Origin of the sequence: Escherichia sp. WS3063 (assembly GCF_046486595.1) — a bacterium.
In the GTDB taxonomy this organism is placed as follows: domain Bacteria; phylum Pseudomonadota; class Gammaproteobacteria; order Enterobacterales; family Enterobacteriaceae; genus Escherichia; species Escherichia coli.
In genome coordinates this window covers 1-57,671 of record NZ_JBJQKY010000027.1, presented here as the reverse complement: position 1 = coordinate 57,671, position 57,671 = coordinate 1, and the positions used below count along the sequence as shown (strand labels likewise).

Below are 57,671 nucleotides of genomic sequence, written 5' to 3'. Positions count from 1 at the left end.
ATAAAATCGTTATGTAACTAAGCAACTCATCACCTCTAAAAATTATTCTTCGGTGTTATGGCGAGAATCGCCAACCCGGATTATTGTCAAAATATCAGCCCGACTCCCATCTGGCTGCCAGCCAAAAACAACACTGATAAACGTGAATCCGAGGCAGATATGTTTCTAAACTACTTCGCGTTGGGAGTGCTGATCTTCGTCTTTCTGGTGATTTTTTATGGAATCATCGCGATACATGACATCCCTTATCTGATTGCCAAAAAGCGTAATCACCCCCATGCCGACGCTATTCATACAGCGGGCTGGGTGAGCCTGTTTACTCTGCATGTTATCTGGCCGTTCCTGTGGATCTGGGCGACGCTCTATCAACCGGAGCGTGGCTGGGGTATGCAGTCACATGTTGCGTCGCAGGAGAAAGCGACTGACCCGGAAATCGCCGCACTTTCTGACCGGATTTCCCGGCTGGAGCATCAACTCGCCGCCGAGAAAAAGACTGACTATTCCACGTTCCCGGAGATCTAAATATGGATCTATTGATTGTTTTAACTTACGTGGCGCTGGCGTGGGCGGTCTTTAAAATCTTCCGCATTCCGGTAAATCAGTGGACGCTGGCGACGGCGGCGCTGGGAGGCGTGTTTCTGGTGAGTGGTTTGATTTTGTTGATGAACTACAACCACCCTTACACTTTTACCGCGCAAAAGGCAGTGATAGCGATCCCCATCACGCCACAGGTGACGGGAATTGTTACTGAAGTCACCGACAAAAATAATCAGCTTATTCAGAAGGGCGAGGTGCTTTTTAAGCTCGACCCGGTTCGTTACCAGGCGCGAGTTGACAGACTTCAGGCTGACCTGATGACGGCGACGCATAATATAAAGACGCTGCGCGCGCAGCTCACTGAAGCGCAGGCCAACACCACCCAGGTTTCAGCGGAGCGCGACCGTCTGTTTAAAAATTATCAACGTTACCTGAAAGGCAGCCAGGCGGCGGTGAATCCGTTCTCGGAACGTGACATCGACGATGCGCGGCAAAATTTCCTCGCGCAGGACGCGCTGGTGAAAGGCTCGGTGGCGGAGCAGGCGCAGATCCAGAGCCAGCTCGACAGTATGGTTAACGGCGAGCAGTCGCAGATTGTGAGCTTAAGAGCGCAACTTACTGAAGCAAAATATAACCTTGAGCAGACTGTCATTCGCGCACCGAGCAATGGCTACGTTACTCAGGTACTGATCCGCCCAGGTACATACGCAGCTGCCTTGCCGCTACGTCCGGTGATGGTTTTCATCCCCGAGCAAAAACGGCAAATTGTCGCCCAATTTCGGCAGAACTCGCTGTTACGTCTGAAACCCGGCGATGATGCGGAAGTGGTGTTTAACGCGCTACCTGGGCAGGTGTTTCACGGCAAACTGACTAGTATTTTACCTGTCGTGCCAGGCGGTTCTTATCAGGCGCAGGGGGTATTGCAATCATTAACGGTCGTGCCCGGCACGGACGGTGTGCTGGGAACCATTGAACTGGACCCTAACGATGATATTGATGCCTTACCCGACGGCATTTACGCCCAGGTAGCAGTTTACTCCGACCATTTCAGCCATGTTTCGGTGATGCGGAAGGTGCTGCTAAGAATGACCAGTTGGATGCATTATCTTTATTTGGATCATTAAATAATATTAATGTATTGAATCTTGTAAATGTGGTTGAGAGCAAAAAATTGCAAATACAGGACATGAGAATTCGCTGTTCAGGCAGCGAAACTCGTGCCCTTTTTGTCTAGTCCACTGAGAATATAAACGCTCCTTTGATGCCCAAAAGTGGACATTTAATTATTTCTTTTTACCTTGAGAGAAAACTGTTTCGGTGTAATACCAAAATAGCTCTTAAAGTTTCGAATGAAATAAGATGTACTGGTATATCCAACATCATATGCAATACTATTAATATGTTTTTCAGTGGATGTAATCATCTTTGCTGCATGATGCATTCTGATATCTAACACCAACGCATTAAAGTTATTGTTTTCTTTTTCAAGTTTTTTTCTAATCGAAACCTCAGACATATGCAAAATATCCCTAAGATCCATTAACTTCCAATTTCTTGATAAATCTGATTCGATAATTTTTTTGATTTTTTCTGTAAAAGTGATATCTGTTGAAACTGATAGTGAATAAACAAGAGGTTCAATTTCATGGATTCTGGAAAGTAAATAGGCTATTTTATAAACTTGTCTGTGTTTCGGTAAGTTATTATTAATCAGACGTTTAAAAATTTCTTTATCTGTTTCCTCAAGGATATAAAAAAATATTTTTTTTCTTATTTGACTCACTAGTTGATGGCCTAAAAGAAGTGGCTCCATAACCTTACACACGCTATTTAATAGATAGCTATCAATAGTATAGATATCATAAGGTATACCGCTGCCAAGCACTTTTAATGTTGCATCAACGACAAGATTCTTTTCTATATAGCATAAAGAAAAAGGAGGGATGTTAATAACATCTCCATCTTTTGCTTTAATAACTAATTGTGCATTTCTAATAAAAATCATTGCGCTATTATAAAAACGAATTTTTTTAATGTAAGTGTATGATTTTTGTCTAGATTTCTATTGACAGAGATGTCAAGCTTTGTACAAGTAACTCGACTATTCATAAAGCCACCTCATGCTTTGTATATATATAATTCCATGAGTTATTAAGTTGTGTAAACTCGAAAATTCAACGTGAGTTAATTTTAAACAATCTAATAAATAATTAAAAAAAACAATGAATTATATGCGTAATGGATGTAATCACTATAAGAATAATAATATTATCGTAATGAAATTATGCGTAATTAACGAGTCAATCCTCAGGTTCAATTGTTTGGTTAAAAAAAATTCTTAATAATGCGGGTAATTTCCTGGTTGTTTTCATCCCCAACTTAACTTTGATGCGACTGACTCGATAATAGATTTTTTCTTTTGAGAGATTAGTCATTTTTGAAATCTCTCTTACACTCTTACCATGAAAATAGAAAAGGTATAAAATCTCCATTTCAATATTATTTAAGGAGTTTATTGCTTCACTTACCGATGCCTTCTTTTTATGAATGTAGATAGAGTTATGATGTATTCTAATATTATTAGTCTCAATACACTTTATCGATTTTCCGGATAACAGAAGACTATATGCATAATAATTTTTAATATCACAAATAAGATAAATCTCATTTGTATCAAAATCAGCTCTGACTATGTCATCGATTTCTGTAAAATCTATGCATCGAAATGTTTTGTTAATATCAGATATCAACCGCATCCCGTAATTGAAAAAATTATTATCACTGGCAAGTATAAAGACAAGATTCATACATATCCTAAAATATTATCTTTTATATTATGCGACAACTATAAGATAAAGATTTTTTAATATCTACATTAAAAATATAAAGATTTGATAAAAAACTATAACTAATTAACCAGTAAAATAACAATAATTACTTTTAGTAGAGTTGAGTACTTCAGGTGACGCTCATTATCGTATGCATTTATATAAGTGATCTATAATCATTTTTCAGTATAAGGTCGTTTCATGCTGTTGATCTGTTGAGGGATATTCATTGTCACAATTAAGATATGTTCAAGGTAAATGGTATGTTTTCTTCAAAAAATCCCGACTTCAATAGCAGACGGTCTGTTGCCATCAAAAGAACAATTGAACTTTTACTATAGGCATGTCGTGACAGATGAGAATATGTTTTTAAATACACTCTAAAATTTAAATTTTACTTATCAAAATATTCAATTCCCATGAGGATAATTTTAAATATAAATAAATGGCGCAATAAATAAAACTATTTCGTCCTTAATTTGAAGACTGTTCTTAATAAGCATAAAAATAAAAAAATCAAGAATAAAAATGAAATTTAATTTAGCGTGTGTTTTCTAAATAGAATAAAGAGATATAAAAACCAGATAATGAGGTTTTATTGTTGACCATTATATCTTATGCAAGGTAATTTTGGCGACGTTCATGAACTTCTGGGCATGAATAAATATAGGACTAACCGAATTTGGGCTAACAATTCTTTAAAGGCTTTAAGGAGCATTAAATGAAAAAATTGGTTTTAGGTTCAGCTATTCTTGCTGTACTTGGGATGACTTCTACTGCAATGGCTGCAAACAATGGTACTGTTAATTTTACAGGGGCTGTATCCAGCGCAACGTGTGATCTTAAAGTTACAAATGCTTCTGGAGCTGAGATACCTACAGTTGATTTAGGTACTGTATCAACGACGGGAACACCTGCTTCAGTTCAATTTAAGCTTGTTCCTTCAGATAATGCTTGCTTGGCAAAAAATGGAGCCCAGATTAGCTGGACATCAAATAATTTAACAACCCAAGGTTTTAGCAATGCAACTACGGGGGGAACAAATGCATATATGGCATTACTTACTTCTAATGCCCAAGAGACTGGTGCGAGCTCATATGTTAAATCCGGTCAAACTACTTTTAACTATCAAGTAACTAGTGGCGGTATTCGATCTTTTGATTACAGTGCTTCGTTAGTTAAACCTACTGGTACTGTGACTCCAGGCGCATTTTCAACTTCAGCAAGTTATGTTGTTGCTTATAAATAATATATGAGCGAAGGAAGGGAGGATTAATCTCCTCCCTTCTTATTACCTGATGTTTATGGCAAGGGAAAATAATGAAAAAAGAAATATTTATTGCCGCTATTATTTTTCATTTACTATCTAAAGGTGCTCTTGCCGAAGAGTTCAACTACAGCTTTATTCGTGGAGGGAGTAAGGATATTCCTGATGTTTTAAACAGCAATAAAGAAAACGTACCGGGTAAATATGTTGTTGATGTTGTTTTCAATGGTTCTAAAATCGCGTCATCTACTGAGATGAGCATCGCAAAAGAGGATGCTGAGGGGATATGTCTTTCTGATGAATGGCTAACTGAAAACGGCATTATAATTAATAAAGATTTTTATAAAAATGTTTATAATTCTGCACGCCAGTGCTATTTGCTGGGTAATGAGGCGAACAGTAAAGTCGCGTTTGATCAATCGTTGCAAGAAGTATCTATTGATTTGCCACAGGCAGGCTTCCAGGACGCAGCAAAAGATGGTGGTGTGTGGGACTATGGTAGTAACGGTTTTAAAATAGCTTATGACGTTAATACTGCAAAAAATAGCAACCAGGAAAGAACCACCTACAGTAGTATTGATGGCCAGGTGAATCTGGGCGAATGGGTGTTATTGGGTAGGGGGTATGCTTACCAGGGCGAAAATTTCGATACTAATAACCTGTTACTGACGCGGGCAATCAAATCACTGAAATCCGATTTGCAACTGGGCAAGACACAGCTTTATAACTCATTGAATAATGGTTTTACCTTTTACGGTGCTCAGCTTAAATCGAATCAGGATATGTATCCGTGGAACTCTCGTGCCTATTCGCCGGTAATTAATGGTATTGCGCGAACCCATGCCAGGGTAACCATTGAGCAGAGTGGTTATACCTTAAAATCTATTGTCGTGCCTCCGGGACCATTTGTGATCAACGATCTTAACGGCGTTTACTCTGGCGATTTGATCATGAAAATCTATGAAGAGGATGGCTCCGTTCGTGAACAGCGTTTCCCTGTCGCAGTGTTGCCTAATTTGTTAAGACCGGGAACGTATAACTACGCCCTCGCCATGGGTAGCAAAGTTAACCAAGATAATGGCGAACGGGATAAAGAAAGTCTGTTTGCCCAAATGAGTTATGACTATGGATTCGAGCCTTTTACACTCAATAGCTCTTTATTGCTGGATAAAAATTATAACAATATTGGTTTAGGACTAATTCGCTCGTTTGGATGGTTTGGAGCCATGTCTTTTAGTGGCAACTTATCACAAGCAAAATACCATAATGGTAAGAATCTAAAAGGCTATAGCACGTCATTAAAATATGCAAAAGCGCTTGGTGATAATGCAAATTTACAGCTTATTGGTTACCGTTTTAATTCAGAGGATTATATTGACTATGCTGATTTTACTTATAATTCATATAGTTTTATAAGAAATAGGCCAAAGCAACGCTATGAGTCAATCGTTACCTACCAGCTACCAGAAAAAGGTATGTTTTTAAACTTTTCTGCGTGGAAGGAAGATTACTGGGATAATTATAACGAGGTCGGTGCTAACTTAAGTCTGACAAAAAGTTTTGATCAAATAACAATGACACTGAACGGTGGTTATTCCAGACTGCAAAATATGGATGCTGACTATAATGTTGGTTTGTCATTAAGTGTGCCGTTAAGTCTGTTTGATAAAACACATTATAGTTTTTCGAATGTTAACTATGATCGACGTACGGGGACCAGTATGAATACTGGGATCTCAGGAATGATTAACCAAAGACTGAGTTATAACGCATCAGTTAACCAGACGCGTGATACTACCGGTGGTACACTTTCTGCCTCCTATTTATTCGACTGGATGCAGACATCAGCAACGTATTCACAAACTGGGAAAAATTCATCTACCTCACTCCAGTTGGGTGGTAGTGTAATTGGTGTACCAGAAGGTGGCATAATATTTACTCCAGTTAAAAATGATCAACTGGCTATCGTGCAAATGAAAGATGTCCCCGGTGTTATGTTTAATGGTTCTTTACCGGGAGATAAATATGGTCGGGCGGTAATCCCACTTACTGCTTATAACAATAATACGATTTCTGTAAATGCAGAAAAATTACCGAAGAATATTGAGCTTACAGATAATGCGATTAATGTGACCCCAACGGGAAATGCTATCATTTATAAAAATGTGAAGTTTAAGAAAATTAATACCTATGTGGTTAAACTTTATGGGAAAAATGGTTATGTCGTTCCTATGGGTAGTATCGCAAAAAATACACAGGGTAAAGAAGTGGGTTATGTAAATAACGGTGGTATTTTGCTGATGAACCTTGAAACACACGATGAAGGTGTTATTTCGCTTGACCAGTGTCAATTTAATACGCAGTCACTGAAGAAAAACCATGACCAAACTCAGGAGATTCACTGTGAGTAACAATGTAATGAAAAAAATAAATCTCATGCCAGTATTGGCTTTGCTGCTGATCTGCTTTAATAGCCATGCTGCCTTTGTTCTCAATAGTACGCGTTATATTTTTGCGGGCGATAAGGATAACATTTCAGTCCAGGTCAATAATGAATCTTCTCAAGAGTATGGCGGTCAAATCTGGATCGATAATGCAAATGCAAGAGATCAGAACGTTTACTTTGCCCCCAGTCCGACCTTTTTCAAAGTTTCTGGTGGACATAAACAAATTTTGCGTGTCCTGAAAATTAATGACAGTTTACCCAAAGACAAAGAATCACTGTTTTGGGTCAACGTCCAGGAAATCCCTAAAGCACCAAAAGAGGGCACAAACTCCCTTGCCATAGCATTGCATACTCAGGTTAAGATGATTTATCGGCCTGAGTCACTAAAAGAGGGTAGGGAAGATGCGGAGAAAAATATCAAGATCATCCATGAGGGGGGAAATACGATTTTATATAATAACTCTCCGTACTATTTTGCAGTGATTAATGTAAAGCAAAATGGTCATGATGTGAAACTTAGCGAAGAAACTAAAAATAAGATCGCGGCTTTTGCGCCTTTTGAGAAGGTATCTCTGGGAAGTAAACTTTCAGGAAAAGATATTTCAATTGTTTCTTTTGATGATTATGGCGTAGACCGGGAATATAAACTCTAGCCCAAACCTTTATTATTAAGGAGAATGCTATGCAGAAATTATTATTTCTTGTATTTACGCTATTTTTTATTTCGCCACATAGTCATGCGGCGGTGGATTGCTCCAGTGGTAGAATTACTCTTGGATATGATAATACGACTACAAATTACAATACTTACAACTCTACGCAGAATGGACCCGTTGCTACATTAGTTGCTAATGTATCGCAGAATTTTTCGTGCGGTGGTGATTATATCGAAACAACCACTATGAACAGGAAAAGTTATTTAGTCTTACCTATTACCAGTGGGGGAACTTGTAGTAATGGTGTTTTAACTACTACCATTCCCGGCGTTGTCTGGCGCCTTGATGGATTTACCTGTTTGGGGAATGGGTTAAAGACCACTAAAGAATTAAACGGCGGTGATACCTGGTCTGGGACAGTAGGGAAACTTATCTTAACACTGACAGATGAGTATTGGCGGCAGAATAATTCCACACGAACATTTACTTTACCGGCCCCTTCTCAAGGAAATGTCAAGGGAACGAATGTTAATGTCGTGGTAACAGCAAATCCGGCAACCTTGACGCATAAAGTTATGCACTTAGGTAGTTGCTCGATGGCAACAACACCAGTTAATTTGGACTTCGGGACTATATCACCCATTGAAATTAATAAAGGAGCTCTATATCAATCTGTTACTGTTACCTGGCACTGCGTTAACAAAGCACTCGCAGTGAATGGTTTTAATTTACGTTTTGATCCTGAGAATGTTGTTAATGCTAACCAAGCCACTTTTAGTGCCACTGCTACTGATGGTAAAAAACTAAATTTCCAGTTGGTTCAATATAATCAAGGGAAAGAAACACCTCCCCAGCTTAATAAAAGCATTCAGGTGTATGCTCCAGTAACGAATGATGTTTACAATACACTTAGTTTAAGAATAAAAGTATTGCCAGCATCAACTTATCCCACAGGGAAAGTATCAACGTATTTAACAATTACAGCGACATATATGTAACTGGTGATATTTTATGGGAAAGTGGAAAATATTATTTTGCATGATTGCATTACTTTGCAATTGCTGCTATGCGTCGCGAACTATTTCGAATAGAGTAAACATCACGGCGACGATGGCTCTCAACACCTGTGCATTAACGTTAACACCAGACAACGTGAATTTTGGTGGAGTACGTATTGATGAGATTGAAGCGGCGATTATTTCTCCGCAGACTGTATCGCTTGCAATGCAATGTAGTTGGCCTGCTAGCGGGGTATCGGTAAAGTTTGTACCAAAGGATGGAGTTTCCACTAGTGACCCAAATATTATGAAAACAGGACTATCTGGTGTTGGCTTGGCTTTATCGTGGAAAAAGAGTACAGCTTCTGACTTTACCAATATTAATTACAATACGTCGTTGCAACTCAATGCTCAGGAACAATCAAGTAATGTGGCATTAGGGCAGTTTAAACTTTTACCAAAAAAGGTTCCTGAGCAAACAATACAAAGTGGCAATATAGCAACCAGTCTAACTGTCGAGGTTAGCTATGATTAACTCTTTCTGTAAATATATTCTTATAGCAGTGACTGCGCTGGCTCCTCTCTGGAGTAATAATGCAATTTCTGCACAAACGGCAAGTGCAAACCTACCGATTACGATGGCAGTAACAAATCCACAATGTACCATTAATAATGGGCAAGGATTACCTGCCACCGTTCAGCTTCCTGTTGTCACAACCGCGGGAGTATTTGCGGATAACAATAGTACCGAAGTTCCTATTGTTATTAACTGCGCGGGGAGTGTCTCGAAATTTGAAATTACATTAACAGGAGGAACTTCTTCGAAAATCACGACCAGTAATAATATGGTTGATATTGCACTTGTATGGAAACAGGGTGGCTCAGCTGTTCAGTTTGGAACACCAGTAGCTTTAAATAAAGCACCATATCTTGTAAGTAATAAGGAATTTGATGCTTCGCTAATAGCCACTGTCACACCACATACCGGAAATATACCAGCGGGTATCTATACTGCGAGTTTACCTATAACGTTAACGTACTATTAATAAAATATTGAGGAAGTTGGCAATTGGTTGGTATTAATGCTGGGGTTATTTCATTGGTATTAATGTCTGGTTAAATCACTCTTAATAGCGCGCCAGACATCTAAAACGAATTATTAAATACATTAAGTTAAAATTTCATCGTAAAAAAATTAGATTATAGCGATATTGACAATGAATTTTGTATATACTCTAAAGTTAAATAAAAAAAGAGAGTTGGTTGTAGTATCTGAACTTTCTGGTGGGGTTAAAAAATCAGCTCGAAATAAGCTATTAAAATCTGTTGTTGTTTTAATGACTACTTTAGCTACTCAACTCTATTCACCATTAATTCAGGCGTCAATTGTGGGAATGGATATCCCATATCAGACCTATCGTGATTTCGCTGAAAATAAAGGAGCGTTCTCAGTCGGAGCGCTGGATATTCCTTTGTATAAGAAAGACGGGACGTTGTACTCCACACTGAATAAGACGCCAATGATAGATTTTAGCGCTGTTGATAGTGGACAGACAGTAGCTACGTTAATTTCGCTACAATATATTGTAAGCGTAAAGCATAATACTGGCTATAAGAATGTTCGGTTTGGCTACAGAGATGATAGTTCTTATATTCTTGTCGATCGTAATAATAGTTCTGTAGATTTCCATACTCCGCGTTTAAATAAAATTGTAACCGAAGTGGTTCCGGCTGATATAACCGATGCCGGTACTGCCAACGGAACTTATCAAAATCAAGACCGTTTTCCGATCTTTTACCGTGTTGGTACTGGTACGCAATATGTGAAAGACCGTAATGGGAAATTAACTCAACTTGCTGGCGGTTACGCATATAGAACGGGCGGGACCGTTGGTAAACCAACATCATCAAACAAGAGAATAGTGTCCAACCCTGGTAATACCTATTCTGCGGCTAACGGCCCTATGCCTTCCTATGGAATCCCCGGTGATAGTGGCTCTCCCCTTTTTGCCTGGGATACGCAACGTAATAAATGGGTGTTGGTTGCAGTACTCAATTCCTATGCGGGTAATGCAGGAAAAACCAACTGGTTTACCGTTATTCCAGTGAATGAAGTGAGTGCCAATATTGAGGCTGATACTGACGCGCCAGTGACGCCAACGAGTACAACCGAAAATATTAACTGGACTTACGATATTTCCACGGGTACCGGTAAGCTGACCCAGGGAACGGATGCCTGGGAGATGCATGGTCGTGACACTGGAAGTAGTGCTGTTTCATTTAATCATGGAAAGGATTTGTCCTTCGAAAACACCGGCACAGTGGTATTAAAGGATATTGTCAATCAGGGAGCGGGTACGCTCACATTTAACGGTGATTACATAGTAAAACCGGACGCTGATCAGACTTGGGTAGGGGGCGGTATTATTGTCAATGGTGATCATACCGTGAACTGGCAAGTTAACGGTGTTAAGGGCGATAGTATGCATAAGCTAGGTACCGGGACGTTAAACATTTCCGGCACTGGCATCAATCCCGGAACGCTCAGTGTGGGTGATGGAACAGTTGTGCTCGCCCAAAAACCAGATAGCAACGGTCAGGTTCAGGCGTTCGAGTCCGCCAGTATTGTTAGTGGTAGGCCAACTCTGGTACTGAGCGATAGTCAGCAAATGAACCCGGATAATATCAAATGGGGGTATCGTGGCGGCAAACTCGATATTAACGGTAATGATTTAACCTTTCATGCGTTAAATGCAGCTGATGAAGGAGCGATATTAACCAATAGCGGTTCGCTTGCGACAACTAGCCTGGATTTTAATTCAACAGACACCACGAAGCCGGTGACGACGATGTTCCATGGTTTTTTCACTGGCAATGTGAATGTTAAAAATAACGCAACATCCAATGTGAATAATACATTCGTGGTTGATGGCGGAATTAATACGCCAGCGGGTAGTATGACGCAGCAGGGGGGGCGCCTCTTTTTTCAGGGACATCCGGTTATCCATGCTGTGAGCACTCAGTCAGTCGCCAATAAATTAAAGGCGCTGGGCGATGATTCCGTGCTCACCCAACCTGTCTCTTTCACGCAAAGTGACTGGCAAACACGGCAATTTAATCTGAAGTCGCTGGATCTCAACAATGCGGCATTTTACCTTGCTCGTAATGCAGGATTAATCACAACAATCAATGCCAATAATTCCACTGTTACTTTGGGTAGTGAAGATCTTTATATAGATACCAATGATGGTAATGGCGTAAAAACGACACCTGTGGAAGGTCAATCAGTTGCGACTGCATCAGAAGATCAAAGCCACTTTACGGGGAACGTTAATCTGACAAATGGCTCAGCCCTGCGGGTCAATGAGAACTTCAGTGGTGGAATTATCAGTAGCAATAGTAGTGTAACTATCTCTTCGACTAACGCGAATCTGACCGAGAGCAGCATGTTTACCCACTCTGTAATCAAACTCTCTGATAATGCTCAACTGACAAGCACTGCCGGTTTGCAATCGGATGGTACTATCGAGTTCGGAAATGGGGCAAAACTCTCATTGTTAGGGGAATCATCGTCAACCTTTACGCCTTTTTCAGCAACGGCCTGGAATCTCAAGGGGACCGGATCCACGCTGAATATTGGTTCTGGCACCAACGTCAATGGCGACATTAATGCATGGTCTGATACCAACATTAACTTTGGGAATAGCGGAAAACAAAGTACGTCATCAGGCATTTTGTATACAGGCGATATCTACGCACCAGAAGCTAATGTCAGCATTGATAACACTTCATGGACATTGAACAAAACCTCATTGCTGGGCAATCTGACACTCAAAAACAGTCAGCTTATTATGTCTACAGATGGCAAGACCAGCAGCGGCATCAAGGTTGTTGATACGTTTAGTGGAGAAAACAATATTCTGTATGTGAAACCGACCCGGTCGCTTAGTGAAATGTCGGTCAGCAATATTCCGCTTATTACCGCCAAAAACGTAACCAACAATACCCGGGTATTTAAAACGGTGACCCAACAAACAGGCTTTCACTCAATGACTCCAAAGATTGAGGTGGTTAATGTCGATGGGACTACACAGTGGCGTCTGAAAGGATTCGATGTTCAGAGTGATAGTACAGCGCTTAAAGAAGGTCAGCGTTTGATGAACACTAATATTAAAAACTTTCTGACTGAGGTTAATAACTTAAACCGTCGTATGGGTGACCTGCGCGATACAAAAGGTGAAACCGGCGCATGGGCTCGGTTGATGAACTCTTCTGGCTCAGGTTATGGCGGTTTTTCCGATCGCCACGTACATCTGCAGGTTGGTGCTGACAGAAAGCATCATTTTGAGGGGGGAGATCTTTTTACAGGCGTCATGATGACCGTTACCGATAGTAAAGCCAGCGCTGAAAGTTATCAGGGGAAAACCCGTTCCGTAGGTGGTGGACTGTACGCATCGACATTGTTTGATTCAGGCGTGTATGTTGACGTAATCGGTAAATATGTCCATCACAGCAACGACTATTTACTGCAAACGATGGGATTAAAGGCAGACGATACTGCTCACTCATGGTATTTAGGCGCAGAAACGGGTTGGCGCTATCAGTGGAAGCCTGATGTCTTTATTGAACCGCAGGCCGAACTGGTTTACGGGACGTTGTCAGGCAATACCTTTAACTGGCAATACAACGGTATGGATGTCAGCATGGAGCGTAAAAAGGCAAAACCCTTGATTGGCCGTACTGGTGTGGAGTTTGGAAAAACACTGGATGGCCGCGACTGGCAGGTTACAGCGAAGGCTGGTTTAAGTTATCAATTTGACCTGCGTAATACTGGTGCTACCACGTACCGTGATTTTGCTGGTGAGTCCACCGTGTACAACGGTAAAGATGGTCGTATGTTAGCCAATATTGGGATTGATACACGCATTAAAGACAATACCCGTATCGGCCTGACCGTTGAGAAATCAGCATTTGGTAAGTACAACGTCGATAATGCGATCAATGCTAATATCCGCTATACATTCTAATATTTAGAATCTCACCCGAAAGGTCGTTTCATCTACAAGGCCCGATATGCGTACGTATCGGGCCATCTTGCGTTTGTCATCACACTCATATCAATAACACCTGCTTATTTGTAACCATGGGTCATACTCATATTTTGTTAACAAAAAGGAAACATAATGAAACTCGTCGGTAGCTACACCAGCCCGTTTGTACGCAAACTTTCTATTCTGTTGTTAGAAAAGGGCATAACTTTCGAATTTATTAATGAACTGCCCTATAACGCGGACAACGGCGTGGCGCAATTTAACCCGTTAGGGAAAGTGCCGGTGCTGGTGACCGAAGAGGGCGAATGCTGGTTTGATTCGCCGATCATCGCCGAATATATTGAATTAATGAATGTTGCTCCGGCGATGTTGCCGCGTGATCCGCTGGAGTCGTTGCGGGTGCGCAAAATTGAGGCGCTGGCGGATGGCATTATGGATGCCGGGCTGGTATCGGTGCGTGAACAGGCGCGTCCGGCGGCGCAGCAGTCTGAAGATGAATTGTTACGTCAGCGTGAGAAAATCAACCGCAGTCTGGATGTGCTGGAAGGATATCTGGTCGATGGCACGCTCAAAACCGATACGGTCAATCTGGCGACTATCGCCATTGCCTGTGCCGTCGGATATCTCAATTTCCGCCGCGTTGCGCCAGGCTGGTGTGTCGACCGCCCACACTTAGTCAAACTGGTCGAAAACCTGTTTAGCCGCGAAAGTTTTGCTCGCACCGAACCGCCAAAGGCTTGATGCGCGATATGTCCTCCTGACCCATCTCACGTTACAATCCGTGGTTATGTTAAACGCCCTTCTCCGTGTGAGAGGGCCTTGATCAGCCAGGTTTCCTATGACAACCGAAACGCGTTCCCTCTATAGTCAACTTCCGGCTATTGATCGCTTATTGCGCGATAGCTTCTTCCTTTCTTTGCGTGATACTTATGGTCACACCCGCGTGGTGGAATTGTTGCGTCAGATGCTCGACGAAGCGCGAGAAGTGATTCGTGACAGCCAGACGCTGCCCGCGTGGTGTGAAAACTGGGCGCAAGAAGTCGATGCCCGGTTGACGAAAGAGGCGCAGAGCGCGCTGCGTCCGGTGATCAACCTGACGGGAACCGTGCTGCATACCAACCTTGGTCGAGCTTTACAGGCGGAAGCCGCGGTGGAAGCCGTTGCGCAGGCTATGCGTTCGCCAGTGACCCTCGAGTACGATCTGGACGACGCCGGACGCGGACATCGCGATCGTGCGCTGGCGCAGCTGCTGTGCCGTATTACGGGGGCGGAAGATGCCTGTATCGTCAATAACAATGCGGCGGCGGTATTGTTGATGTTGGCGGCCACTGCCAGCGGGAAAGAGGTGGTGGTATCTCGCGGCGAACTGGTGGAGATTGGCGGCGCGTTTCGTATTCCCGATGTTATGCGTCAGGCAGGCTGCACCCTACACGAAGTAGGGACCACCAACCGCACGCACGCGAATGATTATCGTCAGGCGGTGAATGAAAATACCGCACTGTTGATGAAAGTACATACCAGTAACTACAGCATTCAGGGGTTCACCAAAGCGATAGACGAAGCTGAACTGGTGGCGCTTGGCAAAGAGCTGGATATTCCCGTGGTGACTGATTTAGGCAGTGGCTCGCTGGTCGATCTTAGCCAGTACGGTTTGCCGAAAGAGCCAATGCCGCAGGAGTTGATTGCGGCGGGCGTCAGTCTGGTGAGTTTCTCCGGCGACAAGTTGTTAGGCGGGCCGCAGGCAGGGATTATCGTTGGTAAAAAAGAGATGATCGCCCGCCTGCAAAGCCACCCGCTGAAGCGTGCATTACGCGCGGATAAAATGACCCTTGCGGCGCTGGAAGCCACGTTGCGTCTTTATTTACACCCTGAAGCTCTGAGTAAAAAATTACCGACCCTGCGCCTGCTTACCCGCAGCGCAGAGGTCATTCAAATCCAGGCACAACGTTTACAGGCTCCCCTTGCCGCACATTACGGCGCGGAGTTTGCGGTACAGGTTATGCCATGTCTTTCGCAGATTGGCAGTGGTTCGCTGCCGGTTGATCGCCTGCCGAGCGCGGCATTAACGTTTACACCCCATGATGGACGCGGTAGCCACCTTGAGTCATTAGCCGCCCGCTGGCGTGAATTGCCAGTGCCGGTGATTGGTCGTATTTATGACGGACGATTGTGGCTGGATTTACGCTGCCTTGAAGATGAGCAACGGTTTTTGGAGATGTTGTTGAAATGATTATTGCGACTGCCGGACACGTTGACCACGGCAAAACAACCTTATTGCAGGCGATTACTGGCGTAAATGCCGACCGTCTGCCGGAAGAAAAAAAGCGCGGCATGACCATCGATCTCGGCTATGCCTACTGGCCGCAGCCGGATGGTCGCGTGCCTGGTTTTATCGACGTACCCGGTCATGAAAAGTTTCTTTCCAACATGCTGGCGGGCGTTGGTGGTATCGATCACGCGCTGTTGGTGGTGGCGTGCGATGACGGCGTGATGGCACAGACCCGTGAGCATCTGGCGATTTTGCAGCTGACCGGTAACCCGATGCTGACAGTGGCGCTGACCAAAGCCGATCGCGTGGACGAAGCGCGTGTTGATGAGGTTGAACGCCAGGTAAAGGAGGTGCTGCGGGAATACGGTTTTGCTGAGGCAAAACTGTTTATCACCGCAGCAACCGAAGGTCGGGGAATTGATGCCCTGCGCGAGCATCTGCTTCAGTTACCAGAACGCGAACACGCCAGCCAACATAGTTTCCGCCTCGCGATCGACCGTGCATTTACCGTAAAAGGTGCCGGGCTGGTCGTCACCGGTACGGCGTTAAGCGGGGAAGTGAAGGTAGGCGATTCAATCTGGCTGACTGGTGTAAATAAACCGATGCGCGTGCGTGCGCTACATGCGCAAAATCAGCCAACAGAAACTGCCCATGCCGGGCAGCGTATCGCGCTTAACATCGCGGGTGATGCGGAAAAAGAGCAGATTAACCGTGGCGACTGGCTGCTTGCCGATGCGCCGCCGGAGCCGTTCACACGGGTGATTGTCGAGCTTCAAACCCATACACCGCTGACCCAGTGGCAGCCGCTGCATATTCACCACGCCGCCAGCCACGTTACGGGACGCGTTTCGCTGCTGGAAGATAACCTTGCCGAGCTGGTGTTCGACACGCCGCTGTGGCTGGCGGATAACGATCGCATAGTGCTGCGCGATATCTCGGCCCGCAACACGCTGGCGGGGGCGCGTGTGGTGATGCTTAACCCGCCGCGTCGCGGTAAGCGTAAGCCGGAATATCTGCAATGGCTGGCGTCTCTTGCACGGGCGCAGAGCGATGCCGATGCGTTATCTGTTCATCTGGAACGCGGCGCGGTTAACCTTGCGGATTTCGCCTGGGCACGGCAGCTCAACGGCGAAGGGATGCGCGAACTGCTGCAACAGCCTGGCTATATTCAGGCTGGTTACAGCTTGTTGAATGCGCCAGTTGCCGCCCGCTGGCAGCGGAAAATTATCGACACATTAGCGACTTATCATGAGCAACATCGCGATGAGCCTGGTCCTGGGCGCGAACGTCTGCGACGTATGGCGTTGCCAATGGAAGATGAAGCGCTGGTACTGTTGCTGATTGAAAAGATGCGCGAAAGCGGCGACATCCTCAGTCATCACGGTTGGCTGCATCTGCCGGATCACAAAGTGGGCTTCAGTGCAGAGCAGCAGGCCATCTGGCAAAAAGCAGAGCCGCTGTTTGGTGACGAACCGTGGTGGGTGCGTGATCTGGCAAAAGAGACGGGTACCGACGAGCAGGCAATGCGCCTGACGCTACGCCAGGCGGCGCAGCAGGGGATAATTACCGCGATCGTTAAAGATCGTTATTACCGTAACGATCGGATTGTCGAGTTTGCTAATATGATCCGCGATCTCGATCAGGAGTGTGGCTCGACCTGCGCGGCGGATTTCCGCGATCGCTTAGGCGTAGGCCGAAAGCTGGCAATTCAGATTCTGGAATATTTTGACCGCATTGGCTTTACGCGTCGTCGTGGAAATGATCATTTATTACGCGACGCATTATTATTTCCGGAAAAATAAGGAAATGATTAATTCATAATAAATATGAATTAATACAAAATTTCTTATTAATGTTAAGAAGGCACGTTATTTGATGAATGTAACGTGCTTTTTATTAAAAATATTTTAATAAACGGTAATATTGATCATATTTTCAAATGAAAATTCTCAGTAAGCTGCCCGCCCTTTTTTACACTTTCAGGAGTGTGTTATGGCAGCTTCAACCTTTTTTATTCCTTCCGTGAATGTTATTGGTGCTGATTCATTGAATGATGCAATGAATATGATGGCAGATTATGGATTTACCCGTACCTTAATTGTCACCGACAATATGTTAACGAAATTGGGTATGGCGGGTGATGTGCAAAAAGCACTGGAAGAACGCAATATTTTTAGCGTTATTTATGATGGCACCCAACCTAACCCAACCACGGAAAACGTCGCCGCAGGTTTGAAATTACTTAAAGAAAATAATTGCGATAGCGTGATCTCCTTAGGCGGTGGTTCTCCGCACGACTGCGCAAAAGGTATTGCGCTGGTGGCAGCCAACGGCGGCGATATTCGCGATTACGAAGGCGTTGACCGCTCTGCAAAACCGCAGCTGCCGATGATCGCCATCAATACCACGGCGGGTACGGCCTCTGAAATGACCCGTTTCTGCATCATCACTGACGAAGCGCGTCATATCAAAATGGCGATTGTTGATAAACATGTAACTCCGTTGCTTTCTGTCAATGACTCCTCTCTGATGATCGGTATGCCGAAGTCACTGACCGCCGCAACGGGTATGGATGCCTTAACGCACGCTATCGAAGCGTATGTTTCTATTGCCGCCACGCCGATCACTGACGCTTGCGCACTGAAAGCGGTGACCATGATTGCCGAAAATCTGCCGTTAGCCGTTGAAGATGGCAGTAATGCGAAAGCGCGTGAAGCAATGGCTTATGCCCAGTTCCTCGCCGGTATGGCGTTCAATAATGCTTCTCTGGGTTATGTTCATGCGATGGCGCACCAGCTGGGCGGTTTCTACAACCTGCCACACGGTGTATGTAATGCTGTTCTGCTGCCACACGTTCAGGTATTCAATAGCAAAGTCGCTGCAGCACGTCTGCGTGACTGTGCCGCTGCAATGGGCGTGAACGTGACTGGTAAAAACGACGCGGAAGGTGCTGAAGCCTGCATTAACGCCATCCGTGAACTGGCGAAGAAAGTGGATATCCCGGCAGGCCTGCGTGACCTGAACGTGAAAGAAGAAGATTTCGCGGTACTGGCGACTAATGCCCTGAAAGATGCCTGTGGCTTTACTAACCCGATCCAGGCAACTCACGAAGAAATTGTGGCGATTTATCGCGCCGCAATGTAATCATCATTCCCGCAACGGCTGGCGAGTTGTCAGCCGCTTTTTCAACTATCTCAAAACTTGCTTTTTTTGAGATAGTTTCTCTTTCCTGCTATATACTATCTCAATATTGCGCTTTTTTGAGATAAGCACATGGCTATCAAATCACCTCCCGGACTTATTCCTTTATCACACTTATCGGGTGAGGAACTCCTGGCCCACCTGCGCTTTAACCGGGTTACCGATGAAAAAGGACGTTATCTGCCTTTTGATGAGTTGCAGTACCGCATCAAAAAAGGAGAAAACGTCGATGTGGCGTGGACGCTTACCCGTCTGGCGCGCAACGCGGCGATCCAACGAATTAATTATTGCAATGAAGCGGGTGAACAGGCCGGATTCAACATTACCCCGGTGCTTGCAGAAGCGTGCGAGCTTGTCGACAAACGTGCTACCGCGCTGGCGCTGAAAGATCAGACTGAACGGTTACGCGGGGCCGGAGCCGAGTTAAGCCAGTTACGCCTGGAAGAGCCGATCACCAGCTCCCAGCTGGAAGGTGCGAATACTACAACGCTGGTGGCGAGAAAAATGCTGGAAACAGGGCGGTCGCCACGCACTGAAGACGAGCATATGATTGCGGGAAATGCCCGGCTGATGGCGGAAATTCCGCACTTACTCGCAGAACCGCTGACACCTGCGCTTATTCGCCAGTTACATGCCATTGGTATGGGTGGAATCAATGACGCGAAATATCGTCCGGGAGAATTTCGTGAAACAGATGATGTTGTGATCGCCGACTATGATGGCAATATAGTGCATCAACCGCCCGCTGCGGCATTGTTACCGGAACGGCTGGAAAAAGTTTGCCAGTGGTTAAACAGCCATGAAGGGTATATTCATCCGTTGGTCCGTGCCTGCATTCTGCATTTTATGCTGGCCCATGAACATCCGTTTCGGGATGGCAACGGGCGCACCAGTCGGGCGCTGTTTTACTGGTATATGCTGAAATCGGGCTACGATGTCTTTAAATATATTTCCATCAGCCGTTTGCTTCATGCTGCACCGGTCAAATATGCCGCCAGCTACCAGTACACTGAATCAGATGGTATGGATCTGACTTATTTCCTTGAATATCAGGCGGGTGTCATTAAACGTGCTCTGCAAAACTGGCAGCAGCATATCGATGAAATTACACAACGAAGCGCAAAACTCGATAGTGTGCTGTTTAGCTCTGGTGTGCTTAAACGCCTGAATCCGCGCCAGGTAACGCTCCTGAATGTGATGCTCGCCAATCCGGGGAAAGAGTACACAGTTGCTGAAATTAGCGCGAGCCTGGGCGTCTCTGATAATACGGCTCGAGCTGATTTACGGACAATTGTTAAAGAAGGGTTTGCGCAAGAGAAGAAAATTAATGACCAGCAAGCCGTGTACTTCGCGCATTATCCGCTGTAACCCTTGCCCGTAAATTCGTGATAGCCGTCGTAAAGCTGTTATCGACTGGCGAAGATTTCGCCAGTCACGTCTACCCTTGTTATACCTCACACCGCAAGGAGACGATCATGACCAATAATCCCCCTTCAGCACAGATTAAGCCCGGCGAGTATGGTTTTCCTCTTAAGTTAAAAGCCCGTTATGACAACTTTATCGGCGGCGAGTGGGTAGCCCCTGCCGACGGCGAGTATTACCAGAACCTGACGCCGGTGACCGGACAGCTGCTGTGCGAAGTGGCGTCTTCGGGCAAACGAGACATCGATCTGGCGCTGGATGCTGCGCACAAAGTGAAAGATAAATGGGCGCATACTTCGGTGCAGGATCGCGCGGCAATTCTGTTTAAGATTGCCGATCGAATGGAACAAAACCTTGAACTGTTAGCGACGGCTGAAACCTGGGATAACGGCAAACCAATTCGCGAAACCAGTGCTGCTGATGTACCGCTGGCGATTGACCATTTCCGCTATTTCGCCTCGTGTATCCGGGCACAGGAAGGCGGTATCAGTGAAGTTGATAGCGAAACCGTGGCCTATCATTTCCACGAACCGTTAGGCGTGGTGGGGCAGATTATTCCGTGGAACTTCCCGCTGCTGATGGCGAGCTGGAAAATGGCTCCCGCGCTGGCGGCGGGCAACTGTGTGGTGCTGAAACCCGCGCGTCTTACCCCGCTTTCTGTTCTGCTGCTAATGGAAATCGTCGGTGATTTACTGCCGCCAGGCGTGGTGAACGTGGTTAACGGCGCTGGTGGGGAAATTGGCGAATATCTGGCGACCTCGAAACGCATCGCCAAAGTGGCGTTTACCGGATCAACGGAAGTGGGCCAACAAATTATGCAGTACGCCACGCAAAATATTATTCCGGTAACCCTGGAACTGGGCGGCAAGTCGCCAAATATCTTCTTTGCTGATGTGATGGATGAAGAAGATGCCTTTTTCGATAAAGCGCTGGAAGGCTTTGCACTGTTTGCCTTTAACCAGGGCGAAGTTTGCACCTGTCCAAGCCGTGCTTTAGTGCAGGAGTCTATCTACGAACGCTTTATGGAACGCGCCATCCGCCGTGTCGAAAGCATTCGTAGCGGTAACCCGCTCGACAGCGTGACGCAAATGGGGGCGCAGGTTTCGCACGGGCAATTGGAAACCATCCTCAACTACATTGATATTGGTAAAAAAGAGGGCGCAGACGTGCTCACCGGCGGGCGGCGCAAGCTGCTGGAAGGCGAACTGAAAGACGGCTACTACCTCGAACCGACGATTCTGTTTGGTCAGAATAATATGCGCGTGTTCCAGGAAGAAATTTTTGGTCCGGTGCTGGCGGTGACCACCTTCAAAACTATGGAAGAAGCGCTGGAGCTGGCGAACGACACGCAATATGGCCTGGGCGCGGGTGTCTGGAGCCGCAACGGTAATCTGGCCTATAAGATGGGGCGCGGCATTCAGGCCGGGCGCGTGTGGACCAACTGTTATCACGCTTACCCGGCACATGCGGCGTTTGGCGGCTACAAACAGTCGGGCATCGGACGCGAAACCCATAAGATGATGCTTGAGCATTACCAGCAAACCAAGTGCCTGCTGGTGAGCTACTCGGATAAACCGTTGGGGCTGTTCTGATGTGAAAGGCAGGCAACGTTAATAGTTGTCTGCCTTTGTTTTAGTTGTATAAAGCGGCAGTCGCTTTTAACTCATCGCTGAAAGAATAAATATCATCGAGAGATTCAATAGGATGGCGGGTTTCGTTTTTCTCTAAGTCAAATAAACCAATATATTTTTGATTTCGATTGAAATGTAATCTACAGAGTGGCTTTCGATTATTGTCATCTACAAGTATACCAAAATAGCTTTTTGTATCTCTGTGGACTATTCGTGGTGCATCAAGCACTACGCGGACTATAGCTTTAACAATATGAAATCCTTCAAGTTCCTCCATAGTAGTGGCAATATCGGTTTCTTCTTTATTAATACATTCTACTTCCTCATTGTGTGAATTCGAATCAATTACAGATAATGACCCACCACCTATTGCCGATTTCAATCTTTCGTTTATTTGAGAGTTAATATATTGATTGGCAGCTTTCTTTGTTAATTTTGCAAACGTATCTTTTACCTTTTGTGTTAACATACCTTCATAAATTCTTGCTGCAAAGAATTTTACAAAATCCTCTTCAGGATTATTCATTTGTGCATGGAGAACTTTTTTAATTAAACTAACATATTTTAATTCACCTGCAGCATTAATTATTGATTCCAAATCAAATGCTGATTTAGTAAGCTTCTTTATCTCGGGAATAACTGTTTCATCTAAGTCAAGTAGATCTATCTCAAGAAATGGTTTTTCATCCATTTTATTAGGTGCTTCTAAATCAGTAAAAAATTTATAAACTTGTCCATTGGTTAGAATAGATATTCTTGCATTTGTTACATGAAAGTATCGAAAAAGCTGTGAAGCATGATTTATATTTAGAGGATCGCCAATTTTTTTGCATTCAATGAGAATTTGAACCTCGCTATTTTTTAAGATTGCATAGTCAATCTTTTCACCTTTCTTCGTTCCAATGTCGCATACAAACTCTGGGATAACTTCGGTAGGATCAAAGACATCATAACCTAACACATTGTTAATGAACGGCATTACGAAAGCATTTTTGGTAGCTTCCTCCGTTTCAATGACTCCGGCTTGTTGTTTTATTTTTGCGGATAATGAATTCAGCTTATCTATAAACTCCATAGACATTATAACTCCTTTTATATATATTTAATAAAAATGCGTTTTATAAAAATATAGAAAATATTTATATATTAACGCTTTATCATTGGTCATAGTTAATGTATAACACACAAAAAATAATGTTTGCACATTGTAAATACAATGGTGAAACAAACTTGATATTTATCAAGAAAATAAAACAATGTCTTTTATTGGTTGTTTTAAATGTTCAATGAATACGAGTTGGAACTATAGCAAGACTAGCTTCGATATCGCATGGATAATCTAATACAGATTTTTTAACACCTAATACTATGAGTTATATGTAAATTGCGAGCATCCTCGCATCTTTTCAACAAGTTACTGCACACCGTTATTCTTCTTCCGAGCGGCATTCCTGAGTCAACTTTATCCCCCTGACGGCCCATATAAATCGCGCTATCGTGATTGTTATCACTAATTGTGTGTATCGTGTGTATAATCATGGAAGGGCAGGGATGTGAAAAGTGCAGACGTGATCGCCATCCTGAAGCAGCATGGCTGGGAACATATTCGAACCCGTGGCAGTCATCATCAGTTCCGCCACCCTGTTCATCCGGGTCTGGTGACGGTTCCGCACCCTAAAAAAGATATTAAGCCCGGTACGCTGGCGCAAATTGGGCGTCAGGCTGGTTTAACATTTTAAAATTTCAGGAGGCAATATGTTTTATCCCGCCTATATCCACAGTGATCCTGACGGCAGCGCCAGCGGTTTTTTCCCTGATGTTCCAGGCTGTTATTTTGCTGGTGATACGCTGGACAACGCTTTCCAGGATGCGCGAAGTGCACTGGTCGCGCACTTCGAAACCTTATGCGAGATGGATGAAGAGTTGCCGCTTCCAGGCTCTGTGGAAACACATCTGGTCCAGCGTGCGCAGGACTTTATTGGCGGGCAATGGTTGCTGGTGGATATCAATATGAATCAGTTCGAAGGTCGGGCTGAACGTATCAATATTACGATGCCGAAAAGGTTACTGAACAAGATTGATACCTACGTGCGCAATAACCCAGACTACGCCAACAGAAGTGCGTTTCTGGCAGAAGCTGCCCGGCGTGTATTGCCGGGCGTTTAATCTCGCGTTTCGATGGTTAGCGGGCAACTGCACCGACTTGTAGGCCTGATAAGACGTGTTAAGCGTCGCATCAGGCAATGTGCACCCTACGGTGGATGCGGCGCGAGCGCCTTATCCAACCTCCGGATGGCAATGCTTTTCCTCATTCACCCAGATCCGCATTTCGCCTTCACCCCGGTTAGCCCAGCTAAACCACGGGATAAACGTCAGAGTTTGCGGCTGGCGTTTGGCTGGCGCACTGTCGTAATGCCACAGCGGTTGCTGCTCTGGATTGCTCTGTTCATACCGGTAACCCGGTGCCTGGATTAAGATCTTATGGCTGAACAATCCATTACCTTCAAATGTCGTAAATGGCGCATCGGCGGGCAGCCACAGGTTATGCAGCGACTCGCTGTTGTCGGCCTGTTCCAGGCAATAAACCAGCGGGCCGCGCTGAATCGCCACTTTTCCGGCGACGTGACGCACCAGCGGGTTACCGTAAACGCGACGTACTGGCATTGGCAACGTCAGATTCAGCGTGTCGCCCTCCTGCCATTCGCGGGTAATGTGCAAATACCCTTTACGAATATCCTGCTCGACCTCTTCCCCATTCAATATGATCTGCGGCTGTGTGCACCAGTCCGGCAGACGTAAAGCCAGCGTATGACGCACCGGCTGGGGCGATTCAACCGCAATTGTCACCTGTTCCTGCCACGGATAGTTTCCGCTAACCCGCAGACGCAGCGTGCCATTTTCTACCGGCACTTCCATGCTGTTTCCTGCGTATATGTTGATATACAACGCATCTTCACGCGGCGTGTAGAGATAATGACCAATCGAGGTTAGCACGCGGGCGATATTTGGCGGACAACAAGCGCAACCAAACCAACGCTGGCGGATCGGCTTAACGTGATCGTAGATATGGTTGAATTTCAGCGATTTTGGATGTACTTCCAGCGGATTCACATAGAAGAAATGTTTGCCATCCAGTGCCATGCCGCCGAGCACAGTGTTGTACAGCGCGCGCTCCATCACATCGGCATATTGACTGTCGCCTTCCATTTCCAGCATTCGTCGGGCAAACATCATCAGGCCGATGGAGGCACAGCTTTCGGCGTATACCGTGTCATTCGGCAGATCGTAATCGCTGCTGAACGCTTCACCGCTGCTCTGTGAGCCAATGCCGCCGGTAATATATAACTGACGCTGGGCCATATTGTTCCACAGCCGCAGGCAGTCCTGACGCTTGCTTTCATCGTGACTTAAACGCGCGAGATGCGCGACGCCGGTCATCAGGTAGACAAAACGTACCGCGTGACCAATGGCGGTTTGCTGCTGTGCGATGGGCAAATGTGCCTGGCTGTAGGCTTTGTCTTTCACCATCCACGCCGGGCCGTAGGTGTGCCAGTGCGAGGTCTGCCCGCGCTTTTCATATTCCTGGTCGTAATAGTGCGGTTGCGCACCACGCTGTTCGACAAAATAGTTCGTCAGCGCCAGGTAGCGCGGCTCTTCGGTCACTTCATACAGGCGCATTAGTGCCAGTTCAATTTCCGGGTGACCAGGATAACCGTGTAACTTACTTTCATCTGGACCAAATACGCTGTCGATATGATCGGTCAGACGGCAAACTACTTCCAGCAAGCGCCGTTTTCCCGTGGCCTGGAAGAAGGCGACTCCGGCTTCAATCAGATGACCGGCGCAGTAAAGTTCATGGCACTCCGCCAGATTGCTCCAGCGTTCTTCGGGCGCTTTTACCGTAAAGTAAGTATTGAGATAGCCATCTTCGCACTGGGCGGAAGCGATCAGTTCAATCACCTCGTCGGCGGTTTTTTCCAGTTCGGCGTCCGGCTTCTGGCACAGCGACCAGGCTACCGCTTCCAGCCATTTGGCGACGTCGCTGTCCTGAAATACCATCCCGTAAAATTCACCGTCTTGCAGTCCTGCGGCAATGCGAAAGTTTTCAATCGCATGGCTGGGTTCCGCTTCTGGGATACGATCGTTCAAGGCGTCCCACTGATAAGGAATCACCACATCGCGGACCAGTTGTTGGTACTGACCGAGGAACGGATCGCTGACCGTCAGTTTATGCAGATCGACTTCCGAAATGTTCATCTTGTGCTCCTTAAGGCTGTACATGACGCTGACGCAGGTCGCTAGCAATGCGTGACATCATAGGGTTATTGAGTTTGCAAAAGCGGATCGCCATCGCCAGCAGCAGGTGGAACAGCGCAGGCAGCAATGTTTCCATTGCTGTGATCCCGCCAAGCGAACTGGCGGTCTGGTTTTCCACGCCTGGCTGGTAGGCGACAAAAATAAACAGCAGGCTGATGATCCCGGCGCTGGAGGCCCAGGCCAGCTTGATGAAAAACAGATTGAAGGCGAAGTTCATGCCGGAAGAACGTACGCGGGTTTTCCACTCGCCGTAGTCATCGGCAAAGGCCATCAATGAGAAGTGCAATGGCAATGTGAAGCCAAGAATCACGCCATTACCGAGGATCACCGCCAGCCACAGCGTTTGATAAGCCGGGCCAGAAGGCAGGAACCACATCAACACCGCCAGCGCGGCGAGGAGCAGGTTGGTGTAGTAGTAAATTTTGACGGTATCGAAACGTCGCGTTAACGGGCTGACAATCACCGAGCCGATAATGGAGGCGAAGGTGACCATGGTGAAGAACAGCGACGTGTAGCCCGTACTGCCTTGTAAGACGTAGGTAATGAAGTACATATACCCACCGCCGCGAATATTAAAGACGTTAATCAGCAGGAAAGACATGACCAGCATCAGCAGCAGTTGGTCGTTGTTCCGCAGCCCGGCAAGATGTTCGCGCAGGGTAAATTTCCCCATTGTGGAGAGTGGCACCCGTTCACGAACCCAGAAGAAACAGCACAGGAACATCACCACGGCAATGGCGCACAATACGCCGACGCCCAGTTGATAGCCGCGCGCGGCATTACCCTGACCGAAGAGATCTACCATCCACGGTAAGCCTACCGAAACCAGAAATCCCGCCACGCCGCAGAGAACGAATCGCCAGGACTGGCAGGAGATCACTTCATTGTGGCGGGTGGTCATGGTGTTGATCAGCGCGCAGTACGGCACGTTGATGGCGGTATAACCGACTGAAAGGAGCAGGTAAGTGCCGAACGCCCAGGCGATTTTTACTCCCATGCTGGCATCTGGCACGGTGAACGTCAGGATGCCGATAATGCCGATGGGAATGGCAATCCACAACTGCCACGGACGAAAGCGCCCCCAGCGACTTTGCGTCCGGTCGGCAATGACGCCCATCACCGGGTCGGAGATGGCATCAAACACGCGCAGTGCAATAAACAGCGTGCCGACCAGCGCCGGAGTTAAGCCAAAAACGTCGGTGTAGAAAAAGGTGAGAAAGTTCATGATCAGGCAAGTTATTACGGTGCCGCCTGCGTCACCCAGGCCGTAGCCTATTTTTTCCCGTACAGATAACGCATCGTCAATTTTACCTTTAGCGATATCAGCGGTAGTAATCGGTGTAGAGGTCATAGATATTCCTCGTGAATAGGGAGCAATTTTTAGTTTTATTGCAATGACATGATTAATTCTGCCGTGAACGGGAATATCAACAAGGCGAGAAAAGAGTAAAAAAAGGTGACGATTCCGACCTGAATTTAAAAGTGTGAATTGGATCAGGTGAAATTAATGTTTTTGATTAATAATCAAAAGGTAATGTGTTTAATCATTAATGAATAAGCGGGAAATTACATATCAATGCTCGAATTATCCATGACGTTACCGATTAAAGTGCAAAATGGTGGATTATTTATTTCCCGTGGCGTAGGGAGGCATCCGGCAAGGCGGCTGGAGTCATGGGAAATTATCTTTGTCGAAAAAGGTCGATTAGCGATTCAGGAAGAAGAGCGGATATTTCTGGTCGATGCGGGAGAGAGTTTATTACTCTGGCCGAACCGACAGCATGTTGGGGTGGAGGATTTTCCCGCCGATCTCAAATTTTACTGGCTGCATTTTGAGGTTAAAGCGCCGGACAACGATCCGCGCTGGCTCACTCATCTTAGCGTGCCGCAACAAACTAAGGTTGCCGATCCGCAGGTGCTGGTGGCCTTGTTTCGCCAGTTCTTAAGCGAACAGGAAAAGCATCAACGCACTCCGGCGCTGGAGTTTATTGTGCTGCTGATTTTGCAGCAGCTCACCCGTGACGCGCGTCTTGATGAACAGGCCGATGGTGCAGGCACCACCCTTGCCTGGAAAGCACAGAAACTGATTCGCACGCAATATCACCGCCCGCTTTCCACGGCGCTTTTAGCCCGCGAGCTGTACTGCAATGCCGATTATCTTGGGCGCGTCTATCGGCGGGTGTTTCATCTGACGTTAACAGAAGCAATCCACCGCCAGCGGGTGCGCGAAGCCGAAAAGCTGTTAATTAGCGAAGCGCGATCGCTCACGGAAGTGGCGGCGTTGTGCGGGTTTAATGACGTCGGCTATTTCCGGCAGATTTTTCGCAAACACACCGGCTTAACGCCAGCTGCGTGGAAGCGACGTTACAGCAAGGAACATATCAATTCGTAGTGCCGGGGCAATGAAGCCCCGGCGTGAGGGATTACTGCCCGTAATAGGCATTGGCCCCATGTTTACGCAGGTAGTGCTTATCCAGCAGTTCGTTTTGCATCGCAGGGAGCTGCGGTGCAAGCTGGCGCGAGAACAGGCCCATATAGGCGCACTCTTCCAGCACCACGGCGTTATGCACCGCATCGGCGGCGTTTTTTCCCCAGGCGAACGGGCCGTGAGAATGCACCAGTACAGCCGGGATTTGTGCCGGGTTCAACCCACGTTCTTCGAAGGTTTTAATGATCACTTCGCCGGTCTGGTATTCATACTCGCCGTTGATCTCCTCTGCGGTCATCTGTCGCGTACAGGGGATGGCACCATAGAAGTAATCAGCGTGCGTGGTGCCCCAGGCGGGGAGATCCAGCCCGGCCTGCGACCAGATGGTGGCGTGGCGCGAGTGGGTATGCACAATACCGCCAATTTCGGCATAGCGACGGTAAAGCGCCAGATGCGTTGGCGTGTCGGACGAGGGTTTTTTTCTGCCTTCCACCACCTTACCGGTGGCTATCTCAACCACTACCATATCGTCGGCGGTCATCACGTTGTACTCGACGCCGGAAGGTTTGATTACCATCCATTGCCGCGTTTCGTCTACCGCGCTGACATTGCCCCAGGTGAACGTCACCAGATGATGAACGGGAAGCGCCAGATTCGCCGCCAGCACGTCGGCTTTTAGTTGCTCTAACATATAAATCCGGCCTCCTGCATACGCGCTTCAATCCAGCGCCGCGCCTGAATAATCTCCAGCACCGGCTCTTTGGCTTTTTCGGTCCACATCTCAATCAGAAATGATCCGCGATAGTTCAGTTCATGCAGCGTTTTGAAGATGCCAACGAAATCGACGCAGCCTTCGCCAAACGGCACATCACGGAACTGTCCGGGGCTTTGCTCGGTCACTGGCTGGGTGTCTTTCAGGTGGATCGCGGCGATACGGTCAATGCCCAGTTTCAGTTCGGCGGGAACATCATTGCCCCAGGCGCTGAGGTTGCCGACGTCCGGGTAGACGGTGAACCACGGCGAGGCGAGCATCTCGTCCCATTTTTTCCATTTGCTGATGGAGTTCATAAACGCGGTATCCATAATCTCCACCGCCAGCATGACTTGTGATGCCGCCGCCTGTTCGACTGCCCACGCCAGCCCTTCAGCAAAACGTTGTTGGGTGCCTTCGTCGTGGTCTTCGTAATAGACGTCATAACCTGCCAGCTGGATGGTGCGAATGCCGAGATCGCGCGCCAGGCGAATCGCTTTACTCATGATTTCCCGCGCCCGTTCGCGCACTGCCTCGTCCCGGCTGCCAAAGGGAAAACGACGATGGGCAGACAGGCACATTGACGGAATGGCAACACCCGTTTCGATCATCGCAGTGACCAGCGAAGCACGTTGTGCGGCGCTCCAGTCAAGACGTGAGAGCCGTTCGTCGGTTTCATCCACCGACATTTCGACAAAATCAAAGCCACAGCTTTTTGCCAGCACCAGCCGCTCCGGCCAGGAGAGATCTTTCGCCAGCGCTTTTTCATAAATCCCTAACGGATGATTACGCACGCGCACCTCCCCAGATGGCATCAATTTGTGCATGGAAATCGCCAGCCACCTGCGCCGGATTTGCTGCGCCTGCCAGCGCCCGCCCGGCAATAAAGGCTTTCACGCGGATATCTTTAAACAGCGGCAGGTCAGCAGGGGTAATCCCGCCGGTAATGGAAAGCTCAAGGCCGATATCGGAAAGTGCCTTCATGCGTGCCAGATCGGCTTCGCCCCACTGTTGCCCGCTGGCCTGTGCATCACGACCACGATGATAAATGGCCTGCCGCACGCCAATACGATGCCAGTCGCGGGCGTCGTCCAGCGTCCAGTTACCGAACAGCTCTATCTGAATTTCACCACCGCAGCGTTGCGCCATGGCGTGGCCTTTTTCCACCGTCGCGAGCGGCGCAGCGCAGATGATGGTCATCCAGTTGGCACCCGCGCCAAACGCCTGTTGTGCGAGCGTTTCACCCGCGTCGGCGACCTTCCAGTCAGCAACGATGATTTTATCCGGGCACTGTTCGCGCAAGGCTTTTACCGCGCCAAGCCCTTCGTTTAAACAGAGAATGGTGCCCGCTTCGACGATATCGACGCTGTCTTTTAACAGCATCACGTCGCGCTGTGCGTCTTCAAGTGATGAGTGGTCGAGGGCCAGTTGCAGAAGTGGTCGGCTCATAATGTGTGCTCCTTGATGCGGGCGTGAAAGCCCTGAAGTGCGGCAATGAGATGCTGATAGCGTTGGTATTTTTGTTGGTAAAGCTGATGTGCGGTCATATCCGGCAGCAGGGTGCGTACTGGGTGCTGTAAATCACGTTGGGCTTCGCTGAAATCGCGATAAACTCCGGTGCCGACGCGGGCGGCAAGTGCCGCACCAAAGCAGCCGGTTTCTTCCACCTGCGGCAGCTCGATACGCAGACCGCTGACGTCCGCCAGCATTTGCATCCAGACATCGGAGTGCGCCGGACCGCCAGTGACGCGCAGGGTGTGCACATCAGTAAAACGTTCGCGCATCCGGTTGAGATGGGTCATATGGCTGAACACCACGCCTTCATAAATTGCCTGCAACAGGTGTGCGCGGGTGTGAATGGCCTGCATCCCGTAGAAACCGCTGGTCATCTCCAATCCGGCGTTGCTGCCGTACAGGAACGGCAGGAAAAAGAGATCGCCCCCGGCCTTCGGCAAGCTGGCAACGGCCTGGTTAATCTCATCAAACGAGATTTCTCCCCACTGTGCGGTAAACCATTCGAGGTTGCCGGAAGAGGTGGGGCTGGCTTCGTGAACGATAAATTGACCATCGTTAACGTAGCGACCATAGACATACGGATGCGCTTCACCGTCACGCAAACCACGGGTTATGCCGCTGGTCACCGCCCAGGTGCCCATCACCGCATTAAGGGTAAATTCGTCTTCGATCCCGGCACAGAGTGCGGTGGAAACCACATCAAACAGGCCGCCGACAATGGGCGTACCCGCTTTCAGACCGGTCAGTGCGGCTGTCTGAGCGGTGATTTCCCCGCAGATTTCGGCAGATCCGACAACAGGCGGCAGGGCGTGGTTGATTTCAGCGATCCCCAGCCAGTCGGTGAGACACGGGTCATATTTCCCGCGACTCATGTTGTAGAGGTTGGACTCGGAAATATTGCTCTCTTCACAGCCTTTGACGCCAGTTAAACACCAGCGCAGGTAGTCGTGCGTCATCATCACGCAGCCAATTTGCGCGTAGCGTTCTGGTTCGTGCTCTTTCAGCCAGCGTAACAGCGACACCGGATGCCCGGTCCACAAGGTTTGTCGCGTCAGCGGGTAGAGTTTTTCCGGGATGCCATCTTCCTGCCAGCGACGAACGATTTCCATCGCCCGGCGGTCCGAGGACAAAATGGCGTTACCGAGCGGATTGTCGTTTTTATCCAGCAAAAACAAGCCCTTTCCCTGTGCGGAGATGCCGATACCGACAATTTGTTCCCCGCTAACACCAGAATGAGTAAGCAGGGCGCGAATGACAGCCATGCAGCACTGCCACAGTTCTGCCATATCGCGCTCTGCCCAGCCTGGCTGCGGGCTTAATGCGCACAGCGGCAGGCGCTGCACGCCTGCCTCCCGGCCTTCGCGGTCATACAGCCCGGCTTTCAGCCAGCTACCGCCACAATCTAACCCCAGCCAGTATTGCGTCATGGTTTATTGCACCTCATCCACGGCTTTCAGCAGATCAGCTCCCTGCGGCACATCTTTAACAAACATGTCGCGAACCTGATTACCCAGCGCGTCGCTAAAGGCTTTGCGGTCGAGATCGGTGATGACTTCCACGCCCGCTTCTTTCATGCCATCGATGATTTTTTGCTGATCTTCAGCAACCAGTTTGCGCTGGTAGTTACCCGCTTCTTGTGCAGATGAAACTAGCGCCTGCTGGAATTCCGGGCTTAAGCCATCAAACTTCGCTTTGTTGATCACCACCAGAAGCGGGGAGTAGGCGTGGTGCGTCAGAGAAAGGTACTTCTGTACTTCGAAAAATTTTGCTGACCAGACGACGTTGATCGGGTGTTCCTGAGCGTCGATAGTGCGCGTTTCCAGCCCGGTATAGACTTCGGCAAACGGCATCGGGATCGGGTTAGCGCCAAAGACTTTGAATGCGGCGATATTCATCGGGCTATTGTTGGTGCGGATTTTCAGCCCTTTCAGGTCGGCAGGTGTTTTCACTGGCGCACGCGAGTTGGTGACATCGCGCCAGCCGTTTTCCCAATAGGCCAGTACTTTCAGTCCTTTACCTTCAAGGGAGACTTTCAGGTCATCACCGACTTTGCCGTCGAGCGTTTTATGCGCGTGGGCGGTATCGCGGAACAGGAAAGGGACATCAAGCAGGTTCATCACAGGTGACAACCCGGCAAAGTTATTCGAGCCGGACATTTCCATATCGATGGTGCCGCCACGTACGCCGCTGATCATCGCCTGTGCGTTACCGAGAGTACTGTCCGGGAACAGTTTTAATTTCAGCTCGCCTTTGGTTCTCTCCTGCAATAAATCATTGAATTTTTTCGCCGCAATATGTTGCGAGTCGGTTTGTGAGGTTTCATAACCGAAACGTAAAGATTGCGCCGCCAGTGAAGATGTACTAAATGCAGCCAGGCCAGCAATGAATAATGCGTAGGTTACAGAGCGTAATTTCATAATATTTTCCTTTTAATTAATCCATTTCAAAGGGAGGATGATGAGATCGGGAATAAAAACAAATACGACTAATAATGAATATAAAACCAGGACGTAAGGGAAAACGCCTCTGACTGCATCATCGAATTTGAGTTTTGCCACCCCTGAAATAACGTTAAGCACATTACCGATAGGCGGTGTAATTAAGCCGATTGAGCAGTTAATGATAAACATGACACCGAAATAAATCGGATCGATTCCTGCCTCTTTAACTAAAGGCATTAATACCGGAGTAAGAATTAACACCGTCGGCGTTAAATCCATGACCATGCCGACAATCAGGATAGCCAGCATAATAACGATAAACAGCAGACGCGGTGAATCGACCAACGGTTGCAGTAAATCAGAAACCATCATCGGCAATTCAGCAATGGTAATCAGCCAGGCAGAAACTTGTGCCGAGGCCACCAGAAACATTACCACTGAGGTGGTTTTCGCCGCGCCAATGAGTACATGCCAAAGTGTGGCGAAGGTCATTTCACGGTAAATAACTGTGGCGACAAACAGCGCATAGAAAGCAGCAACGGCCCCGGCTTCGGTAGGGGTAAACAGACCGGAGCGAAACCCGCCAATAATGATGACTGGAAGAAACAGCGCCCAGATACCGGAGACAAAAGAGTGCCAGATTTCCTGCATCGTTGCTTTTTGCTGGCGGGGTAAATTAAGGCGACTGGCCTGCCACCACCAGGTAAGCATCAGCGTTGCGCCCATCATCATGCCAGGGGCAATGCCCGCCATAAACAGCTTACTGATGGATAATCCGCTGGAAACGCCGAAAATAATAAACGGAATGGAAGGGGGAATAATTGGCGCGATAATGCCGCCAGAGGCAATCAGCCCCGCCGCCCGGTTGACCGGGTAGTTGGCGCTGCGCATCATCGGCACCAGTAGAGCGGCAACGGCGGCGGTATCCGCAACGGCAGAACCAGAAAGGCTTGCCATAATCATAGCCGCCAGCACGCCGACGTAGCCCAGCCCGCCTGGTTTATGCCCCACCAGTTTCATCGGCAGGTCAACAATGCGTTTTGACAAGCCGCCCGCATTCATGATTTCACCCGCCAGCACAAAGAACGGAATCGCCAGCAGGGAGAAGCTGTCGGCTCCGTTCACCAGCGTTTGTGCCATGATCTGGACATCAAACATGCCCAGCCAGAACATTAACGCCGCCCCGCACAACAACAGTGCCCAGGCAATAGGCAAACCGATAGCAATACCACCCAACAGACAGCCCAGAAAAATCAGCACAGCCATGATTAAGCTCCTTGCGGTGGCGACGTTAGAGAATTGCTACGCGTGATGAGTTGATATAAATGACGCAGTTCAAAGAATGCGATAACGAGGCTGGTGGGCAGACAAGCGGCATACATCAGGCCGATGGGCAAACCGAGGATCGGTGAATAATCGCTCCAGTCCTGAATTGTTTTTAGCGTTGCGCCCCAGGCCAGTGCGCCACAAATAAATAAGATTAAGGAATGGGTAACCAGAGCGACTCGTCGCTGCCATGCGGGGGAGAGTTTCTCCACCAGAAAGGTGACCTGAACGTGGGCGTTATCCATAAAAGCCACAATCGCGCCAATAAATGTTAACCAGACAAATAAATAACGTGACAATTCATCTACAGATAAAATGCTTGTCTGAAAACCATATCTTAAAATAATGTTTATAAACACAATACAGGAAAGTACGGCGAGATTAATCGCCAGTATTGCTTCAAGTATTTTTTTCATAGCTATTCCTTGAGGCTATGTCTGTCATAATTCAAATTGCATGTGCAGCAACCGAAATTATTAATATAGTTAGAGCAATAACATTACCCAGGCGTTCTGGCGTAGACGATTATTCGATTAATTCAGCGCTGTTAATGCGACTTTAACCACAATTTTTCGTATCTCAGAGGCTGTTTGCAGAATACAACCTGGTCGATGAACATCCTGCGGGAAGAAAATAGCGTAGCTGCCCGGTATCATTTCTATAAATGATTCATGTTCACTATCGTGATAAAAAATAATATCGCGCTGCTCTAATAGTGATTCGCTGACTTTATTATTTCCCGTATCAATAGCAATGCCGATTTTCTCTTCACCCCACGCCAGAAACTGAATATCGATATACCGACGATGCACTTCCGGACGGTTTTCCGCCGCTTCGCGTGTGGTTAAATCGATAATTTGCGCATAAATATTCTTGCCGTCGATTTCGACAACACCCGGCTCCAGGGCGTTGAAGTCGATGGCGCGCAGAAAATCGAGCGCCTTTTCAATGGCGGCAGGCAAACGGCACGGGTCAGGCTGCGCGATATGTCCAAAAATCATGACTTATCTCCTCATAACGCCTGGATTTTGGCCCACACGCTGTCATCAACGGTGATGCCGTTACGGCGGTTTTCGGCCAGCAGGGTAGTAAATTCGTGGCCGGGTAAGCGGATGGCCTGGTTTTCGTCAGCGCGTTCAGCGGTAGTAACGTAATCCATGATGCGTTGCAGCTTGGCATCGCGGGTGGGGCCGTCGATCAATTTATCCACTTCGATGGCGATAAAGATTTGCGAAACGCCGTATTCGTCGCTGTTGTCCTGGGTGACTTCGGCAACCGATGCGCCGTCGGAAAGGAGAGTGGCGATCATATCCAGCACAATCGACATGCCCGAACCTTTCCAGTAACCCATCGGCAAAATGCGGCGATTTTTCTCGATAACGCCAGGTTCTTTGGTCAAATTGCCCTCATCATCAAAGCCACCATCGACCGGGAGCTGACGACCTGCCAGACGGTTAACTTCTAACATGCCGTAAGAGAACATCGACATCGACATATCGACCATGGTGATTGGGGTAGAAGGAATGGCGACGATCAGCGGGTTGGTGCCGATGCGACACTCTTTTGCGCCCCACGGCGGCATTACGGCGATGGAGTTGGTCCAGCAAATGCCAATATAGCCTTTTTCCGCCGCCTGCCAGCCGTAGCTGCCGCCGCGCATCCAGTGGTTGGCATTACGTAGTGCCACCAGACCAATACCGTGATCGGCAGCCAGTTCAATGGCCCGATCCATCATCTTTTTCGCTGTCAGGTTACCGATCGAACGCTGGGCGTCCCACTGTTCAATTGCGCCGAGGCTGGTTATACGTTTGGGTTGGGCATCAGGAATGATATCGCCGTTTTCCAGTTGTTGAATGAAACGAGGGAAACGATTAACGCCGTGAGAATAAACGCCGGATTCGGTGGTGCGGGCGAACATCTCGGCACAGGCATCAGCCGTTTCGCTGTCAACGCCGCGTGAAATTAAGACTCGATTAAAGGCTGCTTTTAACTGCTCAAATGTCACTTTCATCCCTGGCTTCCTTGTTTTTTTGATCGCTTTTTTGGCTTAAAATTTCAATATGCGAAATCTGATTTCAAATATATCGATCGCTTTTTAACAAAGCAATCTGATTGATGAATTTCAAAAAACTTAAAAATCAAGTGGTTATAAATTATCTGTCGAGATCGTGAACTACGGCACACTTTGCGCTACCATCAGGACGCGACAAAATGGGGAAAGAAGTGATGGGAAAAAAAGAGAACGAGATGGCGCAGGAAAAAGAGCGTCCAGCCGGAAGCCAGAGTCTGTTTCGCGGGTTGATGCTGATTGAGATTTTGAGCAACTATCCAAACGGTTGTCCGTTGGCGCATCTTTCGGAACTGGCTGGTTTAAATAAGAGTACCGTCCATCGCTTATTGCAGGGATTACAATCCTGCGGCTATGTGACCACCGCGCCCGCCGCAGGGAGTTACCGCCTGACCACCAAATTTATTGCCGTCGGGCAGAAGGCGCTGTCTTCGCTGAATATCATTCATATCGCCGCTCCGCATCTTGAGGCATTGAACATCGCCACTGGTGAAACCATTAACTTCTCCAGCCGCGAAGACGATCACGCTATTTTGATTTATAAGCTGGAACCCACAACCGGGATGCTGCGAACCCGTGCCTATATAGGCCAGCATATGCCGCTCTACTGTTCCGCAATGGGCAAGATCTACATGGCGTTTGGTCACCCGGACTACGTGAAGTCATACTGGGAAAGCCATCAGCATGAGATCCAGCCGTTAACCCGCAATACCATTACCGAGCTGCCCGCGATGTTCGACGAACTGGCGCACATTCGTGAAAGCGGAGCGGCGATGGACAGAGAAGAAAACGAACTCGGCGTCTCCTGTATTGCTGTTCCGGTGTTTGATATTCATGGGCGGGTGCCGTACGCCGTGTCGATTTCGCTTTCGACATCACGTCTGAAACAGGTGGGGGAGAAAAATCTCCTGAAACCACTGCGTGAAACCGCGCAGGCTATTTCTAATGAACTGGGATTTACTGTCAGGGACGACCAGGGCGCGATCACATAACGCTTTGGACAAGTGCCAAAACTTTAACATTTCCTTCGTTGGATCAAAGCAGTAGAGACGCGCTCTCTGGCACTCTGCTGTTTTAGTGCAAAGGAGTGATCATGAACCGGTTTATTATTGCGGATGCGACGAAATGTATCGGTTGCCGTACCTGTGAAGTGGCTTGCGCAGTGTCGCATCAGGAGAATCAGGATTGCGCTGCGTTGTCACCAGACGAGTTTATTTCCCGTATTCGTGTCATTAAAGACCACAGCTGGACCACGGCAGTAGCCTGTCATCAGTGTGAAGATGCACCGTGCGCGAATGTCTGCCCTGTTGACGCGATAAGCCGCGAACATGGGCATATTTTCGTTGAACAATCACGTTGCATTGGCTGTAAAAGCTGTATGCTGGCTTGCCCGTTTGGTGCGATGGAGGTCGTTTCTTCGCGCAAAAAGGCGAGGGCGATTAAATGCGATCTGTGCTGGCATCGGGCGACGGGGCCGGCCTGTGTTGAAGCCTGCCCGACAAAGGCGTTGCAGTGCATGGATGTCGAGAAAGTGCAGCGGCATCGGCTACGGCAGCAGCCTGTTTGAAACGTTTTTCCGGCGTTTCTCAACGCCGGAATAGCGTATTAATGGCTTTCAGCCCAGGCTCTTTCTATCTCTTCCGCCAGAATCTTCACCCCCGCCTCAATTTTATCCGGCTCCGGCACGTAGTTCATGCGCATACATTGATGTGTATGTGGCCACGGTTTATCCAGCCCTGGGAAGAAGTTGTGCCCCGGCACCATCAGCACGCCCCGTGCTTTCAGGCGCTGGTAGAGCTGCTCGGTCGTAATTGGCAAATCCTTAAACCATAGCCAGAGGAAAATGGCTCCTTCCGGTTTATGAATCAGGCAGCGATCTTCCGGTAAATAGCGGCGAATGATGGCGATAGTTTCCTGAACACGCTGGTAATAAAACGGTTTGATAACCGTTTCAGACAGGCGCAGCAGATCGTTACGCTTAATCATTTCACACATTATCGCCGGACCAATACCGCCAGGCGCCAGGCTGATAATGCCGTTCATGTTGGTGATTGCGGTGATGATTTTTTCATTGGCGATGATAATGCCGCAGCGCGAACCCGGTAGTCCCAGCTTGGAAAGACTCATGCACAGTACAATATTCGGATTCCACAGCGGGCGCGCTTCGCTGAAGATGATACCCGGGAACGGGACGCCATAAGCGTTATCAATCACCAGCGGAATGCCGTGTTGATTCGCCAGCGCGTCAAGCTTCAGCAACTCTTCGTCAGTAATAACATTGCCTGTTGGATTCGTCGGCCGGGAGACGCAAATCATCCCGGTTTCTTCGCCAATATGCAGATGCTCAAAATCGACGTGGTATTTAAACTGGCCTTCCGGCAGCAGTTCAATATTCGGACGCGCAGAGACAAACAGATCTTCTTCCAGTCCGGCGTCAGCGTAGCCAATATATTCAGGTGCCAGCGGGAACAGCACTTTTTTGACCCGACCATCGGCACGGCGTCCGGCAAACAGATTAAATAAGTAGAAAAACGCGCTCTGGCTGCCGTTTGTTAGTGCAATATTCTGTGGTTCGATATCCCAACCCAACTTCTCGCGCAGCATTCCGGCAAGCAGTGTGAGGAGCTCCGTTTTCCCCTGTGGACCGTCGTAATTGCACAGTGCATCAGTCGCTTTGCCACTTTCCAGCATGTCGGTCAGTAGCGTCTGGAAGTAGTCCTGCATTTCCGGGATCTGCGCTGGATTACCGCCGCCGAGCATAATCGCGCCAGGCGTGCGTAAACCGTCGTTCAGATCTTCCATCAGCAGCGTAATGCCGGAGTGGCGGGTAAATTTGTCACCAAAAAGGGAGAATGTCATAGCGGGATATCTGTCGAACTCTGTAGCAAGGAAGGTAACAATAACGCTACATTTGCTGGGGTGCAAATCGCTCTGTTGAAGAGGGAGCAGTGCTTTATCCTGCAACGCTGATTAGAGCTGACATTTTATCCTGGTTGGCGGCTTCCCGAGGTACTGACGAATGGGAAGCCGGAAAAGTCACTGTTGCCCAGCCCAGATGACCAGCACTTTATCGTCGCCATGCTCACGAACAAAGCCGTAGCCCTGCTTCAGCGAAAGTGTCGTTTGTTTGCCCTCGCCAATTGCGGGATGGCGGGCGCGGAACTGGCTGATTTTCTGCCAGTGCGTGACGCTGGCGGCAGATTTACCGCTAACATCCTGCCAGTTCATATCCGAACGCGTACCTTGCAGCGGATCCGAACCGGTGGGGCCGAACGGACGCGAGGATTCATCACCATAAAAGATTTGTACCGCGCCTGGCGCTAATAACAATAACTCTGCTGCTTTATTACCACCTTCGCGGAACAGGCGGGTATCATGCGATGAGAGGTAGCTCAACACGTTGAAATCCTGCAATTTCTCCGCCATTTGCTGCCAGGTAGTATCCATCTGCGCAAAACAATCGACTGCTTTCGCCGCCTGCTCCTGATAATCGAAATTGATCATCGTATCGAAGCCGTGGCGATAGTAGTCACTTTGCATCACGCCGTGGCCCCAGGCTTCACCGGTCATCCAGAAAGGTTTGTCATCTAATGCTTTGTCGGAGTTAGCTTTTTTCCATTCGCGAAGCGCGGCGCTGGCTTCGGTTTTCAGTTGCTGCCAGGCGGGCAACTCAACATGTTTGGCGGTGTCGACCCGAAAACCATCAATCCCATAGTCGCGAACCCACTGACTTAACCAGTGGGTTAAGTAATCGCGAGGGGTAAAGCTGTCGATGACTTTAGCGTGGGTATCCGTTTTGTTTTTATAGAACACCGGCAGACCAGAAGCGGTCGTTGATTCGGTTTTGATATCCGGCAAAAAGGCCAGCGACATAGTGAGATCGTCGAATCCAGGATTGTCGTAATCGCCGATATCGGTTCTGATCCAGTTTTTTCCCCACCATTTATCCCAGCCTGTTTTGTCGCTGAAATTAATGTAATCGTTAAAGCTATGCCAGGTTTGCCCGGCGGCAGGTTTCCAGTCGCTCCAGCGTTCACCCAGCGTTTTTTTCACTTCGTCACCAGAAAGATATAACGCGCCAAACTGAAACTCCTGCATATCCGCCAGTGTGGCATAACCGGTGTGGTTCATCACGACATCAAAGAGAATACGAATACCGCGCTGATGCGCGCTATCAACCAGTGTCCGTAGATCGGCTTCACTGCCCATATTGGCATCAAGATTCGTCCAGTCCTGTGTGTAATAACCGTGGTAGGCATAATGCGGGAAATCGCCTTTTGTACCGCCGCCGACCCAGCCGTGAATTTGCTCAAATGGGGCACTTATCCATAAAGCATTGACGCCCAGCTGCTGGAGGTAATCCAGTTTGTTGGTCAGGCCGCGTAAATCGCCGCCGTGAAAAGTGCCAATTTCTGCCATACCGTCTTTATGACGTCCGTAACTCTGGTCATTACTGGGATCGCCGTTTTCGAAACGATCTGTCAGCACAAAGTAAACCGTGGCGTTATGCCAGTCGAAAGGGGCAGAGGCGTCAGTTTCTGCCCGTTCCAGCAGGAGTAAACCGTTGCTGGTGGCAGCGGGTTGTAACGTTATTTGACCGTTCTTCACTATCGCAATTTGCTGGCTGTAATAATCCCGGACGGCGGCTCCCTCCGGAAAAGTGGCGCTGACATCCAGTGTGAGCGGTAATCCATCCCATTTCGGGCATTCACGGACCAGGCTTGCTACCGGTTCGACGGCGTTCTGGATGGAAATCATCAATGTTGGTGTACCGGAGCGGGTGTCTAGTTGCAGCGTATATTCGCCGTCCCTGAACAATCGCCATTGAGGCGGCGTGTTGCTACAAGGTTGCAGGGAAAGCATCTGATTGAGTTTTATCGCATCCGCAGGCTGCCAGCACTGTTGGTCAAAATTTAGCGTTAGTGGACGCGTACCTTTGGGCAACTGCGCGTGGCTGACAAATGTTCCCGTCCCCTGTTCGCTAAAGGTGGGAACCCCCGGAGAAGTCCAGCTGGCGGCAACGGCGAAGCCAGGAAGGAGTGTCAGAAAACAGGCGGCGAGTTTCATGGCGGATGAGTCCTTATTGCTGCGATTTCAGACAGTTTGCCAGCGATAAGCCAGACAAAACTCATCCCTGAGCGGTAAGTCCACAGGATGAGAAGCAAGGGTGAGCGATCGCGCGCAAAAAACGGCTGAATTTTGCGATAAACCCCACATTTTCTGCGATTTAGCGCCAATCTGAATCGTTAACTCGTGACATAGTTTCAGATTTGGACTATTCCTTGGGGTGCTCTTGACAGCTATTTTTGATATGATTTGAGATTCAACTCTCAAATTTGTGAAAAATATAAGGTGTTGGAATGATTAAATCCGACCAGGAGACCTGATGATTTTGACTCCCATACGACGATATGGGGCGATGATTCTTATGTTACTCACTCTGGTGTTTTCGAGTGAGGTGTTAGCGAAGACGCACACAACAACAGCGAGTCAAAAGTCCCACTTAACTAAAGCTAGTAATAAACAGGTAAGCAGTAAACAAGAGTATTCTCGCAATAGTGCAAAGAGTAGTTCACTTCCTGATTTGCGAAAATACCCTTCCGGAACACCAAGGAAAAAGGCGTTTCTCCGGACCGTAATGCCTTACATTACCAGCCAAAATGCAGCCATTACTGCGGAACGTAACTGGCTGATTTCAAAACAGTATCAGGGCCAATGGTCACCTGCTGAGCGTGCGCGTCTGAAAGACATCGCCAAACGCTACAAGGTGAAGTGGTCTGGTAATACGCGAAAAATCCCGTGGAATACCTTGCTTGAACGCGTAGACATTATCCCCACCAGTATGGTGGCGACGATGGCTGCAGCAGAAAGTGGTTGGGGAACGTCGAAGCTGGCGCGCAACAACAACAATCTGTTCGGCATGAAATGCATGAAAGGACGTTGTACTAATGCGCCGGGTAAAGTGAAGGGGTACTCACAGTTTAGTTCTGTCAAAGAATCGGTGAGCGCCTATGTCACTAACCTCAATACGCACCCGGCTTACTCTTCGTTCCGTAAATCGCGTGCACAACTGCGTAAAGCGGATCAGGAAGTGACTGCCACAGCGATGATTCACAAGCTGAAGGGCTACTCGACCAAAGGGAAGAGTTATAACAACTACCTGTTCGCAATGTACCAGGATAACCAACGGTTAATCGCGGCGCATATGTAATTGCATTTCCTCGAGCCTTATCCGACTTGTCAGGCGGATAAGGCTTTTGCTCGTATCGGGTGGTTGTGCTGAGTTACCTGATGCGACGCCGACAATTCTCATCATCGCTACAACATGACCTCGCTATTTACATCGCGATACTCTTTTGGCGTCGTGTCATATGCTTTTTTAAAAACAGAGTAGAAATATTGCAGCGATGGATAACCGCACATTTGCGATATCTCATTGATCGACAAGGTGGTTGAAATCAGCAGACTGCGCGCTTTCTCCAACTTCTCGGCATGAATCATTGCATGGATGGTTTCACCCACCTCTTCTTTAAAACGCTTCTCAAGATTGGAGCGTGATATGCCCACCGCATCCAGTACCTGATCCACTTTAATCCCTTTACAGGCGTGATTACGAATGTAATGCATGGCCTGAATAACGGCGGGATCGGTCAGCGAGCGGTAATCTGTTGAGCGCCGTTCAATGACGCGAACTGGTGGGACCAAAATCCGCTGTAGCGGCATTTCTTCTTTATCTAATAATCGATGCAACAGTTTTGCCGCCTGATAGCCCATTTGCCGCGCGCCCTGAGCGACCGAAGAAAGGGCGACACGCGACAGATAGCGGGTCAGTTCTTCGTTATCGATGCCAATCACGCATAATTTTTCCGGTACGGGAATGTGTAGATGTTCACATACTTGCAGAATATGCCGCGCCCGGGCGTCAGTAACGGCAATAATCCCGGTTTGCGGTGGCAGCGTTTGTAGCCAGTCTGCCAGCCGATTTTGCGCGTGTTGCCAGTTCTCTGGCGCGGTTTCTAACCCCTGATAAACCACTCCGCGATACTTTTCTTCGGCGACAAGCTGACGAAATGCATATTCGCGTTCAGTGGCCCAACGTTTACCGCTTGATTCCGGAAGACCATAAAAAGCAAAGCGGTTAACGCCTTTCTCTTTTAAATGCAAAAATGCGCTTTCAACCAGCGCATAGTTATCGGTGGCAATGTAATGAACGGGTGGGTAACTTTCGGCAAGGTGATACGAGCCACCAACCCCAACAATGGGGACGTCGACATCAGCCAGCGCTTGCTCGATTTGTTTGTCGTCGAAGTCGGCAATGACGCCATCTCCTAACCAGTCCTTGATTTTATCAATGCGGGCGCGGAAATCTTCTTCAATGAAAATATCCCATTCCGATTGTGACGCCTGTAAATATTCCCCTACGCCTTCTACTACCTGCCGGTCATAGGCTTTATTGGCATTGAACAGTAATGTGATGCGGTGACGTTTAGTAAACATGGTTCTTTTCCTGCTGAATCATGCAAAAACTCAAAACCGGTAATACGTTACCGGCTTTGAGAAAATTTTTATCAAAATCAAGAACGGCGTTTGGTTGCGGAGTCCATCCATACTGCCAGCAACAGAATCGCACCTTTAACGATATACTGCCAGAAGGTCGGTACATCCATCATACTCATGCCGTTATCCAGTGAAGCCATGATGAATGCCCCCATTACCGCTCCAGCCACGCTCCCGACGCCGCCTGCCAGACTGGTGCCGCCAATCACGCATGCTGCAATTGCGTCCAGCTCGGCGATATTCCCCGCAGAAGGTGAACCAGCGCCAAGTCGAGAACTGAGGATTAATCCGGCGATAGCGACCATTAATCCGTTAATAGCGAACACGGCAAGTTTGGTGCGTTCAACGTTAATCCCGGAGAGACGTGCTGCTTCCAGATTGCCGCCGATGGCATAAATGCGTCGTCCAAATGCCGTCCGCGTTGCCATAAACATTCCGCCGAGTAACAGCAACGTCAGCAGCAGAACAGGAGTGGGAACGCCACGGTAATCATTCAACAGCCAGATTGCGCCTAATACGATGATAGCGGTTAAAGCCTGGCGACCGACTACTGCGGTAGAGGCCGGAGACTGCAAACCCAAAGCCTGACGGCGCATTCTTCCGCGCCATTGCCAGCCAACAAAAGCCATTAAGCCAAGCGCGCCAATGATGAAGCCGGTGCTGGCAGGTAGATAGCTTTGCCCAATTTGTGACATCGCGGCGCTGGTGGGGGATACAGTCGTGCCGTTGGTGATGCCAATGAGTATGCCGCGAAATGCCAACATGCCCGCGAGGGTGACAATAAATGAAGGGACTTTACGGTACGCGACCCACCATCCGTTCCAGGCACCGAGAAGCAGTCCCAGAACCAAAGTCACAATGATGGTCAGTGGCAAAGGCCAGCCTAACCAGACGTCACAAATCGCCGCGACGCCACCTAACAGCCCCATCATTGAGCCGACGGAAAGGTCGATTTCAGCAGAAATTATGACGAACACCATTCCTACCGCGAGGATGCCGGTAATCGCGGTTTGGCGTAACAGGTTGGAGACGTTACGGGCGCTTAAGTAGGCACCATCGGTGGTCCAGGTAAAGAACAGCATGATTGCGATGATAGCTGCAATCATCACGAAGACCTGCAAATTCAGTGATTTCAGCCCGGAAAAGCCACCGGATGTCGGTACGGCTAATTTCACTTCAGACGGATTGCTTTTCGACATGATGTTCGCTCCTCAATGCGGCTTCCATCACCTGCTCCTGAGTCAGGTTATGATTTATCAGGTTGGCTTTTAGTTTCCCTTCATGCATCACCAGTACACGATCGCTAAGGCCGAGCACTTCAGGTAATTCGGAAGAGATGACAATAACGGCAATACCCTGCTGGACGAGTTGGTTAATTAATTTGTAGATCTCATATTTCGCGCCAATATCGATACCCCTGGTAGGTTCATCAAGAATGAGAATGCGCGGGTTGAGTAACAGACAGCGAGCGAGGATCGCTTTTTGCTGATTGCCGCCGCTCAAACGTCCAATAGCAAGGTCGGGGGACGACGTTTTAACTTTGAGTTGCTGGATTGATTCCAGAATACATTTTTGCTCTGCCGCGTCATCAAGCTGGCTAATGCCACCGGTAAATTTATTGAGTGCGGCGAGGGTAATATTTTTACCAACCGCCATTACCGGAACGATGCCGTCGCGCTTTCTGTCTTCGGGGACCATCGCAATCCCCTGGGCGATGGCTTGCTGACAGTTACGAATATCTACCTGTTTGCCATCAATATAAATTTTTCCTTCCCATTGTCCGGGCCACACGCCAAACAGGCACTGAATGGTCTCGGTACGTCCGGCACCAACGAGTCCGGCAATACCCAGTATTTCGCCACGTTTCAGGGAAAACGAGACATCATTAACTCGTTTAATATGACGATTAACCGGATGCCATGCCGTCAGATGTTCAATACGTAATATTTCATCTCCGGTGGTATGTGGTTCATTAGGGTAAAGCGCGGTTAACTCTCGCCCGACCATCATGGTGATAATATCGTCTTCACTCATTCCGGCAGCATCACGCGTACCAATGTGCTGTCCGTCGCGAATAACGCAAATCGTATCGGAAATCGCTTTGACTTCGTTGAGTTTGTGCGAAATATAAATACAGGCGATACCGTGCTGTTGTAGATCGCGAATAATATCCAGTAAAACCGACGTTTCCTGCTCAGTTAATGAGGCTGTCGGTTCATCGAGAATTAACAAGCGCACCTGTTTATTAAGTGCCTTGGCAATTTCAACCAGTTGTTGTTGCCCAAGCCCTAAATCGCCAACGCGGGTATCAGGTGAAATGGATAAACTGACCTGTGCGAGCAGCTTCTGACAGCGTAGCGTCATCAGGTCATAATCCATAATGCCATTGTGGGTTATTTCGTTACCCAGGAAGATATTTTCCAGCACGGTCAATTCTTTCACCAGGGCCAATTCCTGGTGAATGATGGCGATACCTTTGCGTTCGGTATCGCGGATGTGACTCGCCTGAATCTCTTCTCCCGCAAAAATAATTTCGCCTTCGTAGGAGCCATGGGGATAAATACCACACAGCACTTTCATCAGCGTTGATTTACCAGACCCATTTTCCCCACAAAGTGAGACGATTTCGCCAGCATTCAACCGCAAGCAGACGTTATCAATCGCCTTCACACTGCCGAAGGTTTTGGTAATGTTCTTCATTTCAAGTAGATAAGGCATAACGACTCCACCTAAGCCAATTCATTCACGCGGCATGGAGAGAAATCACGCCCCCGCTCCGCGCCGGGGCGTAACGCTTACAGCTCGCTCTCTTTGTGGAATCCGTCTTTAATTACCGTATCTTTGATGTTGTTTTTATTCACATCGATCGGTGTCAGGAGGCGGGAGGGGACATCTTTCAGGCCATTATTCAGTGAGGTATCTGCTTTTGGCTCCTGACCATTGCCCAATTCAACGGCAATTTCTGCGGCAGTATTTGCCAGCAATGTAATAGGTTTATACACCGTCATAGTTTGCGTACCGGCAGCAATACGTTTAATACCTGCGAGATCCGCATCCTGGCCGGAAATTGCTACTTTCCCTGATAAACCTTGCGCGCTTAATGCCTGAATTGCCCCACCTGCGGTGGCATCGTTTGAGGCAACTACAGCATCAATTTTGTTATTATTGGCGGTTAGCGCGTTTTCCATAATTTTCAATGCGTTTTCCGGTAACCAGCCATCAACCCATTGGTCACCAACGACTTTAATTTTTCCGGAATCAACGTAAGGTTTTAACACTTTCATTTGTCCGGCGCGGAACAGCTTGGCGTTGTTATCTACCGGCGAGCCGCCCATCAGGAAGTAATTACCTTGCGGAACAATATCGACCAGGGCTTTTGCCTGCAGTTCACCGACTTTTTCGTTATCGAAAGAAATATAAAAATCGATATCCGCATCGTTAATCATACGGTCGTAAGCTAATACTTTAATACCTTCTTGTTTGGCTTCTTTTACAACGTTACTTAATACCTGGCCGTTATACGGAATAATGACAAGAACATCGACACCCCGGTTAATCATGTTTTCAATCTGCGACATTTGTGTTTCTTCATTGCCATTTGCAGACTGTACAAATACTTTCGCACCGAGAGATTCTGCCTTTTTCACAAAAATATCTCGATCTTTTTGCCAGCGTTCAAGACGGAGATCATCAATCGCCATACCTATTTTGACTTCTTTGGCGTGTGCCGCAACGTTGGTAAGCAGAAGTGAGGTGCAAAGGGTGAGTAGAATGTTCTTTATTTTCATGGTGTAGGGCCTTCTGTAGTTAGAGGACAGCTTTAATAAGTAACAATCACCGCGATAAACGTAACCAATTTTTAGCAACTAAACAGGGGAAAACAATTACAGATTTTTATCTTTCGATTACGATTTTTGGTTTATTTCTTGATTTATGACCGAGATCTTACTTTTGTTGCGCAATTGTACTTATTGCATTTTTATCTTCGAGGAATTACCCAGTTTCATCATCCCATTTTATTTTGCGAGCGAGCGCACACTTGTGAATTATCTCAATAGCAGTGTGAAATAACATAATTGAGCAACTGAAAGGGAGTGCCCAATATTACGACATCATCCATCACCCGCGGCATTACCTGATTATGGAGTTCAATATGCAAGCCTATTTTGACCAGCTCGATCGCGTTCGTTATGAAGGCTCAAAATCCTCAAACCCGTTAGCATTCCGTCACTACAATCCCGACGAACTGGTGTTGGGTAAGCGTATGGAAGAGCACTTGCGTTTTGCCGCCTGCTACTGGCACACCTTCTGCTGGAACGGGGCGGACATGTTTGGTGTGGGGGCGTTTAATCGTCCGTGGCAGCAGCCTGGTGAGGCACTGGCGTTGGCGAAGCGTAAAGCAGATGTCGCATTTGAGTTTTTCCACAAGTTACATGTGCCATTTTATTGCTTCCACGATGTGGATGTTTCCCCTGAGGGCGCGTCGTTAAAAGAGTACATCAATAATTTTGCGCAAATGGTTGATGTCCTGGCAGCCAAGCAAGAAGAGAGCGGCGTGAAGCTGCTGTGGGGAACCGCTAACTGCTTTACAAACCCTCGCTATGGCGCGGGTGCGGCGACGAACCCAGATCCTGAAGTCTTCAGTTGGGCGGCAACGCAAGTTGTTACAGCGATGGAAGCAACCCATAAATTGGGCGGTGAAAACTATGTCCTGTGGGGCGGTCGTGAAGGTTACGAAACGCTGTTAAATACCGACTTGCGTCAGGAGCGTGAACAGCTGGGCCGCTTTATGCAGATGGTGGTTGAGCATAAACATAAAATCGGTTTCCAGGGTACGTTGCTTATCGAACCGAAACCGCAAGAACCGACCAAACATCAATATGATTACGATGCTGCGACGGTCTATGGCTTCCTGAAACAGTTTGGTCTGGAAAAAGAGATTAAACTGAATATTGAAGCTAACCACGCGACGCTGGCAGGTCACTCTTTCCATCATGAAATAGCCACCGCCATTGCGCTTGGCCTGTTCGGTTCTGTCGACGCCAACCGTGGCGATGCGCAACTGGGCTGGGACACCGACCAGTTCCCGAACAGTGTGGAAGAGAATGCGCTGGTGATGTATGAAATTCTCAAAGCAGGCGGTTTCACCACCGGTGGTCTGAACTTCGATGCCAAAGTACGTCGTCAAAGTACTGATAAATATGATCTGTTTTACGGTCATATCGGCGCGATGGATACGATGGCGTTGGCGCTGAAAATTGCAGCGCGCATGATTGAAGATGGCGAGCTGGATAAACGCATCGCGCAGCGTTATTCCGGCTGGAATAGCGAATTAGGCCAGCAAATCCTGAAAGGCCAAATGTCACTGGCAGATTTAGCCAAATATGCTCAGGAACATAATTTGTCTCCGGTGCATCAGAGTGGTCGCCAGGAGCAACTGGAAAATCTGGTAAATCATTATCTGTTCGACAAATAACGGCTAACTGTGCAGTCCGTTGGCCCGGTTATCAGTAGCGATACCGGGCATTTTTTTAAGGAACGATCGATATGTATATCGGGATAGATCTTGGCACCTCGGGCGTAAAAGTTATTTTGCTCAATGAGCAGGGTGAGGTGGTTGCTGCGCAAACGGAAAAGCTGACCGTTTCGCGCCCGCATCCACTCTGGTCGGAACAAGACCCGGAACAGTGGTGGCAGGCAACTGATCGCGCAATGAAAGCTCTGGGCGTTCAGCATTCTCTGCAAGACGTTAAAGCATTAGGTATTGCCGGACAGATGCACGGTGCAACCTTACTGGATGCCCAGCAACGGGTATTACGCCCTGCCATTTTGTGGAACGACGGGCGCTGTGCGCAAGAGTGCACTTTGCTGGAAGCGCGAGTTCCGCAATCACGGGTGATTACCGGTAACCTGATGATGCCCGGATTTACTGCGCCTAAATTGCTATGGGTTCAGCGGCATGAGCCGGAGATATTCCGTCAAATCGATAAAGTATTATTACCGAAAGATTACTTGCGTCTGCGTATGACGGGGGAGTTTGCCAGCGATATGTCTGACGCAGCTGGCACTATGTGGCTGGATGTCGCAAAGCGTGACTGGAGCGATCTCATGCTGCAGGCTTGCCACTTATCTCGTGACCAGATGCCCGCATTATACGAAGGCAGCGAAATTACTGGTGCTTTGCTACCTGAAGTTGCGAAAGCGTGGGGTATGGCGGCGGTGCCTGTTGTCGCAGGCGGTGGCGATAATGCAGCTGGTGCGATTGGTGTGGGAATGGTTGATGCTAATCAGGCAATGTTATCGCTGGGGACGTCGGGGGTCTATTTTGCTGTCAGCGAAGGATTCTTAAGCAAGCCAGAAAGCGCCGTACACAGCTTTTGCCATGCGCTCCCGCAGCGTTGGCATTTAATGTCTGTGATGCTGAGTGCGGCTTCTTGCCTGGATTGGGCCGCAAAATTAACCGGTCTGAGCAATGTTCCAGCTTTAATCGCGGCTGCTCAACAGGCTGATGAAAGTGCCGAGCCAGTTTGGTTTCTGCCTTATCTTTCCGGCGAGCGTACACCACACAATAATCCCCAGGCGAAAGGGGTTTTCTTTGGTTTGACTCATCAACATGGCCCCAATGAACTGGCGCGAGCAGTGCTGGAAGGCGTGGGTTACGCACTGGCAGATGGCATGGATGTCGTGCATGCCTGCGGCATTAAACCGCAAAGTGTTACGTTGATTGGTGGCGGGGCGCGTAGTGAGTACTGGCGTCAAATGCTGGCGGACATCAGCGGTCAGCAGCTCGATTACCGCACAGGGGGAGATGTGGGGCCAGCACTGGGCGCAGCAAGGCTGGCGCAGATTGCGGCGAATCCAGAGAAATCGCTCATTGAGTTGTTGCCACAACTACCGTTAGAACAGTCGCATCTACCAGATGCGCAGCGTTATGCCGCTTATCAGCCACGACGAGAAACGTTCCGTCGCCTCTATCAGCAACTTCTGCCATTAATGGCGTAAACGTTATCCCCTGCCTGACCGGGTGGGGGATAATTCACATCTATATATCTCAGTAATTAATTAATATTTAGTATGAATTTATTCTGAAAATCATTTGTTAATGGCATTTTTCAGTTTTGTCTTTCGTTGGTTACTCGTAATGTATCGCTGGTAGATATGGAGATCGTTATGAAAACCTCAAAGACTGTGGCAAAACTATTATTTGTTGTCGGGGCGCTGGTTTATCTGCTTGGGCTATGGATCTCATGCCCATTGTTAAGTGGCAAAGGCTATTTTCTTGGCGTGTTAATGACAGCAACTTTTGGCAATTATGCATATCTTCGCGCAGAAAAACTCGGGCAACTGGATGATTTTTTTATCCGCGTCTGCCAGTTGCTGGCGTTAATCACTATCGGTCTCTTGTTTATCGGTGTTTTAAACGCACCTATCAATGCTTATGAAATGGTGATTTATCCCATCGCCTTTTTTGTCTGCTTGTTTGGTCAAATGCGTTTGTTTCGCTCGGCATGAGCAACATAAACCTCTTACACATTCAGGAATGAAAGGAATACTGTGATGGACAACAAAATATCAACCTATTCACCGGCCTTTAGTATTGTGTCATGGATAGCTCTCGTTGGTGGTATCGTTACCTATCTGTTAGGGCTATGGAATGCAGAGATGCAGTTAAATGAAAAAGGATATTATTTTGCCGTACTGGTATTAGGACTGTTTTCTGCGGCGTCTTATCAAAAGACCGTTCGGGACAAGTATGAAGGCATACCGACCACCTCCATTTATTATATGACCTGCCTGACTGTCTTTATTATCTCTGTTGCGTTACTGATGGTAGGTCTGTGGAATGCGACGTTATTACTCAGCGAGAAAGGTTTTTATGGACTGGCTTTCTTCTTAAGCTTGTTTGGTGCAGTAGCGGTGCAGAAGAATATTCGTGATGCCGGAATAAACCCACCAAAAGAAACACAGGTTACCCAGGAAGAATACAGCGAATAATTCACATAAGCCCGGTCAGTCCAATGTGACCGGGCTTTTATTTAACTCACTAGTCTGTTTCTGTCGATTCGTTGTACCAGCATAGAAAGTAACAAACTCGCTGCCAACGTCGCGCAAAAGATCCAAATAATATCGAGTATTGGCCAGTTTTTAAGCTCAATCCCCCGGGTACGCAGCGCATGGATAATCAATGCATGGAACCCGTATATACCTAAAGAATGGCGTGATATCAGCCTAAGCCCGGGAACAGTGTGTGTATCCAGCGTGTTTTTAACCAGAGTCAATAGCGTGATTGCGCAGATAAAAACCATCGGCCCACAGTAAAGATACCAGGTATCGGCAAAATTTCCGCGCCACTGCAATTCATATAATGTCCCGCGAGAGATAATAAATACCCCCGTCGCAAACAGTGCGGCGCACACCCACGACAGTGCTTTATGCTGTGTGTCCATCATCCCTATAGCGCGGCCCAACATGCCATACAGGATGTAGTAAAAAGTATCGCCATTGATATATAAGTTAATTGGCAGCCATTCAAAACCGTCAATTTTCTGCGGCACTGTGTTTGGGTTAGCGATAATGCCAATCACCACCATTAGCACCAGCAACATTTTTCCGCCGACGTTCTTCACCTGAATCAGCGGTGAAACCAGATAAATCACCGCAATCGCGAAGAAAAACCACAAGTGGTAAAACACTGGCTTTTGCAGCAGGTTTTTCAGCGCTAACTCCATATTGATGGAGGTAAACAGCGCAATGTAGAGCAGCGCAACAGTGCTATAAAACAGCAGGCATAAGCCGATGCGCAAGAAATGGCGCGGCTGGGCGCTGCGTTCGCCAAAAAAGAGATAGCCGGAAATCATGAAAAATAGCGGCACGCTGACACGAGAGGCAGAATTCAGAACATTGGCGATATCCCATGTGACGGGGCTAACACTATGAGCATTGGTCACATACCAGGTAGTGGTGTGAATCATCACCACCATTAAACACGCTATCCCTCGCAGGTTATCAATCCAGTAAATTTTGGGCTGCATCTGTGTCTCTGTATCTGGTTAAAAAAAGTCTGACCGATAAATCATTCGGTTGGCGCACTGGAATAATCTGAGTTTTATCACTACAGCTTATAGAGGCTTAAGGAAATTCGTAAGATATCAGCCACTATACCGATATAAATAATAAGACTCACCTGCAAACCAGACGGTAATTTAATGATGATGAACGCTTTCTTTCCGGCAATGGCGCTTATGGTGCTTATGGCGCTAGTGGGTTGTTCTACACCGCCACCCGTGCAGAAAGCACAACGGGTAAAGGTTGATCCTCTGCGTTCGTTGAATATGGAAGGGCTATGCAAAGATCAGGCGGCAAAACGCTATAATACAGGTGCGCAAAAAATCGACGTCACCGCATTTGAACAGTTTCAGGGGAGCTACGAAATGCGCGGTTATACCTTCCGTAAAGAGCAGTTTGTCTGTTCTTTTGACGCAGATGGCCATTTTTTGCATCTTTCCATGCGTTAAGCCCTGCTTTTTCCCGTTTCGTACTGTATATCTTCCATCCAGCGGGTATACTGATCCCTTCCTTTAAATCCACACGTATCCAGCACGAAATAATATGCAAAAGTTTGATACCAGGACCTTCCAGGGCTTGATCCTGACCTTACAGGATTACTGGGCTCGCCAGGGCTGCACCATTGTTCAACCATTGGACATGGAAGTCGGCGCGGGAACCTCTCACCCAATGACCTGTCTGCGCGCGCTGGGGCCAGAACCGATGGCGGCTGCTTATGTTCAGCCTTCTCGTCGCCCGACCGATGGTCGCTACGGCGAAAACCCCAACCGTTTACAGCACTACTATCAGTTCCAGGTGGTCATTAAGCCATCGCCGGACAATATTCAGGAGCTGTACCTTGGTTCTCTGAAAGAGCTGGGCATGGACCCGACCATCCACGACATCCGTTTCGTGGAAGATAACTGGGAAAACCCGACGCTGGGTGCCTGGGGGCTGGGCTGGGAAGTGTGGCTGAACGGCATGGAAGTGACGCAGTTCACTTACTTCCAGCAGGTTGGTGGTCTGGAGTGTAAACCGGTTACCGGCGAGATCACCTACGGTCTGGAACGTCTGGCAATGTACATTCAGGGCGTAGACAGCGTTTACGACCTGGTCTGGAGCGACGGCCCGCTGGGTAAAACCACCTACGGCGACGTGTTCCATCAGAACGAAGTGGAGCAGTCCACTTACAACTTCGAATACGCGGATGTGGACTTCTTGTTCACCTGCTTCGAGCAGTACGAGAAAGAAGCGCAGCAGTTGCTGGCGCTGGAAAATCCGCTGCCGCTGCCAGCCTACGAGCGTATTCTGAAAGCCGCCCACAGCTTCAACCTGCTGGATGCGCGTAAAGCCATCTCCGTCACCGAGCGTCAGCGCTACATTCTGCGCATTCGCACCCTGACCAAAGCAGTGGCAGAAGCATACTACGCTTCCCGTGAAGCCCTCGGCTTCCCGATGTGCAACAAAGATAAGTAAGAGGCGGCTATGTCTGAGAAAACTTTTCTGGTGGAAATCGGCACTGAAGAGCTGCCACCAAAAGCACTACGCAGCCTGGCTGAGTCCTTTGCTGCGAACTTTACTGCGGAGCTGGATAACGCTGGCCTCGCACACGGCACCGTTCAATGGTTTGCGGCTCCACGTCGTCTGGCGCTGAAAGTGGCTAACCTGGCGGAAGCGCAACCGGATCGTGAAATCGAAAAACGCGGCCCGGCGATTGCTCAGGCGTTCGACGCTGAAGGCAAACCGAGCAAAGCGGCAGAAGGCTGGGCGCGTGGTTGCGGTATTACCGTAGACCAAGCTGAGCGTCTGACTACCGATAAAGGTGAATGGCTGCTGTATCGCGCCCACGTGAAGGGCGAAAGCACCGAAGCACTGCTGCCGAATATGGTTGCGACTTCGCTGGCGAAACTGCCGATCCCGAAACTGATGCGCTGGGGCGCGTCTGACGTACACTTCGTGCGTCCGGTTCACACCGTGACCCTGCTGCTGGGCGACAAAGTTATTCCGGCTACCATTCTGGGTATTCAGTCCGATCGCGTGATTCGCGGCCACCGCTTTATGGGCGAGTCGGAATTCACTATCGACAATGCCGATCAGTATCCGGAAATTCTGCGTGAGCGCGGGAAAGTCATCGCCGATTACGAAGAACGTAAGGCGAAGATTAAAGCCGATGCTGAAGAAGCAGCACGTAAGATTGGCGGTAACGCTGATTTAAGCGAAAGCCTGCTGGAAGAAGTGGCTTCGCTGGTGGAGTGGCCGGTCGTTCTGACCGCGAAATTCGAAGAGAAATTCCTCGCGGTGCCGTCTGAAGCACTGGTTTACACCATGAAAGGTGACCAGAAGTACTTCCCGGTGTATGCGAACGACGGCAAACTGCTGCCGAACTTTATCTTCGTTGCCAACATCGAATCGAAAGATCCGCAGCAGATTATCTCCGGTAACGAGAAAGTCGTTCGTCCACGTCTGGCGGATGCCGAGTTCTTCTTCAATACCGACCGTAAAAAACGTCTTGAAGATAACCTGCCGCGCCTGCAAACCGTGCTGTTCCAGCAACAGCTGGGTACGCTGCGCGACAAAACTGACCGCATCCAGGCGCTGGCTGGCTGGATTGCTGAACAGATTGGCGCTGACGTTAACCACGCAACCCGTGCGGGCCTGCTGTCCAAGTGCGACCTGATGACCAACATGGTCTTCGAGTTCACCGACACCCAGGGCGTTATGGGGATGCACTACGCGCGTCACGATGGCGAAGCGGAAGATGTTGCCGTGGCGCTGAACGAGCAGTATCAGCCGCGCTTTGCCGGTGATGACCTGCCGTCTAACCCGGTAGCCTGTGCGCTGGCGATTGCTGACAAGATGGATACTCTGGCGGGTATCTTCGGTATCGGCCAGCATCCGAAAGGCGACAAAGACCCGTTTGCGTTGCGTCGTGCCGCACTTGGAGTGCTGCGTATTATCGTTGAGAAGAACCTCAATCTTGACCTGCAAACCCTGACCGAAGAAGCAGTGCGTCTGTATGGCGATAAGCTGACTAATGCCAACGTGGTTGATGATGTTATCGACTTTATGCTCGGTCGCTTCCGCGCCTGGTATCAGGACGAAGGTTACACCGTTGACACCATCCAGGCGGTACTGGCGCGTCGTCCGACTCGTCCGGCTGATTTCGATGCCCGAATGAAAGCGGTATCGCACTTCCGTACCCTGGATGCAGCTGCAGCACTGGCGGCGGCGAACAAGCGTGTATCTAACATTCTGGCGAAATCTGACGAAGTGCTGAGCGACCGCGTGAATGCCTCTACTCTGAAAGAGCCGGAAGAAATTAAACTGGCGATGCAGGTTGTGGTGCTACGTGACAAGCTAGAGCCGTACTTTGCTGAAGGTCGTTACCAGGATGCGCTGGTCGAACTGGCTGAGCTGCGTGAACCGGTTGATGCCTTCTTCGATAAAGTGATGGTCATGGTTGATGACAAAGAATTGCGAATCAACCGTCTTACCATGCTGGAGAAACTGCGCGAATTATTCCTGCGAGTTGCGGATATTTCGCTGTTACAGTAATAACGCCGTTATTAAAAAGCCTGCCATCTGGCAGGCTTTTTTATCGCTAAATAATAGAGCAACCTTTAATAATCTTCTGCTGAATAAAGATTGTCTCATATATTAATTTTATGAGATTTTTTTAGGATTATATCAAGGAGAAGAAACGAACTTATTAAGCTAGAATAGCTGCGGGTGCTTGAGACTGTTTGTCTCAGGTATTCACCGAAAGGCAGACAGAGAAAAGCCCCACCTGACTATAAATCAAAGTGTGTACTGACCCCAGAAAGTTGGACAGTTAAACACGAGGCATATAGGTCTGATTCCGATATTCAATTGGAGTCAGACCTTTTAATTTCAGGCTAATTCTTCTGCTGTTGTAG

49 protein-coding genes and 1 pseudogene are annotated in these 57,671 nt (G+C 48.2%); 28 read left to right on the top strand and 22 right to left on the bottom strand.

Annotated elements, in window-relative coordinates; all coding sequences use genetic code 11:
• Positions 1–159: 159 nt before the first annotated feature.
• Both ACJHYW_RS20600 and ACJHYW_RS20595 read left to right on the top strand, forming a co-directional pair.
• Positions 160–522 (top strand): DUF3302 domain-containing protein, encoded by a 363-nt coding sequence (locus ACJHYW_RS20600; protein WP_000479624.1) that lies wholly within the window; start codon positions 160–162, stop codon positions 520–522.
• A gap of 2 nt (positions 523–524) precedes the next feature.
• Complete coding sequence (locus ACJHYW_RS20595; protein ID WP_000364939.1) at positions 525–1,661, top strand: HlyD family secretion protein; 1,137 nt, start codon at positions 525–527, stop codon at positions 1,659–1,661.
• A gap of 155 nt (positions 1,662–1,816) precedes the next feature.
• Here the strand turns inward: ACJHYW_RS20595 and ACJHYW_RS20590 are convergent.
• Together ACJHYW_RS20590 and ACJHYW_RS20585 are read right to left on the bottom strand one after the other, a co-directional pair.
• Positions 1,817–2,646, bottom strand: a pseudogene (locus tag ACJHYW_RS20590) (helix-turn-helix transcriptional regulator).
• Between the two features lie 191 nt (positions 2,647–2,837).
• Entirely contained in the window at positions 2,838–3,344 is a 507-nt protein-coding gene (locus ACJHYW_RS20585; RefSeq protein WP_001054916.1) for a sigma factor-like helix-turn-helix DNA-binding protein, read from the bottom strand.
• A 742-nt stretch (positions 3,345–4,086) separates the two neighbouring features.
• On the opposite strand from ACJHYW_RS20585, the gene ACJHYW_RS20580 reads away from it, so the two are divergent.
• The 13 genes from ACJHYW_RS20580 (at position 4,087) to aldB (ending at position 22,267) form a co-directional block, all read left to right on the top strand.
• The gene (locus tag ACJHYW_RS20580) at positions 4,087–4,614 is read left to right on the top strand and encodes a fimbrial protein (RefSeq protein ID WP_001361567.1); all 528 of its coding nucleotides are present in this window, start codon (positions 4,087–4,089) and stop codon (positions 4,612–4,614) included.
• A gap of 71 nt (positions 4,615–4,685) precedes the next feature.
• The gene (gene pefC / locus ACJHYW_RS20575) at positions 4,686–7,043 is read left to right on the top strand and encodes a PefC/AfrB family outer membrane usher protein (protein WP_061092949.1); all 2,358 of its coding nucleotides are present in this window, start codon (positions 4,686–4,688) and stop codon (positions 7,041–7,043) included.
• 7 nt (positions 7,044–7,050) lie between these two features.
• The gene (locus ACJHYW_RS20570) at positions 7,051–7,731 is read left to right on the top strand and encodes a fimbrial chaperone (protein WP_001334045.1); all 681 of its coding nucleotides are present in this window, start codon (positions 7,051–7,053) and stop codon (positions 7,729–7,731) included.
• A 29-nt stretch (positions 7,732–7,760) separates the two neighbouring features.
• Positions 7,761–8,732, top strand: a complete 972-nt coding sequence (locus ACJHYW_RS20565; RefSeq protein ID WP_001170858.1) for a fimbrial protein — start codon at positions 7,761–7,763, stop codon at positions 8,730–8,732.
• A 13-nt stretch (positions 8,733–8,745) separates the two neighbouring features.
• Complete coding sequence (locus ACJHYW_RS20560) at positions 8,746–9,267, top strand: fimbrial protein (protein ID WP_000521294.1); 522 nt, start codon at positions 8,746–8,748, stop codon at positions 9,265–9,267.
• A complete protein-coding gene (locus ACJHYW_RS20555; RefSeq protein ID WP_000610758.1) occupies positions 9,260–9,778 on the top strand; it encodes a fimbrial protein in 519 nt (172 codons plus the stop codon). The genes ACJHYW_RS20560 and ACJHYW_RS20555 overlap by 8 nt, the downstream gene beginning before the upstream one ends.
• A 171-nt stretch (positions 9,779–9,949) precedes the next feature.
• On the top strand, positions 9,950–13,759 hold the full coding sequence (locus tag ACJHYW_RS20550) for a S6 family peptidase (RefSeq protein ID WP_410233374.1): 3,810 nt from the start codon (positions 9,950–9,952) through the stop codon (positions 13,757–13,759).
• Between the two features lie 156 nt (positions 13,760–13,915).
• Positions 13,916–14,524, top strand: a complete 609-nt coding sequence (locus ACJHYW_RS20545) for a glutathione S-transferase (RefSeq protein ID WP_000779792.1) — start codon at positions 13,916–13,918, stop codon at positions 14,522–14,524.
• Between the two features lie 97 nt (positions 14,525–14,621).
• Complete coding sequence (gene selA, locus ACJHYW_RS20540) at positions 14,622–16,013, top strand: L-seryl-tRNA(Sec) selenium transferase (protein ID WP_000206229.1); 1,392 nt, start codon at positions 14,622–14,624, stop codon at positions 16,011–16,013.
• Positions 16,010–17,854 (top strand): selenocysteine-specific translation elongation factor, encoded by a 1,845-nt coding sequence (gene selB / locus ACJHYW_RS20535; RefSeq protein WP_000582421.1) that lies wholly within the window; start codon positions 16,010–16,012, stop codon positions 17,852–17,854. The genes selA and selB overlap by 4 nt, the downstream gene beginning before the upstream one ends.
• Positions 17,855–18,044: 190 nt before the next feature.
• Entirely contained in the window at positions 18,045–19,196 is a 1,152-nt protein-coding gene (gene yiaY / locus ACJHYW_RS20530; RefSeq protein ID WP_000741500.1) for an L-threonine dehydrogenase, read from the top strand.
• A gap of 129 nt (positions 19,197–19,325) precedes the next feature.
• Positions 19,326–20,621, top strand: coding sequence for a Fic family protein (locus ACJHYW_RS20525; protein WP_000985745.1), 1,296 nt, complete (start codon positions 19,326–19,328; stop codon positions 20,619–20,621).
• 107 nt (positions 20,622–20,728) lie between these two features.
• Entirely contained in the window at positions 20,729–22,267 is a 1,539-nt protein-coding gene (gene aldB, locus ACJHYW_RS20520; RefSeq protein WP_000183978.1) for an aldehyde dehydrogenase AldB, read from the top strand.
• Between the two features lie 40 nt (positions 22,268–22,307).
• Here the strand turns inward: aldB and ACJHYW_RS20515 are convergent, their stop codons facing one another.
• Positions 22,308–23,387, bottom strand: coding sequence for a type I restriction endonuclease (locus tag ACJHYW_RS20515; protein ID WP_000061475.1), 1,080 nt, complete (start codon positions 23,385–23,387; stop codon positions 22,308–22,310).
• A 472-nt stretch (positions 23,388–23,859) separates the two neighbouring features.
• Here ACJHYW_RS20515 and ACJHYW_RS20510 point away from each other — a divergent pair, with 472 nt between their 5' ends.
• The gene (locus ACJHYW_RS20510; RefSeq protein ID WP_000833473.1) at positions 23,860–24,045 is read left to right on the top strand and encodes a type II toxin-antitoxin system HicA family toxin; all 186 of its coding nucleotides are present in this window, start codon (positions 23,860–23,862) and stop codon (positions 24,043–24,045) included.
• Positions 24,046–24,061: 16 nt separating this feature from the next.
• Entirely contained in the window at positions 24,062–24,472 is a 411-nt protein-coding gene (locus ACJHYW_RS20505; protein WP_000499742.1) for a type II toxin-antitoxin system HicB family antitoxin, read from the top strand.
• Positions 24,473–24,583: 111 nt separating this feature from the next.
• Here the strand turns inward: ACJHYW_RS20505 and ACJHYW_RS20500 are convergent, their stop codons facing one another.
• The gene (locus ACJHYW_RS20500) at positions 24,584–26,563 is read right to left on the bottom strand and encodes a glycoside hydrolase family 127 protein (RefSeq protein ID WP_001026863.1); all 1,980 of its coding nucleotides are present in this window, start codon (positions 26,561–26,563) and stop codon (positions 24,584–24,586) included.
• A 10-nt stretch (positions 26,564–26,573) separates the two neighbouring features.
• Positions 26,574–27,974 carry an MFS transporter gene (locus ACJHYW_RS20495; protein WP_000204814.1) on the bottom strand — a complete coding sequence of 467 codons (1,401 nt, stop codon included), beginning with the start codon at positions 27,972–27,974 and terminating at the stop codon, positions 26,574–26,576.
• A gap of 225 nt (positions 27,975–28,199) precedes the next feature.
• Here ACJHYW_RS20495 and ACJHYW_RS20490 point away from each other — a divergent pair, with 225 nt between their 5' ends.
• Positions 28,200–29,015, top strand: a complete 816-nt coding sequence (locus ACJHYW_RS20490) for an AraC family transcriptional regulator (protein ID WP_000891820.1) — start codon at positions 28,200–28,202, stop codon at positions 29,013–29,015.
• Positions 29,016–29,046: 31 nt separating this feature from the next.
• Here the strand turns inward: ACJHYW_RS20490 and araD are convergent, their stop codons facing one another.
• The 9 genes from araD to yiaK all read right to left on the bottom strand — a co-directional run bounded on the left by araD (position 29,047) and on the right by yiaK (position 37,095).
• Positions 29,047–29,742 (bottom strand): L-ribulose-5-phosphate 4-epimerase, encoded by a 696-nt coding sequence (gene araD / locus ACJHYW_RS20485; protein WP_000893161.1) that lies wholly within the window; start codon positions 29,740–29,742, stop codon positions 29,047–29,049.
• The gene (locus tag ACJHYW_RS20480; protein WP_001361569.1) at positions 29,736–30,596 is read right to left on the bottom strand and encodes an L-ribulose-5-phosphate 3-epimerase; all 861 of its coding nucleotides are present in this window, start codon (positions 30,594–30,596) and stop codon (positions 29,736–29,738) included. Before ACJHYW_RS20480 ends, araD begins: the two co-directional genes overlap by 7 nt.
• Positions 30,589–31,251 (bottom strand): 3-keto-L-gulonate-6-phosphate decarboxylase UlaD, encoded by a 663-nt coding sequence (ulaD, locus tag ACJHYW_RS20475; RefSeq protein ID WP_000089508.1) that lies wholly within the window; start codon positions 31,249–31,251, stop codon positions 30,589–30,591. Before ulaD ends, ACJHYW_RS20480 begins: the two co-directional genes overlap by 8 nt.
• Complete coding sequence (gene lyxK, locus ACJHYW_RS20470) at positions 31,248–32,744, bottom strand: L-xylulokinase (RefSeq protein ID WP_000196061.1); 1,497 nt, start codon at positions 32,742–32,744, stop codon at positions 31,248–31,250. Before lyxK ends, ulaD begins: the two co-directional genes overlap by 4 nt.
• Before the next feature lie 3 nt (positions 32,745–32,747).
• Positions 32,748–33,734 (bottom strand): 2,3-diketo-L-gulonate TRAP transporter substrate-binding protein YiaO, encoded by a 987-nt coding sequence (gene yiaO, locus ACJHYW_RS20465; RefSeq protein ID WP_000776896.1) that lies wholly within the window; start codon positions 33,732–33,734, stop codon positions 32,748–32,750.
• Positions 33,735–33,746: 12 nt separating this feature from the next.
• A complete protein-coding gene (gene yiaN / locus ACJHYW_RS20460; RefSeq protein ID WP_000279614.1) occupies positions 33,747–35,024 on the bottom strand; it encodes a 2,3-diketo-L-gulonate TRAP transporter large permease YiaN in 1,278 nt (425 codons plus the stop codon).
• 2 nt (positions 35,025–35,026) lie between these two features.
• Positions 35,027–35,500, bottom strand: coding sequence for a 2,3-diketo-L-gulonate TRAP transporter small permease YiaM (gene yiaM, locus ACJHYW_RS20455; protein ID WP_000721664.1), 474 nt, complete (start codon positions 35,498–35,500; stop codon positions 35,027–35,029).
• Positions 35,501–35,617: 117 nt separating this feature from the next.
• Positions 35,618–36,085, bottom strand: a complete 468-nt coding sequence (locus tag ACJHYW_RS20450) for a YhcH/YjgK/YiaL family protein (RefSeq protein ID WP_000576048.1) — start codon at positions 36,083–36,085, stop codon at positions 35,618–35,620.
• Between the two features lie 11 nt (positions 36,086–36,096).
• On the bottom strand, positions 36,097–37,095 hold the full coding sequence (yiaK, locus tag ACJHYW_RS20445; protein WP_000869042.1) for a 3-dehydro-L-gulonate 2-dehydrogenase: 999 nt from the start codon (positions 37,093–37,095) through the stop codon (positions 36,097–36,099).
• 200 nt (positions 37,096–37,295) lie between these two features.
• Between yiaK and yiaJ the strand changes: the two genes are divergently transcribed.
• The gene (gene yiaJ, locus ACJHYW_RS20440; RefSeq protein ID WP_000514241.1) at positions 37,296–38,144 is read left to right on the top strand and encodes an IclR family transcriptional regulator YiaJ; all 849 of its coding nucleotides are present in this window, start codon (positions 37,296–37,298) and stop codon (positions 38,142–38,144) included.
• Between the two features lie 101 nt (positions 38,145–38,245).
• A complete protein-coding gene (locus tag ACJHYW_RS20435; protein ID WP_001296520.1) occupies positions 38,246–38,719 on the top strand; it encodes a 4Fe-4S binding protein in 474 nt (157 codons plus the stop codon).
• Between the two features lie 38 nt (positions 38,720–38,757).
• On the opposite strand, the gene avtA is transcribed toward ACJHYW_RS20435, so the two are convergent.
• On the bottom strand, positions 38,758–40,011 hold the full coding sequence (avtA, locus tag ACJHYW_RS20430; RefSeq protein WP_000144354.1) for a valine--pyruvate transaminase: 1,254 nt from the start codon (positions 40,009–40,011) through the stop codon (positions 38,758–38,760).
• Positions 40,012–40,188: 177 nt separating this feature from the next.
• A complete protein-coding gene (gene malS / locus ACJHYW_RS20425; protein ID WP_280740090.1) occupies positions 40,189–42,219 on the bottom strand; it encodes an alpha-amylase in 2,031 nt (676 codons plus the stop codon).
• Between the two features lie 319 nt (positions 42,220–42,538).
• Between malS and ACJHYW_RS20420 the strand changes: the two genes are divergently transcribed.
• A complete protein-coding gene (locus ACJHYW_RS20420) occupies positions 42,539–43,363 on the top strand; it encodes a protein bax (RefSeq protein WP_001297957.1) in 825 nt (274 codons plus the stop codon).
• 107 nt (positions 43,364–43,470) lie between these two features.
• Here the strand turns inward: ACJHYW_RS20420 and xylR are convergent, their stop codons facing one another.
• From xylR to xylF, 4 genes are all read right to left on the bottom strand, one after another.
• Positions 43,471–44,649: a D-xylose utilization transcriptional activator XylR gene (gene xylR / locus ACJHYW_RS20415; protein ID WP_000494484.1), complete on the bottom strand. Its 1,179-nt coding sequence runs from the start codon at positions 44,647–44,649 to the stop codon at positions 43,471–43,473.
• A 77-nt stretch (positions 44,650–44,726) separates the two neighbouring features.
• Positions 44,727–45,908 carry a xylose ABC transporter permease XylH gene (gene xylH, locus ACJHYW_RS20410; protein WP_000045978.1) on the bottom strand — a complete coding sequence of 394 codons (1,182 nt, stop codon included), beginning with the start codon at positions 45,906–45,908 and terminating at the stop codon, positions 44,727–44,729.
• The gene (xylG, locus tag ACJHYW_RS20405) at positions 45,886–47,427 is read right to left on the bottom strand and encodes a D-xylose ABC transporter ATP-binding protein (RefSeq protein ID WP_001146479.1); all 1,542 of its coding nucleotides are present in this window, start codon (positions 47,425–47,427) and stop codon (positions 45,886–45,888) included. The genes xylH and xylG overlap by 23 nt, the downstream gene beginning before the upstream one ends.
• A 77-nt stretch (positions 47,428–47,504) precedes the next feature.
• Positions 47,505–48,497, bottom strand: a complete 993-nt coding sequence (gene xylF / locus ACJHYW_RS20400) for a D-xylose ABC transporter substrate-binding protein (protein ID WP_001300957.1) — start codon at positions 48,495–48,497, stop codon at positions 47,505–47,507.
• Positions 48,498–48,862: 365 nt separating this feature from the next.
• On the opposite strand from xylF, the gene xylA reads away from it, so the two are divergent.
• The 4 genes from xylA to yiaA all read left to right on the top strand — a co-directional run bounded on the left by xylA (position 48,863) and on the right by yiaA (position 52,704).
• Positions 48,863–50,185, top strand: a complete 1,323-nt coding sequence (gene xylA / locus ACJHYW_RS20395; protein ID WP_001149581.1) for a xylose isomerase — start codon at positions 48,863–48,865, stop codon at positions 50,183–50,185.
• A 71-nt stretch (positions 50,186–50,256) separates the two neighbouring features.
• Positions 50,257–51,711 carry a xylulokinase gene (gene xylB / locus ACJHYW_RS20390; protein WP_000275347.1) on the top strand — a complete coding sequence of 485 codons (1,455 nt, stop codon included), beginning with the start codon at positions 50,257–50,259 and terminating at the stop codon, positions 51,709–51,711.
• A 168-nt stretch (positions 51,712–51,879) separates the two neighbouring features.
• Positions 51,880–52,221 carry an inner membrane protein YiaB gene (gene yiaB / locus ACJHYW_RS20385; RefSeq protein ID WP_001361570.1) on the top strand — a complete coding sequence of 114 codons (342 nt, stop codon included), beginning with the start codon at positions 51,880–51,882 and terminating at the stop codon, positions 52,219–52,221.
• A 45-nt stretch (positions 52,222–52,266) separates the two neighbouring features.
• A complete protein-coding gene (yiaA, locus tag ACJHYW_RS20380; protein ID WP_001296808.1) occupies positions 52,267–52,704 on the top strand; it encodes an inner membrane protein YiaA in 438 nt (145 codons plus the stop codon).
• Between the two features lie 41 nt (positions 52,705–52,745).
• Here the strand turns inward: yiaA and wecH are convergent, their stop codons facing one another.
• Positions 52,746–53,741 (bottom strand): O-acetyltransferase WecH, encoded by a 996-nt coding sequence (gene wecH, locus ACJHYW_RS20375; RefSeq protein ID WP_001182668.1) that lies wholly within the window; start codon positions 53,739–53,741, stop codon positions 52,746–52,748.
• A 174-nt stretch (positions 53,742–53,915) separates the two neighbouring features.
• Here wecH and ACJHYW_RS20370 point away from each other — a divergent pair, with 174 nt between their 5' ends.
• The 3 genes from ACJHYW_RS20370 (at position 53,916) to glyS (ending at position 57,309) form a co-directional block, all read left to right on the top strand.
• The gene (locus ACJHYW_RS20370) at positions 53,916–54,224 is read left to right on the top strand and encodes a YsaB family lipoprotein (protein WP_000980106.1); all 309 of its coding nucleotides are present in this window, start codon (positions 53,916–53,918) and stop codon (positions 54,222–54,224) included.
• Between the two features lie 94 nt (positions 54,225–54,318).
• A complete protein-coding gene (gene glyQ / locus ACJHYW_RS20365; protein ID WP_001168544.1) occupies positions 54,319–55,230 on the top strand; it encodes a glycine--tRNA ligase subunit alpha in 912 nt (303 codons plus the stop codon).
• 9 nt (positions 55,231–55,239) lie between these two features.
• Positions 55,240–57,309 carry a glycine--tRNA ligase subunit beta gene (glyS, locus tag ACJHYW_RS20360; RefSeq protein WP_001291797.1) on the top strand — a complete coding sequence of 690 codons (2,070 nt, stop codon included), beginning with the start codon at positions 55,240–55,242 and terminating at the stop codon, positions 57,307–57,309.
• A gap of 277 nt (positions 57,310–57,586) precedes the next feature.
• On the opposite strand, the gene ACJHYW_RS20355 is transcribed toward glyS, so the two are convergent.
• Positions 57,587–57,671, bottom strand: an 85-nt coding sequence (locus ACJHYW_RS20355) for an IS3 family transposase (RefSeq protein ID WP_088551278.1), incomplete at its 5' end; no start/stop codon positions are given.

Excerpts from the sequence above, each read along its gene's own strand:
- yiaO (WP_000776896.1), bottom strand. The coding sequence starts at position 33,734 with ATGAAATTACGCTCTGTAACCTACGCATTATTCATTGCTGGCCTGGCT.
- ACJHYW_RS20505 (WP_000499742.1), top strand. The coding sequence starts at position 24,062 with ATGTTTTATCCCGCCTATATCCACAGTGATCCTGACGGCAGCGCCAGC.
- ACJHYW_RS20490 (WP_000891820.1), top strand. The coding sequence starts at position 28,200 with ATGCTCGAATTATCCATGACGTTACCGATTAAAGTGCAAAATGGTGGA.
- ACJHYW_RS20570 (WP_001334045.1), top strand. The coding sequence starts at position 7,051 with ATGAAAAAAATAAATCTCATGCCAGTATTGGCTTTGCTGCTGATCTGC.
- ACJHYW_RS20550 (WP_410233374.1), top strand. The coding sequence starts at position 9,950 with ATGAATTTTGTATATACTCTAAAGTTAAATAAAAAAAGAGAGTTGGTT.
- ACJHYW_RS20580 (WP_001361567.1), top strand. The coding sequence starts at position 4,087 with ATGAAAAAATTGGTTTTAGGTTCAGCTATTCTTGCTGTACTTGGGATG.
- ACJHYW_RS20370 (WP_000980106.1), top strand. The coding sequence starts at position 53,916 with ATGATGATGAACGCTTTCTTTCCGGCAATGGCGCTTATGGTGCTTATG.
- ACJHYW_RS20515 (WP_000061475.1), bottom strand. The coding sequence starts at position 23,387 with ATGTCTATGGAGTTTATAGATAAGCTGAATTCATTATCCGCAAAAATA.
- ACJHYW_RS20500 (WP_001026863.1), bottom strand. The coding sequence starts at position 26,563 with ATGAACATTTCGGAAGTCGATCTGCATAAACTGACGGTCAGCGATCCG.
- ACJHYW_RS20525 (WP_000985745.1), top strand. The coding sequence starts at position 19,326 with ATGGCTATCAAATCACCTCCCGGACTTATTCCTTTATCACACTTATCG.
- ACJHYW_RS20560 (WP_000521294.1), top strand. The coding sequence starts at position 8,746 with ATGGGAAAGTGGAAAATATTATTTTGCATGATTGCATTACTTTGCAAT.
- malS (WP_280740090.1), bottom strand. The coding sequence starts at position 42,219 with ATGAAACTCGCCGCCTGTTTTCTGACACTCCTTCCTGGCTTCGCCGTT.
- ACJHYW_RS20585 (WP_001054916.1), bottom strand. The coding sequence starts at position 3,344 with ATGAATCTTGTCTTTATACTTGCCAGTGATAATAATTTTTTCAATTAC.
- xylR (WP_000494484.1), bottom strand. The coding sequence starts at position 44,649 with ATGTTTACTAAACGTCACCGCATCACATTACTGTTCAATGCCAATAAA.
- yiaM (WP_000721664.1), bottom strand. The coding sequence starts at position 35,500 with ATGAAAAAAATACTTGAAGCAATACTGGCGATTAATCTCGCCGTACTT.
- yiaY (WP_000741500.1), top strand. The coding sequence starts at position 18,045 with ATGGCAGCTTCAACCTTTTTTATTCCTTCCGTGAATGTTATTGGTGCT.
- ACJHYW_RS20545 (WP_000779792.1), top strand. The coding sequence starts at position 13,916 with ATGAAACTCGTCGGTAGCTACACCAGCCCGTTTGTACGCAAACTTTCT.
- xylF (WP_001300957.1), bottom strand. The coding sequence starts at position 48,497 with ATGAAAATAAAGAACATTCTACTCACCCTTTGCACCTCACTTCTGCTT.
- wecH (WP_001182668.1), bottom strand. The coding sequence starts at position 53,741 with ATGCAGCCCAAAATTTACTGGATTGATAACCTGCGAGGGATAGCGTGT.
- glyQ (WP_001168544.1), top strand. The coding sequence starts at position 54,319 with ATGCAAAAGTTTGATACCAGGACCTTCCAGGGCTTGATCCTGACCTTA.
- xylB (WP_000275347.1), top strand. The coding sequence starts at position 50,257 with ATGTATATCGGGATAGATCTTGGCACCTCGGGCGTAAAAGTTATTTTG.
- ACJHYW_RS20595 (WP_000364939.1), top strand. The coding sequence starts at position 525 with ATGGATCTATTGATTGTTTTAACTTACGTGGCGCTGGCGTGGGCGGTC.
- ACJHYW_RS20600 (WP_000479624.1), top strand. The coding sequence starts at position 160 with ATGTTTCTAAACTACTTCGCGTTGGGAGTGCTGATCTTCGTCTTTCTG.
- selB (WP_000582421.1), top strand. The coding sequence starts at position 16,010 with ATGATTATTGCGACTGCCGGACACGTTGACCACGGCAAAACAACCTTA.
- lyxK (WP_000196061.1), bottom strand. The coding sequence starts at position 32,744 with ATGACGCAATACTGGCTGGGGTTAGATTGTGGCGGTAGCTGGCTGAAA.
- yiaN (WP_000279614.1), bottom strand. The coding sequence starts at position 35,024 with ATGGCTGTGCTGATTTTTCTGGGCTGTCTGTTGGGTGGTATTGCTATC.
- glyS (WP_001291797.1), top strand. The coding sequence starts at position 55,240 with ATGTCTGAGAAAACTTTTCTGGTGGAAATCGGCACTGAAGAGCTGCCA.
- yiaA (WP_001296808.1), top strand. The coding sequence starts at position 52,267 with ATGGACAACAAAATATCAACCTATTCACCGGCCTTTAGTATTGTGTCA.
- aldB (WP_000183978.1), top strand. The coding sequence starts at position 20,729 with ATGACCAATAATCCCCCTTCAGCACAGATTAAGCCCGGCGAGTATGGT.
- xylH (WP_000045978.1), bottom strand. The coding sequence starts at position 45,908 with ATGTCGAAAAGCAATCCGTCTGAAGTGAAATTAGCCGTACCGACATCC.
- xylA (WP_001149581.1), top strand. The coding sequence starts at position 48,863 with ATGCAAGCCTATTTTGACCAGCTCGATCGCGTTCGTTATGAAGGCTCA.
- yiaB (WP_001361570.1), top strand. The coding sequence starts at position 51,880 with ATGAAAACCTCAAAGACTGTGGCAAAACTATTATTTGTTGTCGGGGCG.
- ACJHYW_RS20495 (WP_000204814.1), bottom strand. The coding sequence starts at position 27,974 with ATGACCTCTACACCGATTACTACCGCTGATATCGCTAAAGGTAAAATT.
- yiaJ (WP_000514241.1), top strand. The coding sequence starts at position 37,296 with ATGGGGAAAGAAGTGATGGGAAAAAAAGAGAACGAGATGGCGCAGGAA.
- ACJHYW_RS20555 (WP_000610758.1), top strand. The coding sequence starts at position 9,260 with ATGATTAACTCTTTCTGTAAATATATTCTTATAGCAGTGACTGCGCTG.
- yiaK (WP_000869042.1), bottom strand. The coding sequence starts at position 37,095 with ATGAAAGTGACATTTGAGCAGTTAAAAGCAGCCTTTAATCGAGTCTTA.
- araD (WP_000893161.1), bottom strand. The coding sequence starts at position 29,742 with ATGTTAGAGCAACTAAAAGCCGACGTGCTGGCGGCGAATCTGGCGCTT.
- avtA (WP_000144354.1), bottom strand. The coding sequence starts at position 40,011 with ATGACATTCTCCCTTTTTGGTGACAAATTTACCCGCCACTCCGGCATT.
- ACJHYW_RS20450 (WP_000576048.1), bottom strand. The coding sequence starts at position 36,085 with ATGATTTTTGGACATATCGCGCAGCCTGACCCGTGCCGTTTGCCTGCC.
- pefC (WP_061092949.1), top strand. The coding sequence starts at position 4,686 with ATGAAAAAAGAAATATTTATTGCCGCTATTATTTTTCATTTACTATCT.
- selA (WP_000206229.1), top strand. The coding sequence starts at position 14,622 with ATGACAACCGAAACGCGTTCCCTCTATAGTCAACTTCCGGCTATTGAT.
- ACJHYW_RS20420 (WP_001297957.1), top strand. The coding sequence starts at position 42,539 with ATGATTTTGACTCCCATACGACGATATGGGGCGATGATTCTTATGTTA.
- ulaD (WP_000089508.1), bottom strand. The coding sequence starts at position 31,251 with ATGAGCCGACCACTTCTGCAACTGGCCCTCGACCACTCATCACTTGAA.
- ACJHYW_RS20565 (WP_001170858.1), top strand. The coding sequence starts at position 7,761 with ATGCAGAAATTATTATTTCTTGTATTTACGCTATTTTTTATTTCGCCA.
- ACJHYW_RS20435 (WP_001296520.1), top strand. The coding sequence starts at position 38,246 with ATGAACCGGTTTATTATTGCGGATGCGACGAAATGTATCGGTTGCCGT.
- xylG (WP_001146479.1), bottom strand. The coding sequence starts at position 47,427 with ATGCCTTATCTACTTGAAATGAAGAACATTACCAAAACCTTCGGCAGT.